48 protein-coding genes (2 of these 48 only partly in view) are annotated in these 57671 nt (G+C 68.7%); 36 read left to right on the plus strand and 12 right to left on the minus strand.

Features of this window, described 5'->3' with window-relative positions:
* The 9 genes from O5M90_RS14720 to O5M90_RS14760 all read left to right on the plus strand — a co-directional run.
* Positions 1-662: the 3' end of an ABC transporter substrate-binding protein gene (locus O5M90_RS14720; RefSeq protein ID WP_269840077.1), read on the plus strand. The gene continues 1171 nt to the left of window position 1, outside the view; the window shows 662 of its 1833 coding nt (coding positions 1172-1833); the start codon falls outside the window, past its left edge; the stop codon is at positions 660-662.
* A 14-nt stretch (positions 663-676) separates the two neighbouring features.
* Positions 677-2482: an ABC transporter substrate-binding protein gene (locus tag O5M90_RS14725; protein ID WP_269839333.1), complete on the plus strand. Its 1806-nt coding sequence runs from the start codon at positions 677-679 to the stop codon at positions 2480-2482.
* Positions 2479-4293: an ABC transporter substrate-binding protein gene (locus tag O5M90_RS14730; protein ID WP_269839334.1), complete on the plus strand. Its 1815-nt coding sequence runs from the start codon at positions 2479-2481 to the stop codon at positions 4291-4293. Before O5M90_RS14725 ends, O5M90_RS14730 begins: the two co-directional genes overlap by 4 nt.
* Positions 4290-6089 carry an ABC transporter substrate-binding protein gene (locus O5M90_RS14735; protein ID WP_269839335.1) on the plus strand — a complete coding sequence of 600 codons (1800 nt, stop codon included), beginning with the start codon at positions 4290-4292 and terminating at the stop codon, positions 6087-6089. The genes O5M90_RS14730 and O5M90_RS14735 overlap by 4 nt, the downstream gene beginning before the upstream one ends.
* On the plus strand, positions 6086-7885 hold the full coding sequence (locus O5M90_RS14740; RefSeq protein ID WP_269839336.1) for an ABC transporter substrate-binding protein: 1800 nt from the start codon (positions 6086-6088) through the stop codon (positions 7883-7885). The genes O5M90_RS14735 and O5M90_RS14740 overlap by 4 nt, the downstream gene beginning before the upstream one ends.
* A complete protein-coding gene (locus O5M90_RS14745) occupies positions 7882-9663 on the plus strand; it encodes an ABC transporter substrate-binding protein (RefSeq protein ID WP_269839337.1) in 1782 nt (593 codons plus the stop codon). The genes O5M90_RS14740 and O5M90_RS14745 overlap by 4 nt, the downstream gene beginning before the upstream one ends.
* Positions 9660-11441 (plus strand): ABC transporter substrate-binding protein, encoded by a 1782-nt coding sequence (locus O5M90_RS14750; RefSeq protein WP_269839338.1) that lies wholly within the window; start codon positions 9660-9662, stop codon positions 11439-11441. The genes O5M90_RS14745 and O5M90_RS14750 overlap by 4 nt, the downstream gene beginning before the upstream one ends.
* A 191-nt stretch (positions 11442-11632) precedes the next feature.
* Complete coding sequence (locus tag O5M90_RS14755; RefSeq protein WP_269839339.1) at positions 11633-11806, plus strand: di-heme oxidoredictase family protein; 174 nt, start codon at positions 11633-11635, stop codon at positions 11804-11806.
* The gene (locus tag O5M90_RS14760) at positions 11806-12711 is read left to right on the plus strand and encodes a glycosyl hydrolase (protein ID WP_269839340.1); all 906 of its coding nucleotides are present in this window, start codon (positions 11806-11808) and stop codon (positions 12709-12711) included. Before O5M90_RS14755 ends, O5M90_RS14760 begins: the two co-directional genes overlap by 1 nt.
* Before the next feature lie 6 nt (positions 12712-12717).
* Here the strand turns inward: O5M90_RS14760 and O5M90_RS14765 are convergent, their stop codons facing one another.
* Entirely contained in the window at positions 12718-13185 is a 468-nt protein-coding gene (locus O5M90_RS14765; RefSeq protein ID WP_269839341.1) for a hypothetical protein, read from the minus strand.
* A 140-nt stretch (positions 13186-13325) separates the two neighbouring features.
* On the opposite strand from O5M90_RS14765, the gene O5M90_RS14770 reads away from it, so the two are divergent.
* A complete protein-coding gene (locus O5M90_RS14770) occupies positions 13326-15356 on the plus strand; it encodes an acetoacetate--CoA ligase (RefSeq protein WP_269839342.1) in 2031 nt (676 codons plus the stop codon).
* A 122-nt stretch (positions 15357-15478) separates the two neighbouring features.
* Positions 15479-17752, plus strand: a complete 2274-nt coding sequence (locus tag O5M90_RS14775; protein ID WP_269839343.1) for a diguanylate cyclase domain-containing protein — start codon at positions 15479-15481, stop codon at positions 17750-17752.
* On the opposite strand, the gene O5M90_RS14780 is transcribed toward O5M90_RS14775, so the two are convergent.
* Together O5M90_RS14780 and O5M90_RS14785 are read right to left on the minus strand one after the other, a co-directional pair.
* Positions 17731-18159: a hypothetical protein gene (locus O5M90_RS14780; RefSeq protein WP_269839344.1), complete on the minus strand. Its 429-nt coding sequence runs from the start codon at positions 18157-18159 to the stop codon at positions 17731-17733. The two genes, O5M90_RS14775 and O5M90_RS14780, sit on opposite strands and share 22 nt — an antisense overlap.
* 100 nt (positions 18160-18259) lie before the next feature.
* On the minus strand, positions 18260-19000 hold the full coding sequence (locus O5M90_RS14785; RefSeq protein ID WP_269839345.1) for a TOBE domain-containing protein: 741 nt from the start codon (positions 18998-19000) through the stop codon (positions 18260-18262).
* Positions 19001-19079: 79 nt separating this feature from the next.
* On the opposite strand from O5M90_RS14785, the gene modA reads away from it, so the two are divergent.
* The 6 genes from modA to O5M90_RS14815 all read left to right on the plus strand — a co-directional run bounded on the left by modA (position 19080) and on the right by O5M90_RS14815 (position 23812).
* The gene (gene modA, locus O5M90_RS14790) at positions 19080-19808 is read left to right on the plus strand and encodes a molybdate ABC transporter substrate-binding protein (protein ID WP_269840078.1); all 729 of its coding nucleotides are present in this window, start codon (positions 19080-19082) and stop codon (positions 19806-19808) included.
* A gap of 13 nt (positions 19809-19821) precedes the next feature.
* Entirely contained in the window at positions 19822-20499 is a 678-nt protein-coding gene (modB, locus tag O5M90_RS14795; protein ID WP_269839346.1) for a molybdate ABC transporter permease subunit, read from the plus strand.
* A complete protein-coding gene (gene modC / locus O5M90_RS14800) occupies positions 20496-21578 on the plus strand; it encodes a molybdenum ABC transporter ATP-binding protein (protein WP_269839347.1) in 1083 nt (360 codons plus the stop codon). Before modB ends, modC begins: the two co-directional genes overlap by 4 nt.
* A 37-nt stretch (positions 21579-21615) precedes the next feature.
* Positions 21616-21963 carry a hypothetical protein gene (locus O5M90_RS14805; RefSeq protein ID WP_269839348.1) on the plus strand — a complete coding sequence of 116 codons (348 nt, stop codon included), beginning with the start codon at positions 21616-21618 and terminating at the stop codon, positions 21961-21963.
* Between the two features lie 90 nt (positions 21964-22053).
* Positions 22054-23367: a hemolysin family protein gene (locus O5M90_RS14810; RefSeq protein ID WP_269839349.1), complete on the plus strand. Its 1314-nt coding sequence runs from the start codon at positions 22054-22056 to the stop codon at positions 23365-23367.
* Positions 23351-23812: a hypothetical protein gene (locus O5M90_RS14815; protein ID WP_269839350.1), complete on the plus strand. Its 462-nt coding sequence runs from the start codon at positions 23351-23353 to the stop codon at positions 23810-23812. The genes O5M90_RS14810 and O5M90_RS14815 overlap by 17 nt, the downstream gene beginning before the upstream one ends.
* Before the next feature lie 23 nt (positions 23813-23835).
* Here the strand turns inward: O5M90_RS14815 and O5M90_RS14820 are convergent, their stop codons facing one another.
* Complete coding sequence (locus tag O5M90_RS14820) at positions 23836-24264, minus strand: thioredoxin family protein (protein WP_137942495.1); 429 nt, start codon at positions 24262-24264, stop codon at positions 23836-23838.
* Between the two features lie 164 nt (positions 24265-24428).
* Between O5M90_RS14820 and O5M90_RS14825 the strand changes: the two genes are divergently transcribed.
* On the plus strand, positions 24429-25217 hold the full coding sequence (locus O5M90_RS14825; protein ID WP_269839351.1) for a plasmid replication/partition related protein: 789 nt from the start codon (positions 24429-24431) through the stop codon (positions 25215-25217).
* Positions 25218-25232: 15 nt separating this feature from the next.
* Here the strand turns inward: O5M90_RS14825 and O5M90_RS14830 are convergent, their stop codons facing one another.
* A complete protein-coding gene (locus O5M90_RS14830; protein WP_269839352.1) occupies positions 25233-26156 on the minus strand; it encodes a LysR family transcriptional regulator in 924 nt (307 codons plus the stop codon).
* A gap of 112 nt (positions 26157-26268) precedes the next feature.
* On the opposite strand from O5M90_RS14830, the gene O5M90_RS14835 reads away from it, so the two are divergent.
* The gene (locus O5M90_RS14835) at positions 26269-26427 is read left to right on the plus strand and encodes a hypothetical protein (RefSeq protein WP_269839353.1); all 159 of its coding nucleotides are present in this window, start codon (positions 26269-26271) and stop codon (positions 26425-26427) included.
* Positions 26428-26438: 11 nt separating this feature from the next.
* Positions 26439-26819, plus strand: coding sequence for a tautomerase family protein (locus tag O5M90_RS14840; RefSeq protein WP_137942492.1), 381 nt, complete (start codon positions 26439-26441; stop codon positions 26817-26819).
* Here O5M90_RS14840 and O5M90_RS14845 read toward each other — a convergent pair whose 3' ends face one another.
* Positions 26820-27326, minus strand: coding sequence for a flavin reductase family protein (locus O5M90_RS14845; protein ID WP_137942482.1), 507 nt, complete (start codon positions 27324-27326; stop codon positions 26820-26822).
* Positions 27327-27400: 74 nt separating this feature from the next.
* On the opposite strand from O5M90_RS14845, the gene O5M90_RS14850 reads away from it, so the two are divergent.
* The gene (locus O5M90_RS14850; protein ID WP_269839355.1) at positions 27401-28366 is read left to right on the plus strand and encodes a M48 family metallopeptidase; all 966 of its coding nucleotides are present in this window, start codon (positions 27401-27403) and stop codon (positions 28364-28366) included.
* A 17-nt stretch (positions 28367-28383) separates the two neighbouring features.
* Here the strand turns inward: O5M90_RS14850 and O5M90_RS14855 are convergent, their stop codons facing one another.
* The 3 genes from O5M90_RS14855 to O5M90_RS14865 form a co-directional block, all read right to left on the minus strand.
* Positions 28384-29019: a Crp/Fnr family transcriptional regulator gene (locus tag O5M90_RS14855; protein ID WP_137942480.1), complete on the minus strand. Its 636-nt coding sequence runs from the start codon at positions 29017-29019 to the stop codon at positions 28384-28386.
* Positions 29020-29094: 75 nt separating this feature from the next.
* Positions 29095-29760 (minus strand): helix-turn-helix transcriptional regulator, encoded by a 666-nt coding sequence (locus tag O5M90_RS14860; RefSeq protein WP_171018218.1) that lies wholly within the window; start codon positions 29758-29760, stop codon positions 29095-29097.
* A gap of 106 nt (positions 29761-29866) precedes the next feature.
* Positions 29867-30511, minus strand: a complete 645-nt coding sequence (locus tag O5M90_RS14865) for an MBL fold metallo-hydrolase (protein WP_269839356.1) — start codon at positions 30509-30511, stop codon at positions 29867-29869.
* A 126-nt stretch (positions 30512-30637) separates the two neighbouring features.
* Between O5M90_RS14865 and O5M90_RS14870 the strand changes: the two genes are divergently transcribed.
* From O5M90_RS14870 to O5M90_RS14880, 3 genes are all read left to right on the plus strand, one after another.
* Positions 30638-32503 carry a patatin-like phospholipase family protein gene (locus O5M90_RS14870; protein WP_269839357.1) on the plus strand — a complete coding sequence of 622 codons (1866 nt, stop codon included), beginning with the start codon at positions 30638-30640 and terminating at the stop codon, positions 32501-32503.
* A 14-nt stretch (positions 32504-32517) separates the two neighbouring features.
* The gene (locus tag O5M90_RS14875; RefSeq protein ID WP_269839358.1) at positions 32518-34452 is read left to right on the plus strand and encodes a GNAT family N-acetyltransferase; all 1935 of its coding nucleotides are present in this window, start codon (positions 32518-32520) and stop codon (positions 34450-34452) included.
* Positions 34453-34693: 241 nt separating this feature from the next.
* On the plus strand, positions 34694-35437 hold the full coding sequence (locus O5M90_RS14880) for a PEP-CTERM sorting domain-containing protein (protein ID WP_269839359.1): 744 nt from the start codon (positions 34694-34696) through the stop codon (positions 35435-35437).
* On the opposite strand, the gene O5M90_RS14885 is transcribed toward O5M90_RS14880, so the two are convergent.
* Together O5M90_RS14885 and O5M90_RS14890 are read right to left on the minus strand one after the other, a co-directional pair.
* Entirely contained in the window at positions 35425-38226 is a 2802-nt protein-coding gene (locus O5M90_RS14885) for an ATP-binding protein (protein ID WP_269839360.1), read from the minus strand. The genes O5M90_RS14880 and O5M90_RS14885 overlap by 13 nt on opposite strands.
* Positions 38227-38302: 76 nt before the next feature.
* Positions 38303-41641 (minus strand): ATP-binding protein, encoded by a 3339-nt coding sequence (locus O5M90_RS14890; protein ID WP_440402132.1) that lies wholly within the window; start codon positions 41639-41641, stop codon positions 38303-38305.
* Between the two features lie 248 nt (positions 41642-41889).
* Between O5M90_RS14890 and O5M90_RS14895 the strand changes: the two genes are divergently transcribed.
* The 10 genes from O5M90_RS14895 (at position 41890) to O5M90_RS14940 (ending at position 54155) form a co-directional block, all read left to right on the plus strand.
* Positions 41890-42327, plus strand: a complete 438-nt coding sequence (locus O5M90_RS14895) for a Cd(II)/Pb(II)-responsive transcriptional regulator (RefSeq protein ID WP_137942472.1) — start codon at positions 41890-41892, stop codon at positions 42325-42327.
* 93 nt (positions 42328-42420) lie between these two features.
* Positions 42421-44211: an adenylate/guanylate cyclase domain-containing protein gene (locus O5M90_RS14900; protein ID WP_269839363.1), complete on the plus strand. Its 1791-nt coding sequence runs from the start codon at positions 42421-42423 to the stop codon at positions 44209-44211.
* A 30-nt stretch (positions 44212-44241) separates the two neighbouring features.
* Positions 44242-45375 carry a phosphatase PAP2 family protein gene (locus tag O5M90_RS14905; RefSeq protein ID WP_269839364.1) on the plus strand — a complete coding sequence of 378 codons (1134 nt, stop codon included), beginning with the start codon at positions 44242-44244 and terminating at the stop codon, positions 45373-45375.
* Positions 45376-45388: 13 nt separating this feature from the next.
* The gene (locus tag O5M90_RS14910; protein WP_269839365.1) at positions 45389-47224 is read left to right on the plus strand and encodes a hypothetical protein; all 1836 of its coding nucleotides are present in this window, start codon (positions 45389-45391) and stop codon (positions 47222-47224) included.
* Positions 47225-47333: 109 nt separating this feature from the next.
* Positions 47334-48467, plus strand: coding sequence for an HD-GYP domain-containing protein (locus tag O5M90_RS14915; RefSeq protein WP_269839366.1), 1134 nt, complete (start codon positions 47334-47336; stop codon positions 48465-48467).
* Positions 48468-48552: 85 nt separating this feature from the next.
* Entirely contained in the window at positions 48553-50493 is a 1941-nt protein-coding gene (locus O5M90_RS14920; RefSeq protein ID WP_269839367.1) for a BTAD domain-containing putative transcriptional regulator, read from the plus strand.
* 68 nt (positions 50494-50561) lie between these two features.
* Entirely contained in the window at positions 50562-51080 is a 519-nt protein-coding gene (locus tag O5M90_RS14925) for an OsmC family protein (protein WP_269839368.1), read from the plus strand.
* Positions 51081-51093: 13 nt separating this feature from the next.
* Positions 51094-51942, plus strand: coding sequence for a class I SAM-dependent methyltransferase (locus O5M90_RS14930; RefSeq protein WP_269839369.1), 849 nt, complete (start codon positions 51094-51096; stop codon positions 51940-51942).
* Positions 51939-53279 (plus strand): vanadium-dependent haloperoxidase, encoded by a 1341-nt coding sequence (locus O5M90_RS14935; protein ID WP_440402135.1) that lies wholly within the window; start codon positions 51939-51941, stop codon positions 53277-53279. The genes O5M90_RS14930 and O5M90_RS14935 overlap by 4 nt, the downstream gene beginning before the upstream one ends.
* A gap of 42 nt (positions 53280-53321) precedes the next feature.
* Entirely contained in the window at positions 53322-54155 is an 834-nt protein-coding gene (locus tag O5M90_RS14940; protein ID WP_269839371.1) for a class I SAM-dependent methyltransferase, read from the plus strand.
* 89 nt (positions 54156-54244) lie between these two features.
* Here the strand turns inward: O5M90_RS14940 and O5M90_RS14945 are convergent, their stop codons facing one another.
* Positions 54245-55045: an exodeoxyribonuclease III gene (locus tag O5M90_RS14945; protein WP_269839372.1), complete on the minus strand. Its 801-nt coding sequence runs from the start codon at positions 55043-55045 to the stop codon at positions 54245-54247.
* Positions 55046-55239: 194 nt separating this feature from the next.
* Between O5M90_RS14945 and O5M90_RS14950 the strand changes: the two genes are divergently transcribed.
* Both O5M90_RS14950 and pyrE read left to right on the plus strand, forming a co-directional pair.
* A complete protein-coding gene (locus tag O5M90_RS14950) occupies positions 55240-57465 on the plus strand; it encodes a TonB-dependent receptor (protein ID WP_269839373.1) in 2226 nt (741 codons plus the stop codon).
* Positions 57466-57559: 94 nt separating this feature from the next.
* Positions 57560-57671: the 5' end (the start) of an orotate phosphoribosyltransferase gene (gene pyrE, locus O5M90_RS14955; RefSeq protein ID WP_269839374.1), read on the plus strand. 569 nt of this gene lie beyond the right edge of the window; the window shows 112 of its 681 coding nt (coding positions 1-112); the start codon lies at positions 57560-57562; the stop codon falls past the right edge of the window.

The raw sequence follows: 57671 nt of genomic DNA on the forward strand, positions 1-57671 counted from the left end.
AGAGCCCCTTCGGCCCCGGCACCTTCGGCTACCAGCCCGGCTTCAAGTCCGAGATGAGCGAGTTCAGCCTGCCCAAGGCCAAGGCACTGCTGGACCTGTACGGCTATGTGGACCGCGATGGCGATGGCTGGCGCGATCTGCCGGATGGCAAGCCGCTGCTGCTGGAGCTCGCCACCCAGCCCGACAGCCAGAGCCGCCAGCTGATCGAGCAGTGGCAGAAGAATATGGATGCGCTGAAGGTGCGCATCGAGTTCAAGACCGCCAAATGGCCCGAGAACCTGAAGAGCGCCAATGCGGCCAAGCTGCAGATGTGGTCGGTCAGCTGGGTCGCCACCGCGCCGGACGGCGACACCTTCCTGGCGCTGGGCGACGGTCGCGCCAAGGGCTCGGCCAACAAGTCGCGCTTCGACCTGCCGGCCTATAACGCGCTGTACCAGAAGCAGAAGATGCTGCCCGACGGCCCCGAGCGCCAGGCCGTGATGCAGGAGGCCGCCAAGCTGATGATCGCCTACATGCCCTACAAGATGCATGTGCACCGCCTGTTCACCGATCTGGCCCAGCCCTGGGTGATCGGCTTCGACCGCAATGTCTTCGTGCGTGATTTCTGGCGCTACGTGGACATCGATACCGAAGCCCTGGCCAAGCAGCGCCAGGGTTCCTGAAGCAAGAGGCCCCGATGCGGCGCTACTTGATTGGGGCCTGCCTGGCGCTTGTGGCGGTGGCGGCACAGGCGCAGGCGCCTGCCGGCCCGCCGCCCAAGGTGCTGAAGTACGCCTTCCTGGTGGCCGAGACCGGCTTCGATCCGGCCCAGATCACCGACATCTACTCGCGCACCGTCACCGCCCATGTCTTCGAAGCGCTGTACCACTACGACCCGCTGGCCCGGCCGGTCAAGCTCAGGCCGCTGACCGCCGCCGCGCTGCCCGAGCCCAGCGCCGACTTCAAGACCTGGACCATACGGCTCAAGCCGGGCATCTTCTTCGCCGACGACCCGGCCTTTGGTGGCAACAAGCGCGAGCTGGTGGCCGAGGACTATGTCTACAGCTTCAAGCGCTTCGCCGACCCGGCGGTCAAGAGCCCTTTCTGGTCCACCTTCGATGATGCCGGCCTGCTGGGCCTGAGGGCGCTGCGCGAGCAGGCGCTGAAGGGCAAGAAGCCGTTTGACTATGCCGCCCCGCTGGAGGGCCTGCGCGCGCTGGACCGCTACACCTTGCAGCTCAAGACCGAGCAGGCCCGGCCGCGCCTGATCGAGGCCTTGATGGCCAGCTCCGACCTCTATGGCGCGGTGGCGCGCGAGGTGGTCGAGCACTACGGCGACAAGATCATGGCCCACCCGGTCGGCACCGGCCCCTTTGTGCTGAAGAGCTGGCGGCGCAGCTCGCAGATGGTGCTGGAGAGGAACCCCGGCTACCGCGAGCGCTTTTACGAGGCCGAGCCGGCCGCCGATGACGCCGAGGGTCAGGCCTTGCTGGCGCGCCTGAAGGGCCGGCGCCTGCCGATGGTCGATCGCGTCGAGATCGCCGTCATCGAGGAAAGCCAGCCGCGCTGGCTGTCCTTCATCAATGCCGAGAAGGATTTCCTGGAGCGGGTGCCGGCCGACTTCATCAGCCAGGCCATGCCCAACGGCAAGATCGCGCCCAACCTCGCCAAGCGTGGCATCCAGGGCTATCGCATCGTCGGCCCCGAATCGACGATGACGGTCTTCAATATGGAAGACCCGGTGGTCGGCGGCATGGCGCCGGCCAAGGTGGCGCTGCGCCGCGCAATCAGCCTGGCCATCGATGTCGGCCGCGAGATCCAGCTGGCGCGCCATGGCCAGGCGGTGCCGGCGCAATCACCGGTGGTGCCACACACCACCGGCTACGCGGCCGAGTTCAAGAGCCATATCAGCGACCATGATCCGGCCCGCGCCAAGGCCTTGCTGGAGCTCTATGGCTATCTGGACCGCGATGGCGACGGCTGGCGCGAGCAGCCCGACGGCCAGCCCCTGCTGCTGCTGCGCAATACCCAGCCCGACAACGCCTCGCGACGGCTCGACGAGCTGATGCAGAAGAATCTGCAGGCCGTCGGCCTGCGCCTGGAGTTCAAGACCGCCAAATGGCCGGAGAACCTGAAGAGCGTGCGCGGCGGCAAGTTCCAGATGTGGGGCGTGGCCTCCTCGGCCGACAAGCCCGACGCCCAGCCCGCGCTGCAGCGCCTCTACGGCCCGGCCATCGGCGGGCAAAACCTGTCGCGCTTCGACATGGCCGCGTTCAACACCATCTACGAGCGCATGCAGGCCCTGCCCGACGGCCCCGAGCGCCTGGCCCTGATTCATGAGGGCAAGCGCATCGCCGCCACCTACATGCCTTACAAGCAGCATGTGCACCGCATCCTGACCGACCTGAGCCAGCCCTGGCTGATCGGCTACCGCCGCCCGCTGTTCTGGCAAGACTGGTGGCAGTACGTGGACATCGACAACAGCAAACGCCCGCAACCATGATCAACACTCTCGCGCGTGCCGGCCTGGCCGGTCTGATGGTCCTGCAGCTCGGGCTGGCCCAGGCCCAGACGCCCTCGACCCCGCCGAAGGTGCTGCGCTATGCCTTCGTCGCCGGCGAGACCGGCTTCGACCCGGCGCAGATCAACGATCTGTACTCGCGCATCGTCGCCAGCCATATCTTCGATGGGCTCTACAAATACGACTACCTGGCCCGGCCCTACAAGATCAAGCCCAATGCTGCGGCCGCGCTGCCGGAGGTGGCCGACAATTTTCGTAGCTTCACGATACGCATCAAGCCGGGCCTGTTCTTCTCCGACGACCCCGCATTCAAGGGCCGCAAGCGCGAACTGGTGGCCGAGGACTACGTCTATTCGCTGAAGCGCTTCTTCGACCCGGCCACCAAAAGCCCGGCCTATTCCAGCTTCAACGACCAGGGCATCCTGGGCCTGAACGAGCTGCGCCAGGACGCGCTGAAGAGCAAGAAGCCCTTCGACTACAACGCACCGGTTGAGGGTATGAAGGCCCTGGACCGCTACACGCTGCAGTTCAAGCTCAAGGAGCCGCGCCCGCGCTTCATCGAGGCCATCACCGGTGGCGACCAGGCCGGCGCCGTGGCCCGCGAGGTCATCGAGCACTACGGCGACAAGACCATGGAGCATCCGGTGGGCACCGGCCCCTTCATGCTGAAGAGCTGGCGGCGCAGCTCGCAGCTGGTACTGGAGCGCAACCCCAACTACCGCGAGGCCTTCTACGATGCCGAGCCCAATGCCGAGGATGCCGCCGGTCAGGCCTTGCTGGCCCGCTTCAAGGGCCGGCGCCTGCCCATGGTGGACCGCGTCGAGATCTCCATCATCGAGACCAGCCAGCCGCGCTGGCTGGCTTTTCTGAACCGCGAGTTCGACCTGGTCTCGGTGCCGCTGGAGTTCTCCGCCATCGCCCTGCCCCAGGGCGAGCTGGCACCCAATCTGGCCAAGCAGGGCATCCAGCTGCAGCGCATCGTCAACACCGACCGCACGCTGTTCTATTTCAATATGGAAGATCCGGTGGTGGGCGGCTACACGCCGGAGAAGGTGGCGCTGCGCCGTGCGATCTCGCTGGCCACCGATGTGGGCCGCGAGATCCAGACCTTGCGGCGCGGTCAGGCCGTGCCGGCCCAGACCATTGTGGCGCCCGGCACCTGGGGTTATGACCCCGAGCTGAAGACCGAGAACAGCGACTTCGACCTGCCGCGCGCCAAGGCCTTGCTGGACATCTACGGCTACAAGGACGCCGATGGCGACGGCTGGCGCGACTTCCCGGACGGCAAGCCGATGCTGATCGGCTATGCCAGCCAGCCCGACGATCTGTCGCGCAGCTTCGACGAGATGTGGAAGAAGAATATGGATGCGCTGGGCGTGCGCATCGAGGTTCGCGCGGCCCAGTGGCCCGAGCAGCTGAAGGCAGCAAAGGCCGGCCAGCTGCCGATCTGGATGCTGGGCTTCTCCGATGCCGCGCCCGATGTGCAGCCGAGCCTGGACCTGCTGTACAGCCCCTCGGCCGGCGGCCAGAACCTCAGCCGCTTCAAGAACGAGCGCTTCGACGAGATCTACCGCCAGATGCGCGATCTTCCCAACGGACCCGAGCGCCTGGCCCTGCTGCGCGAAGCTCAGAAGATCAACCTGGCCTATATGCCGCAGAAATACGTCGTGCACCGCATCATCAATGACCTGACCCAGCCCTGGCTGATCGGCTTCAAGCGGCCGATCTTCGGCAATGTGTTCTGGCAGTACGTCGACGTCGACATGAGCCAAAAGAAGAAGATCGCATCATGAAACTGAAGCAATGGGGTGCGGCAGCCCTGGCCGCCTTGTTGATGATGGGTCCGGCGCTCGCTGCCGAGCCCAAGGTGCTGCGCTACGCCTTCCAGGTCGCCGAGACCGGTTTCGACCCGGCCAAGATCGGCGATATCTATTCGCGCATCATCACGGCCCATATCTTCGAGGGCCTGTACAGTTACGACCATCTGGCGCGGCCGGCGCGGCTGATCCCGCTGACGGCGGACGGCATGCCGCAGCACAGCGAGGACTTCCGCAGCTGGACCTTCAAGGTCAAGCCCGGCATCTTCTTCGCCGACGACCCGGCCTTCAAGGGCAAGAAGCGTGAACTGGTGGCCGAGGATTACCTCTACGCGATCAAGCGGGTGGCCGACCCCGAGGTGGCATCCAGCCACTGGAGCGAGGTCGAGGCGCTGGGCATCACGGGCCTGGCCGAGTACCGTGCCGAACTCCGCCAGGATGGCGCCGGCGGCAAGCCCTTCGACTACGACCGCCCGATCGCGGGCCTGCGCGCGCTGGATCGCTACACCCTGCAGCTGCGCCTGGACAAGCCGCGCCCGCGCCTGCCCCAGACCCTGGCCCAGACCGATCTCTACGGCGCGATGGCGCGCGAGGTGGTCGAGGCCTATCCGGGCAAGACCATGGAACACCCGGTCGGCACCGGCCCCTTTGTGCTGAAGGACTGGCGGCGCAGCTCGCGCATCGTGCTGGAGAAGAACCCTGGCTACCGCGAGCGCTTCTACGAGGCCGAGCCCGGCGCCGACGATGCCGAGGGTCAGGCCTTGCTGGCGCGCTTCAAGGGCCGGCGCATCCCCATGATCGACCGGGTCGAGGTCTCCATCATCGAGGAGGGTCAGCCGCGCTGGCTGGCCTTCCTGGGCGGCGAGTTCGACCTGCTGGAGCGGGTGCCGAACGAGTTCATCAGCCAGGCCATGCCCAACGGCAAGCTCGCGCCGAACCTGGCCAAGAAAGCGATGCAGGGCTACCGCGTGCTGAGCCCGGACGTGGGTTTCTGGGTCTTCAATCTGGAAGACCCGGTGATCGGCGGCTATACGCCCGAGCGCATCGCACTGCGCCGTGCGATCTCGCTGGCCTCCGATATGGAACAGGAGATCCGCGTGGCCCGGCGCAACCAGGCCGTCGTCGCGCAGTCTATCTATCCGCCCGGCACCAGCGCCTACGACCCCGCGTTCAAGAGCGAGATGAGCGACTACGACCCCGCTCGCGCCAAGGCCCTGCTCGATATGTATGGCTATGTCGACCGCGACGGAGATGGATGGCGCGACCAGCCCGATGGCAAGCCGTTGCTGCTCGACAGCTTGACCACGCCGGACGGCTCGCAGCGCCAGATCGATGAGCTGTGGCAGAAGTCGCTGGCCAAGGTGGGTCTGCGGGTCACGTTCAAGCCGGGCAAATGGCCCGAGAACTACAAGGCTCTGCGCGCCGGCAAGTTCCAGATTTGGAGCCTGGCCACTTCGGCCTCGATGCCCGATCCGCAAGACTTCCTGAGCAGCCTCTCCTCCCTCTATATCGGCAGCCAGAACTTCGCGCGCATCCGCCTGCCGGCGGCCGACCGCCTGTTCGAGCGGACTGCGCCCATGCCCGACGGCCCCGAGCGCGCGGCCCTGTTCCGCGAAAGCGAGCGCCTGATGACGGCCTATATGCCTTACAAGCACAAGGCCCACCGCTTCATCACCGATCTCGCCCAGCCCCAGCTGATCGGCTACCGCCGCCATCCCTTCAAGCAGGACTGGTGGAGCTATGTGGACATCGAGCCGGCCAAGAAGCCATGACCGCCCGCCTGCTGCTGGCCGGCCTGGCCCTGCTGCTGATGGCGGCCCAGCCCGCGCAGGCGCAGCAGGCCGCCGAGCCCAAGGTGCTGCGCTACGCGCTGAACGCGGCCGAGACCGGCTTCGACCCGGCCCAGCTCAACGACCTGTACTCGCGCATCATGACCAGCCACATCTTCGATGGGCTGTACGAGTACGACTATCTGGCCCGGCCCTACAAGATCCGCCCCAATGTCGCCGAGGGCATGCCCGAGCATTCGGCCGACTTCCGGACCTGGACCCTCAAGATCCGCCCCGGCATCTTCTTTGCCGACGACCCGGCCTTCAAGGGCGCCAGGCGCGAGCTGGTGGCCGAGGACTTCGTCTACAGCTTCAAGCGCTTCTTCGACCCCGCGAGCAAGAGCCCGATCTACTCGACGCTCAAGGACGTCGGCATGCTGGGCGTGGACGAGCTGCGCCAGGACGCGCTGAAGCACAAAAAGCCCTTTGACTACGACCGCCCGGTCGAGGGCCTGCGCGCGCTGGACCGCTACACGCTGCAGTTCAGGCTCGCCGCGCCGCGCCCGCGCCTGCTGTTCACGCTGGCCAGCGGTGATCTGTTCGGCGCGCTGGCACGCGAGGTGGTCGAGTTCTACGGCGACAAGATCAGCGCCCATCCGGTCGGCACCGGCCCCTTCCTGCTGAAGCAGTGGCGGCGCAGCTCGCTGATGGTGTTCGAGCGCAACCCCGGCTACCGCGAACGCTTCTACGATGCCGAGCCCAGCGCCGACGATGCGGCCGGCCAGGCCCTGCTGGCCCGCTTCAAGGGCCGGCGCCTGCCCATGGTGGACCGGGTCGAGGTGGCCATCATCGAGGAAGACCAGCCGCGCTGGCTGTCCTTTCTGAACGGCGAGTTCGAGCTCTCCTGGGTGCTGCCCGCGCCCTTTGCCAACCAGGCCATCCCGCATGGCAAGCTCGCACCCAATCTGGCCCGCCGCGGCATGCAGCTTGAGCGGGTGCTGGCCTCCGACCGCTATATGTACTACTGGGACATGAAGGACCCGGTGGTCGGCGGCTACACGCCCGACAAGGTGGCGCTGCGCCGCGCCATCGGCCTGGGCACCGATGTGGGCCGCCAGGTCAGCAATGTCTGGCGCGGCCAGGCCGTGCCGGCGCAAAGCGTGGTCGCACCCTACACCTTCGGCTTCGATGCCGACTACAAGAGCCCGAACAGCGACCATGATCCGGTCCGGGCCAAGGCCTTGCTGGACCTGTTCGGCTATATCGACCGCGACGGCGACGGCTGGCGCAATCTGCCGGACGGCAAGCCGCTAGTGATCCGCTATGCCAGCTCGCCCGATGCGCGCTCGCGCTCCTTCGAGGAGATGTGGAAGCGCGACCTCGATGCGCTGGGCATACGCCTGGAGGTCAAGGTAGCCAAATGGCCCGAGCAGCTGAAGGCCGCGCGCGCCGGCCAGCTGATGCTGTGGCAGCTGGGCTTCAGCTCCAACTCGCCCGATGTGCAGCCCGGCCTGGAACTGCTCTACAGCCCCTCGGCCGGCGGCCAGAACTTCAGCCGCTTCAAGCTGGAGCGCTTCGATGCGATCTACGAGCAGATGCAGGCCCTGCCCGACGGCCCCGAGCGCCTGGCCCTGCTACGTGAGGCGCAGAAGCTCACAACGGCCTATATGCCGATCAAGTTCCTGGTCCACCGCGTCATCAGCGACCTCAGCCAGCCCTGGCTGATCGGCTACAAGCGGCCGCCCTTCAGCCAGCAGTTCTGGCAGTGGGTGGACATAGACCCCAGCCAGCGCCCATGATCAAGCGCATCGTCCTGGCCATGCTGGCCGCCCTGTGCCAGGTAGCGGCGGGTGCCGAGCCCAAGACCTTCCGCTACGCCTTCCCGATCGCCGAGACCGGCTTCGATCCGGCCCAGGTCAGCGACACCTACTCGCGCACCGTCACGCCCCATATCTTCGAGGCGCTCTACGGCTACGACCCGCTGGCCCTGCCGGTCAGGATCGTGCCGCTGACGGCGGCGGCCCTGCCCGAGGTCAATGCCGATTTCACCCGCTGGACCATCAAGCTCAGGCCCGGCATCTTCTTCGCCGACGATCCGGCCTTCAAGGGCAAGAGACGCGAGCTGGTGGCCCAGGACTATGTCTACAGCCTGATGCGCTTTGCCGACCCGGCGGTCAAGAGCCCCATGTGGGCCACTCTTGAGGAGCGGGGCATTCTGGGCCTGGCCGAGCGGCGTGACGCCGCGCTGAAGAACAAAACCCCGTTCGACTATGACAGCCCCATCGAAGGCCTGAGTGCGCCGGATCGCCACACGCTGCAGATCAGGCTGAAGAGCCCGCGCCCACGCCTGCTTGAAATGCTGGCCACCAACGATCTGTTCGGCGCCGTGGCCCGCGAGGTGGTGCAGCACTATGGCGAGCAGATCAGCGCCCACCCGGTGGGCACCGGCCCCTTTGTGCTGAAGGACTGGCGGCGCAGCTCGCTGATCGTGCTGGAGCGCAACCCCGGTTACCGCGAACGCGTCTACGAGGCCCAGCCGCGCGCCGACGATGCCGAGGGCCAGGCCATCCTGGCCCGGCTCAAGGGCCGGCGCATACCGATGGTGGACCGCGTCGAGGTCAGCATCATCGAGGAGTCGCAACCGCGCTGGCTGTCCTATCTGGGCGGCGAACATGATCTGATCGACCGCGTGCCGCCCGAGTTCGTCGCGGTGGCGCTGCCGCATGGCAAGCTGGCACCCAATCTCGCCAAGCAGGGCATGAAGCTGAGCCGCCTGATCAATGCCGACAGCGCCTTCACCTTCTTCAATATGGAAGACCCGGTGATCGGCGGCTACACGCCCGAGCGGGTGGCGCTGCGCCGCGCGCTGTCGCTGGCGCTGGACGTGGAGCGCGAGATTCGCCTGGTGCGGCGCGGCCAGGCGATTCCCGCGCAGTCGCCGCTGCTGCCCCATACCAGCGGCTACGACCCCGAGTTCAAGAGCGAGAACGGCGACTTCGACCCGGCCCGCGCCAACGCCCTGCTCGATATGTATGGCTATCTCGACCAGGACGGCGACGGCTGGCGCGACCGCCCCGATGGCGGCCCGCTGGCGCTGGAGGTCGCGACCCAACCCGACGCACTGTCGCGCCAGTATGACGAGCTGTGGACGATCAACTTCAAGCGCGTCGGCATCCGCACCAAATTCTTCGCCGGCAAATGGCCCGAGCAGCTGAAGGCCGCGCGCGCCGGCAAGCTGCAGCTGTGGATGATGGGCACCACCGCCACCGCGCCCGACGGTCTGCAGGCCCTGCAGCGCTTCTACGGCCCGCAGGCCGGCAACCAGAACCTGTCGCGCTTCAAGAATGCCGAGTTCGATGCGCTGTACGAGCGCATGCAGGCCCTGCCCGACGGCCCCGAGCGCGAGGCCCTGTTCCTGCAGGCCAAACGCCTGCAGACCGCCTATATGCCCACCAAGACCCATGTGCACCGCATCGTCAACGACATCGCCCAACCCTGGCTGATCGGCTACCGGCGCCCCTTGTTCCGCAACGAGTTCTGGCATCTGATCGACGTGTTGCCGCGCACCAAGCCATGAAGCGCCGCGATCTGCTGGGCGCGGCCGCCGCGCTGGCCGCCGCACCGACCCTGCCGCAGGCCCAGCCGGCGAGCAGGAAGAAGGTCCTGCGCACCGCCTTCAACGCGGCCGAGGTCGGCTTCGACCCGCCGCAGGTCTCGGACCAGACCTCGGTCATCATCAACGCGCACATCTTCGAGTCGCCGCTGACCTTCGACTGCCTGGCCCGGCCGGCGCAGCTGCGGCCGCAGACGGCTGTCGCGCTGCCCGAGATCAGCGAGGACTACCGCCGCTTCGTCTTCACGCTCAAGCCCGGCATCTTCTTCAGCGAGGACCCGGCCTTCAAGGGCAAGCCGCGCGAGCTGGTGGCCGAGGACTATGTCTACAGCATCAAGCGCTACTACGACCCGCGCATCAAGACCGAGCACCTCTACCAGTTCGAGGGCGCCAAGATCCTGGGCCTGAGCGAGCTGCGCCAGCGCGCCATCAAGAACAAGACCGGGCTGGACTACGACACGCCGGTGGCGGGCCTGCGCGCGCTGGACCGCTACCGCTTCGAGGTGAGGCTGGCGCAGAGCGATCCGCGTTTCATCTATGTGTTCGCCAATGCCGGGCTGAGCGCGGCCGTCGCCCGCGAGGTAGTCGAGGCCTATGGCGCCGACATCATGGCCCATCCGGTCGGCACCGGCCCGTTCCGGCTTGAGAACTGGCGGCGCGGCTCGCAAGTGCTGCTGTCGCGCAACCCGCAGTTCCGCGAGCAGTTCTTCGACAGCCAGGCCCCGGCCGACGACCCGGCCGCGCAGGCGCTGGCCACCCGGCTGCAGGGCAAGCGCCTGCCGCTGGTCGACCAGGTGCAGATCAGCATCATCGAGGAGGAACAGCCGCGCTGGCTGGCCTTCGAGGGCGGCGAGCTGGACGTGGTCGAGATGCCGCCCGGCGTCGCGCCACTGGCCCTGCCGGGCGGTCGGCTCGCGCCGGCGCTGCAGCGCAAAGGCGTGACGGCGCGCAGCACGCTGGGCGCCGATGTGCGCTTTTCCTTCTTCAACTTCAACGACCCGCAGGTTGGCGGCTACACCCCGGAGAAGGTGGCGCTGCGCCGCGCCATCGCGCTGGCCTATGACAGCCAGGTCGAGCTGCAGCAGGTCTACAAGGGCCAGGGCGTGCCGGCCCAGTCGCTGCTGCCGGCCGCCGTCTACGGTCACGACCCGCAGCTGAAGAGCGAGATGAGCACGCCCGATCTGCCGCGCGCCCGCGCGCTGCTCGATGTCTGGGGCTACAAGGATGTGGACGGCGACGGCTATCTGGAGAACCCCGACGGCTCCAAGCTGCTGCTGCGCATGGCCGGCGTCAACACCTCGCGCCAGCGCTCGCTCGACGAGCTGTGGAAGAAGCGCATGGATGCGCTGGGCCTGCGCATGGTGTTCGAGACCGGCACCTTCGGCGAGCTGATCAAGAAGTCGCTGGCCGGCCAGTTGCAGATCTGGGGCTTCTCCTGGAACATCTCCTTCCCCGACGCCGACTTCTTCCTCGGCATGGCCTACGGCCCCAATGCCGACCAGAGCAATGACGCCCGCTTCAAGCTGGCCGCCTACGACCGCCTCTACGAGGCCCAGCGCGCGCTGCCCGACGGCCCCGAGCGCCTGGCCCTGATGCGCGAGGCCAACCGGCTGCTGCTGGCCTATGTGCCCTATCTGCCGCACTGGCATGCGCTGCGCACCGACGTCAGCCAGCCCGGCGTGCATGGCTTCTGGCGCCACCCGTTCGCGCGCGACTGGTGGCGCTTCGTGGACATCGCCTGAGCCGCCGTCACATAGCCGTCATCTGTATCGATCGGTGAGAGGCAAGACCTGGCACCGGGTGGCCGGGGCCCGGTGTCCACGGCCATGCACCGCGGCCGTGCGACGCGAAAAGTTACATCCCGGATGCAAGTCCGGTGCAATCCTGTCGCCCTTACAAAGACAAGCCGGATCGGCGACACGAGAGGCGCAGCATGCGTAGCAGTTGGACATGGGTGGGTGGTGGCAGGGATCTGCATGACGGCCGCGCCCGCATGCTGCAGGAAGCCATCCTGTGGCACGGCGAGGCCACCGACAGCTGCGGCCGCTTCGAGGCGCTGAGCAAGTCCGAGCGCGATGCGGTGATCGAATTCCTGAGGTCGCTGTGATGACGACGCGACGCCTGTTGTGCAAGGGCCTGGCCAGCCTGGCGACGGCCCCGCTGCTGGCCGCTTGCGGTGGCGGTGGCGGCGATGGCGACGCGCCGGCGCCCGGCCCCGCACCCGCCACGCCTGCACCCGGCCCGACGCGCAGCGCCAAGCGCGGCATCGCCTACGACCTCGCCGATGCGCGCGACTTCGCCGCGCTGCGACCGGGCGTCAGCTGGTGGTACAACTGGAGCGACCGGCCGGCCGCGACCGCGCCCGCTGCTCCCGGCCTGGACTTCGTGCCTATGCTGTGGAACGAGCAGTTCGACGCAGCGGCCGTCGAGGCCCGATTGCTGGCCAGCCCGGCCATCAAGCATCTGCTGGTGCTCAACGAGCCGAATCTGCGCGACCAGGCCCATCTCACGCCCGCCCAGGCCGCCGCGCTATGGCCGCGCTACGAGGCCATCGCGCGCAAGACCGGCGTCCAGCTTGTCGGCCCGGCGATCACCTGGGGCACGCTGGCCGGCTACGAGGATCCGATCACCTGGATGGACGCCTTCCTGGCCGCCTACCGCGCCGCCCACAGCGGCCGCGAGCCGCAGCTCGATGCGCTGGCCTTCCACTGGTACGACTACGGCCTGGCCGGCCAGCTCGACCGTCTGCTCAAGTACGGCAAGCCCTTCTGGGTCACCGAGTTCGCCAACTGGCATGCGCAGAGCGACGGCGCGCAGATCGATACGGTCGCCAAGCAGAAGGCGCAGATGAGCGAGATGGTCACCGTCTGCGAGCAGCGCGCCGATGTGCACCGCTATGCCTGGTTCACCGGCCGCTGGAGCCCCGACCCGCACCACACCAGCCTGCTGGGCGCGGGCGGGGAGCTGACGGAGCTGGGCAGGCACTACCTGGGGCTGGGGTTTGCGGGCTGAGGGCCCTCACCCCACCGCCCCCACCCTCTCCCTGAACAGCGCGGCGCGCTCGGCGTCGGCGGCGCGGGCGATCTCGGTGGCGCAGTGGTCCATCCAGGCGGCGAAGCGCGATTCGGAGTCCACCGTGCGGGCCGCCTCGCGCAGCGCCGCGTCGCGCCCGGCCAGCATGCGCGCGGCCAGGTCCAGCGCGAAGAACTTGGCGCGCATCAGTCGGGCGGCTGCGGCGTCGGCGCCGGCCGGCGCCCGCTCCGACACCGGCCCGCTGACCAGACCTTCGGCCAGCAGCCGCTCGACGGCCTGCTGCGGCGCCAGACCCAGGCCCTGGGCCAGGGCCTGCAGCTCGGCCAGGCTGCGGCGCCCGTCCACCATGATCAGCAGCATGCGCAGGCCCGCCGGCAAGGCCTGGCGCGGCCCGGCCAGCAACAGCCGGCCGGCTTCGGTCTTGCGGAGGATGGCTGCGGTGGACGAGGACATGGGCGGGCGATGCGTGGAGGCTGCATGCTGGATGGGCTTTGTGGCGGTGATATGACGAAGTCATGACGACCAGGCGCCGGCGTGCAGTGCTTGGCACCTGCACGACAGCGGTGACGCAAACAACGCGGCATCATCGGCCCATGCACCTGCCCGACAGCCCCGAACCCCAGATCCGCCGCTACCAGCGCTTTCTGCGCGAGACGCGCGGCCTGAGCTTCGAGCGCTACGAGGACCTGTGGCAATGGTCCATCACCGAGCTCGATGCCTTCTGGCTGAGCCTGTGGGAGTTCTTCGAGCTGCGCTCGGCGACGCCGTTCGAACGCGCCCTGGTCGACGACCGCATGCCCGGTGCACGCTGGTTCGAAGGGGCGACGCTGAACCTGGCGGACCAGGCCCTGCGCCATGCCGAGACCGGCACCAAGCGGCCGGCCATCGTCTGGAGCACCGAGGCCATGCTGGCGCGCGGCGAACTGGCCGAGCTCGGCTGGCCCGAGCTGCGCGGCCAGGTCGGCGCCTTCGCGGCGGCGCTGCGCGCGCTGGGTGTGCAGCGCGGTGACCGGGTGGTCGCCTATATGCCCAATATCCCGCAGACCGCCATCGCCTTCCTGGCCACAGCCAGCCTCGGCGCGGTCTGGTCGGTCTGCTCGCCGGACATGGGCGCGATGGCGGTGCTGGACCGCTTCCGCCAGATCGAGCCGAGGGTGCTGATCGCGGTGGACGGCTACACCTACGGCGGCCAGGCGGTCGACCGCCGGCCGCTGCTGGGCGAGCTGCGCGACCAGCTGCCCAGCCTGCGGCATCTGGTGCTGCTGCCCTGGCTGGACCCGCAGGCCGACGCGGCGGCGCTGGGCGCGCTGGACTTCAACGCGCTGCTGGCGCGCGAGGACCTGGCCCCGGTGGCGCCCGAGCCGCTGCCCTTTGACCACCCGCTGTGGATCGTCTACTCCAGCGGCACCACCGGCCTGCCCAAGCCCATCGTGCACGGCCATGGCGGCATCGTGCTGGAGGCACTGAAGGGCGGGGTGTTGCACAACGATCTGAGGCCCGAGGACCGCTTCCACTGGTACAGCTCGACCGGCTGGATCATGTGGAACTGCCAGGTCAATGCGCTGCTGGGCGGCACGACCATCTGCCTGTTCGACGGCAGCCCCGGCGGCCCGCGGGAGCGGCCGGACTGGGGCACGCTGTGGCGCTTCGCGGCGCTGGCCCGGGTCAGCTGGTTCGGCGCCGGCGCGGCCTTCTATGCCAGCTGCCTGAAGGCCGATGTGCGGCCGCAGCAGGTCGGCGATCTGGCGGCGCTGCGCGCTGTCGGCGCCACCGGCAGCCCGCTGGCCGACGAGAGCTATGACTGGATCTGGCAACGCCTGCCCGAGGTCGGCGGGCGGCCGATCTGGATCGCCTGCATCAGCGGCGGCACCGACTTCGCCGGCGCCTTCCTGGCCGGCCTGCCAACGCTGCCGCTGCGGCGCGGCCAGATGCAGTGCCGCTGCCTGGGCGCGGCGGTCTATGCCTTCGGCGAGCCGGACGCGATGGGCCGGGGCCAGGCCTTGAGCGATGCGGTCGGCGAGCTGGTCTGCACCCGACCGATCCCGTCGATGCCCCTGCGCTTCTGGGGCGACCCGGATGGCAAGCGCTATCTGGAGAGCTATTTCGAGATGTACCGCGGCCCGAACGGCGAGGGCATCTGGCGCCACGGCGACTGGCTGCGCATCACGCCCGAGGGCGGCGCCATCATCTATGGCCGTTCCGACGCGACCATCAACCGCCACGGCATCCGCATGGGCACGGCCGAGCTCTACCGCGCGGTGGAGCAGTTCCCGGAGGTGCTGGACAGCCTGGTGGTGGACCTCGAATACCTGGGGCGCGACAGCTATATGCCGCTGTTCCTGGTGCTGCGCGAGGGCCTGACCCTCGACGAGGCCTTGACGCGGCGCTTGCGCGAGGCCATCAGGACTGCGCTGTCGGCCCGCCATCTGCCCAGCGAGATCCTGCAGGTGGCGGCGATCCCGCGCACGCTGTCGGGCAAGAAGATGGAGCTGCCGGTCAAGAAGCTGCTGCTGGGCGCGGCGCCCGAGACGGTGTTCAAGCGCGATGCGATGGCCAATGCCGACTGCGTCGACTGGTTCTGCGACTTCGCCGCGCGGCGCCGGTCCTCGCTACCCCCCATCTAGGCTGTTGCCCGAGCTTCCCGGCGCCCGGGCGCCGGCGTATGCTGATCGCACAACACCAGGCTGTCGCACTGTTTCGACAAGCCTTCATCGCCAGGGATGCAACGCCAGCAGCAGGAGCGCCCATGCGCTTGCCATCCCCGGCCCGGCCCGTCAGCAAGCTTGATCTGCTGATCTGGGCCTTGCCGGCCCTGGGCCTGGCCATCATCGGCGCACTCTGGTGGATGGTGCTGCAGACGTTGGACGGCGAGCGCGCGCTGGTCGAACGCGAGATCGAGCAGCGCGGCAACGGCCTGAACCAGGCCTTCTCGGAACACACGCGGCGCAGCCTGCAGCAGATCGACCAGATCACCGCCTTTGTCGCCAGCGATCTGGAGCACGGCCTGGGCCGCAGCAGCGAGCGCGCCGCCGCCGAAGCCGGCCTGGCCCGGCTGCTGAGGCTGGGCCTGGACGATCTGCCGGGCGTCAGGTCGCTCTATATCGCCGACGCCCAGGGCCGGCTGCTGAGCAGCTCGCGGCCGGCCGAGCCGGGCGAGATCGCCGGCAAGCCGCACTTCCTGGTGCATCGCGAGGGCCAGCGGCGCGGCCTGCATATCGGCAGGCCCGAGCAGATCGCCGGCGATCCCTCGTGGCGCCTGCATCTGACACGGCGGCTGCAGCATGCGGACGGCGGCTTTGCCGGCGTCGTCGGCGTCGTGATGGACCCCTACTACTTCACCGACTTCTACCGTGCCAGCCAGTTCGGCGACCAGGGCGTCGTCGGCCTGCTGGGCCTGGACTGGGTGCTGCGGGCGCGGCGCTCGGGCGAGCGGGTCTGGTTCGGCGAGGTGTCCGGCACCCGCACGCTGATCCATCAGCTGGCGCGCTGGCCGCAAGGCAGCTATCTGGCCACCAGCCGGCTCGACGGCGTGCACCGCCGCATGGCCTACCAGACGCTGGAGGACTACCAGATGGTGGTGTTCACCGGTCTGAGCCTGCCCGAGGCGCTGGCGCCCTACCAGGCACGCCGCGCCGCCGCGCTGCGCGCCACCGGCATAGCCAGCCTGACCCTGATGCTGGCCTTCGGCGGCCTGAGCTTCGCGGCCATCACGCTGCGGCGCAGCCAGGCCTCGCGCGAGCGGGCACGGGCCCAGTTCGAGGCGGCCTCGAACGCCAGCCTGGACGCCTTCTGGATCCTGCGCGCCGAGCGAGCGGCCGATGGCCGCCTGCTCGACTTCCGCTTCACCCACTGCAATGACCGCGGCGCCGAGCTGCTGCGCCGGCCCAAGGAGCAGATCCTCTGGCATACCCGCGCCGAGGTGTTCAAGACCGCCCGCGACCCGCGCTTTTTCGAGATGTATGCCCGGGTGCTGGAGAGCGGCCAGCCGCTGCGCGCCGAGTTCGTCATCGAGACGCCGCCGGCCGCCGGCCTGGTGCTGCAGCACCAGGTGGTGCCGGTCGGCGACGGCGTGGCCATCACCAGCCGCGATGTGACGGCCGAGCGCCGCCGCGAGCAGGCCATGCTGGACACGCAGGAGGCCTTGAGGGCGGCCGAGAAGCGCCTGCACGACATCACCGACCACCTGCCGGTGCTGATCGGCTATCTCGACGCGCAGGAGCGCCTGCTCTTCGTCAACGCCACCTTCAAGGACTGGCTGGGCATCGAACCCGGCACAGCGCTGGGGCGGCCGCTGCGCGAGGTGATCGGCGAGACGCTGTATGCGCAGCGCGCGCCCTGGCTGCACCGCGCGCTGGCCGGCGAGGCGGTCAGCTTCGAGCTGCAATCGGAGACGCTGGGCGTGAGCCGCTCGCTGAAGAACGAGTACCTGCCGGACATCGCCGCCTCCGGCGTCGTGCAAGGCCTCTACACGCTGAGCCAGGATGTCTCGGCGCTCAAATCGGTGCAGCGCGAGCTGCAGCTGCTGGCCCGGCACGACAGCCTGACCGGCCTGCCGAACCGGCATCACTTCGACGAACTGCTGGGCCAGGCGCTGCGCCGCGCCCAGCGCAGCGGCAGCGCGCTGGCCTTGCTGTTCCTGGACATCGACCGGTTCAAGTCCATCAACGACAGCCTGGGCCACGCGATGGGCGATGCGGTGCTGCAGGAGTTCGCGCGGCGCCTGCAGCGCAGCGTGCGCAGCACCGACACGGTGGCGCGGCTGGCCGGCGACGAGTTCGTCATCATCCTGGAGGGCCTGGGCGGCGAGGCCGAGCCGGCTGCGGTCGCCGCCAAGATCGTCGCGGCCATGGGCCCGCGCTTCGAGCTGCAGGGCCAGCAGCTGCAGGTCTCCACCAGCATAGGCCTGGCCCAGCACCAGGGCGGGGCCATCACGCCGGCCGAGCTGCTGGCCCGTGCCGACGAGGCGCTCTATCAGGCCAAGAAGGCCGGGCGCAACACCTACCGCGTCGCCGGCGTCTGAGCGCGGAACTCGGCCGCGTCGGCCGAGCGGCGCAGGCCGATCCACTCCAGCGCCGCGAAGCCCAGCACACCGAACGCATGCAGGGCCAGATAGGCCAGGCCCCAGCCGGTCGGCTCAACAGCCCCGCTCAGCGCCAGCGCGATGCAGGCCAGCGCCCAGCCGATATTGCCCACCACCACGACGCCGACCAGGGCCGACCAGAGCCGGCCGCGCGAGGCCATCAGCAGCAGCAGCGCCACATAGAAGACCAGGAAGAGGCCGCTCTCCAGCAGCAGCGGCTTGGGCAGACCCAGCAGCCCGGCCATGGGCGCCGCGAACAGCAGCTGCGCGGCCGCGATGCTGCCGCTGACGACGGCATCGGCCAGCAGCGCAAGCTTGAGGATCGGGGAGGATTGAACGGTTCTCATGGCTTTCTCCGGTAGGTCATTGCACAGGGACTGGCGCTACTGTGCGGGACCGCCCGGACGCTGTCGATGACCTGCGGGGTCATAGGACGCCCCGCCCGCTTCAGCCCGGCAGCGCGATCACGACACCCGACTCCTCGACCGCCGCCAGCGCGGCCCGGCCCGGCGCCAGCCCGTGGCCGGCCGCCGCGAAGCCGACCAGGCTGATGCCGCCGGCCAGCTGCAGCACGACCTCGCCGGCCGTGCGCGCACGGCGCAGCACCGTGCCCGGCAGCAGATTGCGCGCCGGGCCGGCCTCGAGCTGCGCCGCCACCTGCACCGCGGTGGCCTTGCACAGCGCCAGCACCGGCAGACCGCGCGCCAGGCCCAGCAGCTCGGCGCTCTCGCGCGTGATGCGCGAGAACAGGCGCCCGCCTTGGGGCAGGGCCAGCTCCACCCGCAGCAGCCCCTGCTGCGCACGCAGCGCCGCGACCGTGCAGGGGAACTGGTTGCGCATGCTGGTGCGCACGCCGGTGCTCGCCACCGTGCCGCCCGGGGCCAGCCGGGCCAGCACCTCGGCGCGCGCGCGGCTCAGCGCCGCCTCGGCCGCCAGCACCCGCTCGCCCTCGGCGGTCAGCCGCGCACCGCCGCCACCGGCGCCGCCGACCAGCTTCTCGACCAGGGGCATGCCGGCCAGATTGCTCAGGGTTTCGATGGCCTGCCAGGCCGCCTTGTAGCTGACGCCGGCCTCGCGGGCCGCCTGCGAGATCGAACCGACCGCGCCGACGCGGCGCAGGATGGCGATGCGCTTGTCGCCGGCCTCGTGGCGCAGCACCTCGCTCAGATCGGAGTGGGCGTTGTTCATGCGCCCATCCTAACCAGCGGCCTATACTGGCGCTATTCTTGTTTGGAATAGCGAGGTTGCCGTGCTGCGTTTTTCCGTCATGCTGCTGCTCATCGTGCTGCTCGGCAGGGTTCATGCGGCCGAGGTGCAGGTGGCCGTGGCCGCCAACTTCAGCGCGGCCATGCAGAAGATCGCCCAGGCCTTCGAGCAGGACAGTGGCCACCAGGTCAGGCTGGCCTTCGGCTCGACCGGCAAGTTCTACGCCCAGATCAGGAACGGCGCGCCCTTCCAGCTGCTGCTGGCCGCCGACGATACGACGCCGGAGCGGCTGGTGGCCGAGGGCCTGGGGCTGGCCGAGAGCCGCTTCAGCTATGCGACCGGCCGGCTGGTGCTGTGGAGCAAACAGCCCGGCCTGGTGGACGCCCAGGGCGCGGTGCTCAGAAAGGCCGGCGCCTTCGAGCGCATCGCGCTGGCCGACCCCAAGGTGGCACCCTATGGTGCCGCCGCTATCCAGGCCCTGGGCAAGCTGGGCCTGCTGGAGGCGCTGACGCCGAAGTTCGTGCAGGGCGAGAGCATTGCCCAGACCTATCAGTTCATCGCCACCGAGAACGCGGCGCTGGGTTTTGTCGCGCTGAGCCAGGTGCAGGTGGACGGGCGTATCGCCCACGGCTCGGCCTGGATCGTGCCGGCCCACCTGCACGAGCCTATCCGCCAGGACGCGCTGCTGCTGAAGGCCGGGCTCGGCAATCCGGCCGCCGCGGCGCTGCTGCAATACCTGCGCGGCGACAAGGCCCGCGCCATCATCCGCGCCCACGGCTACGAGCTGTGAAGAGGACTCGCTGATGCCACTGGACCCCGCCGCCTGGCAGGCGATCGCGCTGACGCTGAAGCTGGCCGGCCTGACCACCCTGCTCTTGCTGCTGCTGGCCACGCCGCTGGCCTGGTGGCTGGCCCAGACGCGCTCGCGCTGGCGCGCCCCGGTCGCCGCGCTGGTGACCCTGCCCCTGGTGCTGCCGCCGACCGTGCTGGGCTTCTACCTGCTGGTGCTGATGGGGCCGAGCGGCCCGCTGGGCCAGCTGACGCTGGCACTGGGCTGGGGCACGCTGCCCTTCACTTTCAGCGGCCTGCTGATCGGCTCCATCCTTTTTTCGCTGCCTTTTGCGGTGCAGCCCATCCAGCATGCCTTCGAAGCCATCGGGCCGCGTGCGATGGAGGTGGCCGCCACACTGCGCGCCCGGCCGCTCGATGCCTTCTTCACGGTGGCGCTGCCGCTGGCCCGGCCGGGTCTGGCCACGGCGGCCATCCTGAGCTTCGCGCACACGGTCGGCGAGTTCGGCGTGGTGCTGATGATGGGCGGCAATATCCCGGGCCAGACCCGTGTCGTCTCGACCCTGATCTACGGCCATGTCGAGGCGCTGGAATATGCCCAGGCCCATTGGCTGGCCGGCGGCATGCTGCTGTTCTCCTTCGCCGTGCTGCTGATCCTGGCGCTGATGAAGAATCGTCGCGCGCTGCCATGAACCAGGCCCACCAGATCCGCCTGCGCCTGCCACGCGCGGCCTTCGAACTGGCCGTGGACATCGAGCTGCCGGCGCGCGGCATCACTGCGCTGTTCGGCCCCTCCGGCTGCGGCAAGACCAGCCTGCTGCGCAGCGTCGCCGGGCTGGAACCCGGCGCCAGCGGCCGGGTGCAGATCGGCGGCGAGTGCTGGCAGGACGATGCGGCCGGGCTGTGCCTGCCCACCTGGCGACGTCCGCTGGGCTATGTGTTCCAGGAGGCCAGCCTGTTCGAGCATCTCGATGTGCAGGGCAATCTGCACTACGGCCTGAAACGCGCCGGCGGGGCGCGGGGCGCGCAGGCGCTGCGGCAGGCCATCGCGCTGCTGGGCATCGGCGGCCTGCTGAAGCGCTCGAGCGCGCAGCTCTCGGGCGGCGAGCGCCAGCGCGTCGCAATCGCCCGCGCGCTGGCCACCGGCCCGCGCCTGCTGCTGCTGGACGAACCGCTGGCGGCGCTGGACCTCGCCCGCAAGCAGGAGATCCTGCCCTGGCTGGAGCGGCTGCGTGACGAGCTCAACATCCCCATGCTCTACGTCACCCACGCGGTCGACGAGCTGGCCCGGCTGGCCGACCATCTGGTGCTGCTGGACCAGGGCCAGGTCCGCGCCGCCGGCCCGGTGGCCGAGCTGCTGGCCGCGATCGACAACCCGCTGCGCCTGGGCGATGAGGCGGGCGCGCTGCTGAACGGCACGCTGGCCGAGCGCGACCCGCGCTGGCATCTGTGCCGCGTCGCCTTCGAGGGCGGCAGCCTCTGGCTCAAGGACAGCGGCCTGGCCCCGGGTCAGCCGCTGCGGCTGCGCGTGCTGGCGCGCGATGTCAGCATCGCCACCGAACAGCCGCGCCACAGCAGCATCCAGAACCAGCTGCCCTGCGTGATCGAGAGCATGGCCGAGCATGCCCACCCTTCGCAGCTGCTGCTGCGACTGCGCTGCGGGCCGGCGGTGCTGCTGGCCCGCATCACCAGCAAGGCCGCCGACGAGCTGCAGCTGCGGCCCGGCCTGCCGGTCTGGGCCCTGGTCAAGTCGGTGGCGCTGGTGCAGTAGCGGTGATCGCCCAGGCGGGATCGATACAATCGCGCCCATGCCCCGCTGGCTTCGCGCCCTCCTCATTGCCCTGCTGATCCCGATCTACGGCCTTGCCGCCGTCGGCATCGTCGCTCCCGATGATGCGAATGCCGGGCAGCTGCGGGTCGAGGGCCATCAGAACCCCGAGGCCCTGGGCGACAGCTTCAGCGGCAATGTCGCCGACCTGGCCTTCGAGCTGGGCGACACCTCGGATGACGTCTCCGAAATCCCGCCCCCCGCCAGCCTGCTGACCGCCCCGGCCCCGGCGCCCACGGCGGTGCTGAGCGCCGCCGATTCGCGGCCGCCGACCAGCCGAGCGGAGACGCCGCTGCGGCCGCCGAAGGCCGACGCGCTGCGCGCCTGAACGCGCCTTGCCCGCTGGCCGGGCTTTCTGCGCCCCGGCTCGCCGCCGGCGGGCGCACTTATCCGACGTCGACACGGTCCACCCGCTCCCATGGAAATCGCCTTACTGTTTGTTCTGATCCTGATCAATGGCCTGTTCGCCATGTCCGAGATCGCCCTGGTCACCGCGCGCAAGGCGCGCATGCAAAAGCTGATCGACGAGGGCGACAAGTCCGCAGCCGCAGCCGTCAAGCTGGGCGAGGATCCAACCCGTTTCCTGTCCACCATCCAGATCGGCATCACCTCGATCGGCGTGCTCAACGGCATCGTCGGCGAGGCCGCGCTGGCCGGCCCGCTGGCGCTGTGGCTGCAGACCCTGGGCCTGGCGGCCGAGGTCGCCCGGCCCGGCGCCACCGTGCTGGTGGTGGTGCTGATCACCTACTTCTCCATCGTGCTGGGCGAACTGGTGCCCAAGCGGCTTGGCCAGTCGAACCCGGAGGCGGTGGCCCGGCTGGTGGCCACGCCGATCTCGGCACTGGCGATCGCGACCAAGCCCTTTGTGCGCCTGCTGTCGGGCTCGACCAATGCCTTGCTGCGCCTGCTGGGCGTCAAGGCCAGCAGCAGCTTCAATGTGACCGAGGAAGAGATCCATGCGGTGCTGGCCGAAGGCACCAGCGCCGGCGTGATCGAATCGCACGAGCACACCATGGTGCGCAATGTGTTCCGTCTCGACGACCGCCAGATCGGCTCGCTGATGGTGCCGCGTGGCGATGTGGTCTGCCTGGATCTGAATCTGCCTTTGGAGGAGAACCTGGCCCGCATCGAGGCCTCCGACCATGCCCGTTTCCCGGTGGTGCGCGAGGGCCTGAACGACATCGTCGGCGTGGTCAACGCCCGCCAGCTCTTGTCGCAGCTGATGCGCGGCGGTGCGCCCAAGCTCGACGAGCATCTGCAGCAGCCTCTGTATGTGCCGGAGACCTTGACCGGCATGGAGCTGCTGGACAACTTCCGCAGCTCCGATGTGCACATGGCGTTTGTGATCGACGAGTACGGCGAGGTGCAAGGCCTGCTGACGCTGCAGGACCTGGTCGAGGCCATCACCGGCGAGTTCCAGCCGGGCGATCCGGCCGATGCCTGGGCCGTGAAACGCGACGACGGCTCCTGGCTGCTCGACGGCCACATCCCGGTGCCCGAGCTGAAGGACCGGCTGGAGCTGGACGCGGTGCCCGAGGAGGAGCGCGGCCGCTATCACACGCTCAGCGGCATGATGATGCTGCTGACCGGTCGCCTGCCCAAGGTGGCCGACACGGTGGACTGGGAGGGCTGGCGCTTCGAGATCGTCGACATGGACGGCAAGACCATAGACAAGGTGCTGGCCAGCCGCGCGGCACGGCCCGGGGAGCACGACGGTGACAGGTTTGTTTAAGCCCTGCTGCATCGCGCTGTCCGTGCTGCTGCTCGGCTGTTCCGAGGGTTACCCCGGCGAGGACGCGCCGCTGATCAGCCCTTTCGACATGGGCAATGAGCAGCGCCTGCTGGCTCTCAACGAGATCGGCGCCGACGCCCACCCCGAGAGGCGCTGGCGCTTCGAGCTGATGCACGGCTGCCGGCTGGAGGTGGGCCACAAGCGCGGGAACAGCCGTCAGCTCAAGCAGGTCTTCGAGCTGCGGCGCGGCATGGATGTGGACGTCGCTTTCGACGAGCCGGACCAGACCTTCGACGTGCATCTGCTGGCCAGCGCCGCCGCCGATGCGCCGCGCCTGGGCACACTGCTGGAGAGCGAGGCCTGGACGGATGCAGTGCAGGCGGATCTGTTGCTGCAGCTGCTGATACGAGACTGTGGGGTTGGGACCTCGGCGCCCGCAGGCTGAACGGCAAACGCAAGGACGGGTGCTTACACCACCCAGTCCCGCTCCAGCCACTCGATGATCTGCGGCGCCTGCAGCGCGCCGTTGATGCGCTGACGCTCCTGGCCGTCGCGCAGCAGCAGCAGCGCCGGCAGGCCGCGCAGGCCCAGGCGCTGGGCCAGGCGCGGGTGCTTGTCGGTGTCGAGCCGGGCGAACACCAGCTGGCCCTTCATCTGGCGCGCCGCCAGCGCCAGCTGCGGCGCCATCATGCGGCTGGGCACGCACCAGGTGGCGGTCAGCTCCAGCACGATGGGCAGATCGGTGCCGCTGACCACCGCGTCGAAGTTCGCCTCGCCAAGCTCTACCGAGCCACCGTCCAGCAGCGGCCGGGTGCAGTGGTCACAGGCCGGGTTGTACCGGGCACCCGCTTCGTAAACGCGGTTCTTGCTCAGGCAATGGGAGCAGGTGATCAGCATGGTGGAGGACCTCGGAAAACTGGGGGAGCGCCCGCTCGAACGGCGGCATGGCCGAATTTTGAAGGTCGGCGGCCGCGCCAGGGGTTTCAAGAAGACCCAAGGCGTAACAGCCTGCTTCGCGCTCAGCCTCTAAAATCCGCCCCCCAGCGAAACGACACCAGCCCATGAACATCACCGTCAACGAAGACCTGCGCGCCTATATCGACCCGCTGACTCCCGAGGAACACGCGGCGCTGGAGCGCAGCATCCTGGCCGAGGGCTGCCGCGACGCGCTGGTGCTGTGGGGCGAGGTGCTGGTGGACGGCCACAACCGCTACGGCATCTGCCAGAAGCACGGCCTGCCCTTCCAGACCGTGCAGAATTCACGCTTCAAGTCCATCGAGGACGTGCATCTGTGGATGATCGACCAGCATCTGGGTCGGCGCAGCGTGTCGGACTTCCAGCGCGGCGTGCTGGCGCTGCGCAAGAAGGAACTGGTGGCGCAGCGCCGCGCCCAGATCCTGGCCAGCGAGCCGGTGCCGGCCCCCGCCGACAGCCAGACCCCCGAGCTGCCGCCGGTCGAGGCGCTGAACAGCCGCGAGGCCATCGCCCGGGCGGCCCGCATCAGCAGCAGCCAGGTGGTGCAGATCGAGAAGATCCAGAAGCAGGCCGCCCCCGAGCTGGTGGCCGCCGTCAAGGCCGGCGAGATCTCGATCAATGCGGCCGCCGCGGTGGCCAGCCTGCCGGTGGAGGAGCAGGTGGCCGCCGCTGCCGGCGGCAAGGATGAGCTGAAGCAGGCCGCGAAGCGGGTGCGCGAGGCCAGCAAACCCAGCAAAGCCAAGCCCGCGCCGGAAGAAGAGACCGTGACGGCCGAAGCGGCGCCGGCCAGCGAGCTGGAACGCCTGCAGGCCCGGGTTGCCGAGCTGGAAGCCGAGAACGCCGCGCTGCGCCAGCAGCTGGCCGCGCTGCAGTAAAGAGAGCCGCCGCCTTCAGGGCGCGGCCGCCAGCCGCTCGGCCAGATCGCCGCCCAGCTGCTGCATGAAGGCGCGCACCCGGGCGGTGTCGCGCAGGTCCGGATGGGTCAGCAGCCAGACCGGGATGCTCATGTCGGGCAGCACCGCGGAGACCGGCAGCAGCTGAGGCTCATGGGCCTCGGCCAGCGTCGGCAGCAGGGCCAGGCCCAGGCCGGTGCGGGCCATCGCGGCGGCCGACTGCATCAGGTCGGCCCGCATCACAATGCGCTCGTCCGCCACATGGCGGCGCAGCCAGCGGTCATAGAAACGCGAGCTGCGGTCGCGCTCGTAGCCAATCCAGGGATAGTCCTGGCACAGCCGCGCCACCGGCGTCTCGGCCTGCGGCAGATCGGGTGCGCCGCGCGCCGCATAGATGCGCATGCGCATCTCGCCGAGCCGGCGCCCGACCAGATGCTCAGGCACCTGGGCACTCATGCGCAGCGCGACATCGGCATCACGGCGCGACAGATCGACCAGGGCCGAGCTCTCGCTGATCTCGACCGCAATGCCCGGGTGGGCGCGGGCAAAGGCGGCCAAGGGCCCGGGCAGCAGGTAGAGCATCGCGACAAAGGCGGTCGTCAGACGCAGCTGGCCCTGCAACGCGGTGTCACGGCCCAGGATGCGGCGCTGCAGCTCGGCCACGCCGGGCGCCATCTCGCGCGCCTGGGCCGCCATCAGCTCGCCGGCCTCGGTGGGGCGGTAGCCCTGGCGGTGGCGCTCGAACAGGCGGGCGCCGAGGCGCTGCTCCAGCGCATCGAGGCGGCGCAGCACCGTCGTGTGCTGCACGCCCAGGGCGCGGGCCGCGCCGGCCAGCGAGCCGGCCTCGGCAATCGCCAGCGCATAGCGCAGATCGTCCCAGTTCAGCGATTCGGCGGGATGTTCGGTCGATGGGGTTGTCATGTGCAAATTTGCAAGTTCAGTCTGCACGTTCAGCCATTGTTCGTGCAATGGCGCAAACATAGCATCCAGACCAGCCCGCGCAAACCGCGCGGGATCGCCCCAGGAGGACCCGATGAGCAAGATCTTGCCGCTGCGGCCACGCACCACGCCCCCGACCCAGTCACCGTCGCCAGCGGGCCCGGCTCGCCCGCTGCTGGACCGCTGGTTCCTGGCCTGGGCCGAGAAGGCCGAGGCGCGCTGGGCGCGCCTTCCCCTGTCCCGCTACTACTGAGAGCTCACGCCATGCCCCTGGTCACCGTCACCGTCCGCCAGCCCAAGCCGGCGAGCTTCAAGAACACCGTGCTCGACGCGGTCCATGCCGCCCTGGTCGCCTCCGGCGTGCCGGCCACCGACCGCTTTCAGCGCGTGCTGGAGCTGCCGGCCGAGAACCTGCGCATCGATCCGCGCTATCCCGATCTGCAGGCCGATCGCGGCGCCGATTTCGTGCTGATCGAGATCCTCTGGTCGGTCGGGCGCAGCGTCAAGGTCAAGAAAAAACTGCTGCAGCAGCTGATGGCCGATCTGGCCGAGGCCGGCATCGACACCGAGCAGGTGATGGTCGGCTTTGTCGAGACCAGCTGGGAGAACTGGTCATTCGGCGGCGGCCGGCTGCTGCATGTTTAGCTAGATCGGCAGCTCGGTGTAGTAGCGCCCGCCGTGGAAGATCAGCGGCTGGGCGTTCGGGGCCCAGTGGCAGCTCTCGACCTCGCCGACGAAGATCACATGGTCGCCCTCCTGGTACTGGCTGCGGTTGGCGCATTCGAACACCGCCGCGACGCCCTCCAGCACCGGCGCACCGCCGGCGCCCTCGCGCCAGGGAACGCCGGCAAAGCGGTCGATGTCGCGGGTCGCGAAGCGCTGGGCCAGGGCCTTCTGGTCGGCCGCCAGGATGTTGATCGCGTAATGCGAGCCGCGGCTGAACACCGGCATCGAGCCGGCCTTCATCGCCAGACTCCACAGCACCAGCGGCGGCGCCAGCGACACCGAGTTGAAGGAGTTGGCGGTCAGCCCCACCAGGCTGCCGTCATCGGCGCGCGCGGTGACGATGGTGACGCCGGTGGCGAACATGCCCAGGGCCGAACGGAATTGCTGGCTGTCGAAACCGGCAGCGGAGGGGGGGGTGCTGGACATCGTGCGATTGTCCTTCAGCGGGCATCACCGGGCTCGGCGCTGGACAAATCGGAATCTGTCCCAAAATAGCCCCCATGGCTGAACACACCCACTTCCAGGTTCTTGAGAATCCTCATCTGCCCAGCGCGCCGCGCTATGGCTTCGGCCGCTGCGACTGCCGCACCTGCGGGGATGCTGCGCCGGCCCTGCCGCAGCGCCGGCTGTTCACCGGCCTGCTGGCCGGCGGCGCCACGCTGGCCGGCCTGCCCGCCTGGGCCCAGGAGGGCGTCAATGTCGGCAAGCAGAGCAAGCTGACCAGCCTGGTGCCGGCCGAGCAGGTCGAGAACGCCGGCGCCCAGCAGTACCAGCAGATGATGGCCGAGGCCAAGCAAAAGGGCGTGCTGGCGCCGGCCAACCATCCGCAGCTGCTGCGCCTGCGCGCGATCGCCGAGCGCATCGTGCCGCAGTCCTATGGCTGGAACCCGCGCGCGCGGCAGTGGCGCTGGGAGGTCAATCTGCTCGGCAGCGAGCAGCTCAACGCCTTCTGCATGCCGGGCGGCAAGATCGCGTTCTATTACGGCATCCTCGAAAAGCTCAAGCTCGATGACGACGAGGTCGCGGCCATCATGGGCCATGAGATCGCCCACGCGCTGCGCGAGCATGCGCGCGAGCGCATGGCCAAGACCACGGCCACCCGGGTCGGCGCCGGCCTGCTGTCCAGCCTGCTGGGCCTGGGCAATGTCGGCGACACCTTGCTGAATATGGGTGGCCAGCTGCTGACCCTGAAGTTCAGCCGCGAGGACGAAACCGAGGCCGATCTGGTGGGCCTGGAACTCGGTGCACGGGCCGGCTACCGGCCCGAGGCCGGCGTCAGCCTGTGGCAGAAGATGGGCAAGGCCAGCGAAGGCGCGCCGCCGCAATGGCTGTCCACCCACCCGGCCGGGCCGACCCGCATTCGCGATATCGAGGCCAATATTCCCAAGGTCGAGGGTCTGTATGCGCGGGCCGAGAAGCCGGCCAAGCAGTTCGAGGTGGCACCGCCGCTGCGCAAGCGCTCCTGAAGCGCGCGGCCGGCGCCTCACCAGCGCGCCGGCAGCGCCTTGCGCAGCTCGTAGCGCCCGGCCGAGCTGCGCACCAGATAGCCGCCCAGCTCCAGATCCTTCATCAGCTTGGAGACCATCTCGCGCGAGCAGCCCAGGCGCTGCGCCATCGCCTGGTGGGTCAGCCGCTCCTGGGGCCCGCTCTCCAGCAGGGCCTTGAGCCGGCCATAGACATCGTGCAGCGCCATCTGCTTGGCCGACAGCGTCGCGGCGCGGGCCAGGCGTATCACCTTGCTCAGCAGTTCCAGCGCGAACTCGGGATGCGCGGCGATATGGGCCAGGATGCTCTCACGCGTCAGCAGCACGCAGCGGCTGGTTTCCTCGGTGATGACGCTGGCCGCGCGCGGCCCGCCGTCCAGGCTCATCTCGCCGACATAGTCGCCGACGCCGTAGACGCTGTAGGTGATCTCGCGGCCGCGGGCATCGCAGCCATAGGCCCGCAAGCGGCCCGACAGCACCAGGTAGAGGCTGTCCCCCTGCGTACCTTCCTCGATCAGCACGGTGCCGCGACGGTAGCTGCGCACCACGCCGCGCGCGGCGAGTGCCGCCAGCGCGGGCGGCAGATCGGCCAGCGCTGGCTCGAAGATCTGCGCGAGAACGGTGCTGCTATCCATGCGGCGCGGCGTGCGTGGCACCAAGCCACGCCTCCTGCGCCAGATGTTACGGGATGTAGGCCCGGGGCGTCAGTCTCAGTTGTACAGCGCCGACATCAGCGGCGGCAGCACCGCCAGCTGGCGCAAGAGCTCGCGGATGCTGGGCGCACCGGACTTGGCCCGGATGCTCTGGATCTGGGTGCGCACGGTAGAGATCGCCACGCCCTGGGCCTGGGCCACGCTGCTGGGCTCGGCGCCGTCGCTGAGCGCCTTCAGCACCTCGGTCTCGGCCGGGGTCAGGCCGTAACGCAGCGCGAACCACTGTGCCGCCAGCGCGCCGCAGAGCTCGCGCCGCTCCAGCACCAGCAGCACCGCCGCCTGCTCGACATCGCGGTTCAGCGGCACCACCACCACATTGGCCTGCTCGGCCCCCTCGCCCAGGCGCAGCAGGCAGCGCCGGCCCTCACGCTCGGCATGGGCCAGGGCCTCGAACAGCGGTTTGACATCCTTGGCGCAGCGCGCCCGCAGCTGGCCGCCCAGCAGCTGCAGCGGATGCCGCGCATCCATCGCCAGGCGGGCCGCGCGGTTGCTGTGCAGCAGCTCGCCGCGCTGGTTCAGCAGCAGCACGCCGTAGTCCAGCTCCTCCAGCACCAGGCCGAGCCAGTGGCTGCTCAGCGAGGCGGCGCGGCGGCGCTCGGGAACGGCCGTGCTGCGCGAAACGGTGGAAACAGCGGAAACGGTGGCCAAGTCGATTGCATTCATTGCTGAGCTCCCTGAAGCGCTACCGAGTGATGACAGCGTGATCAGAAGCTTAGGGCCAGGTCTTGTGCGGCGGCGGTGAATCTTGGCGCCCGCGTTTGTGAAGTATTCACCTGTCATCCCTAACATAAGGGTTGCTGCGGCGCTCGCGGCCGAAGCTGCTCTCCGGGCCATGGCCGGGAATGAAGACGGTGTCGTCGCCCATCGGCCAGAGCCGCCCGGTGATCGAGGCGATCAGCGTGGCGTGGTCGCCGCCGGGGAAGTCGGTGCGACCGATGCTGCCGGCGAACAGCACATCGCCGACAAAGCAGCGCTTGGCCGCCACCGAGTGAAACACCACATGGCCCGGCGTGTGGCCCGGGCAATGCCGCACCTGCAGGGTTTCGTGGCCGATGCTGACCGTGTCGCCATCGGCCAGCCAGCGCGTCGGGGTGAAGGACTCGGCCGGCGGGAAGCCGAACATCTGGCTTTGCTGCGGCAGGCCATCGATCCAGAACTGGTCGCCCGGGTGCGGCCCGATGATGGGCAGGCCCTGGCTGCGCGCCAGCTCGCCGGTGCCGCCGGCATGGTCGATATGGGCATGGGTCAGCCAGATCGCCTTCAGGGTCAGGTCATGCTCGCGCACCGCCGCCAGCAGGCGCGGCAGCTCGCCGCCGGGATCGATGACCGCCGCCTCGCGGCTGGCATCGCACCAGACGAGGGAGCAGTTCTGCTGGAAGGCGGTCACGGGCAGGGTCAGGTATTGCAGGCTCATGGGAGGCGCGGGCTCGAACCGAAGTGCAAAGCCGCCATTCTGCAGAACTGCGGCGGCAAGGCCGCCAACCCTCGGTTACATTGCATCGCACGAGCCGCATCAACAATAGAAAAATCGTTAGGCACCATGAACAAGGCCTTTGTTCGCGCGCAGTACCTCGACGACCTGCTGATGCGCCATCTGCGCAGCTTTCTCGGCGACATCGAGCCGGATGCGATGGCCTTGCTGCTGCAGCATCTGCAATGGGTGGAGCTGGCCGGCGGTCAGACCCTGATGAGCCAGGGCGAACCCGGCGACGCGATGTACCTGACCGTCAGCGGCCGGCTGCGCACCTATATCAGCGACGAGGACGGCCGCCAGCGCATGGTGCGCGAGATCAGCCGCGGCCAGATGGTCGGCGAGATGAGCCTCTACACCGACGAGCCGCGCTCGGCCACCCTGGTGGCGATCCGCGACACCGTGCTGGTGCGCCTGGGCAAGGCCGAGTTCAGGCAGTTGCTGGCGCTCAGCGGCCAGGTCTCGATCGCGCTGACCCGGCAGATCATCAAGCGGCTGCAGACCGAGGGCGCTCGCTCCTCGATGGACCGGCCGGTGACCATCGGCCTGCTGCCTATCAGCGCCGGTGTCGATCTCGGCACGTTTGCGAGCGCGCTGGCCGAGCAGTTGCGCAGCATCGGGCGGGTGGCCGTGGTCGATGCCGACCTTCTGGACGCCGACCTGGGCCTGCCCGGCCTCACCCACCGCGAGCAGGGCGATGCCGAAGCCGACCGCAGCATCGCGGTGCGGCTCGACGAGATCGAGGCCGAGAATGACTTCGTGCTGCTGCTCGGCGACGCCACGCCGACCTCCTGGACCTATCGCTGCAGCCGCCATTGCGACGAGCTCTATCTGCTGGCCGACGCCGATGCGCCGCCGCTGATCCACCCGATCGAGGCGGAATGCCTGGTGCGGCGCCCACCGCGCACCGACGCGGCCGAGATCCTGGTGCTGCTGCACCCGGCCGAGCGGCGCTCGCCCGCTGGCACGGCCGCCTGGCTGGAGCGCCGGCCGCTGACCGATCATCTGCACATCCGCCCCGCGCTGACGCGCGATATGGCCCGGCTCGCGCGCCTGATCAGCCGCACCGCGGTAGGCCTGGTGCTGGCCGGCGGCGGCGCGCGCGGCATTGCCCACCTCGGCGTCTACCGGGCGCTGCAGGAGCGCGGCATCGAGATCGATGTGGTGGGCGGCACCAGCATCGGCTCGGTGATGGCCGGCTATGTGGCCACCGACCGGGGTTTCGAGGCGGTGCTGGCCAACGCGCGCAAGGTCTTCTCGGCCAAGCCCACCAGCGACTTCAATCTGATCCCCCTGCTCTCGCTGATCAAGGGCCGGCGCCTGAGCGGCCTGGTCGATACCGCGCTGCGCGAGCTGACGGGCCAGGATGAGCTCCGGGTCGAGGATGTCTGGAAGACCTATTTCTGCGTCGCCACCAACTACTCGAAGGCCAGCGAGCACATCGTGCGCCGCGGTCCGATGCGCAATGCCATCCTGGCCAGCATCGCCATCCCCGGCGCGCTGCCGCCGATGATCATCGACGGCGATCTGATGTGCGACGGCGGCACCTTCAACAACTTTCCCGTCGACGTGATGCGCGGCATGCGCGGCGTCGGCCGCGTGATCGGCGTGGACCTGAGCTTCCGCAAGCCGCGCCGCATCACCCACGATGACGTGCCGGGCACCTGGGCGCTGCTGCGCGACCGGCTGCGCCCGCGCGCCCAGCGCCGCTACCGCCTGCCCTCGCTGGCGGCCTTTCTGATGAACGTCACCGTGCTCTACAGTGTCTCGCGCCAACGCCAGGCCCGCAAGCTGACCGATGTCTATATGAACCCGCCGCTGGACCGGGTCGGCATGCTGCAATGGAAACGCTTCGAGCACATCGTCGCGCAGGGCTATGCCCATGCCTGCGAGGTGCTCGACGGGACCGCTGCCGTGCCGGCCGCCAACGACTGAGCCCGAGGATTGCCATGAACCACGCGCGCGCTCTGCTGCAAGGTCTGATCACCCGCTGGAGCCAGCGCCGCCCGGCCAACGCCGACGCGCCCGCCGCGCTGGATCCGCGCCTGCAGGCCTGCGCCGACAAGATCTGCAGCGCCGCCGAGGCGGTGGCCCAGATTCGCGCCGGCGAGCATGTCTTCGTCGGCACGGCCTGCGCGACACCGCGCAGTCTGGTCGCGGCGCTGGAGGCGCACCGGCCGACGCCCGCCGATGTCGAGCTGCTGCACTTCCTGACCGACCATGCGCTCGCCCACGATGCGGCCGGCCAGCCGCAGACGCGCTTTCGGCACCGCAGCTTCTTCGTCGGCCAGGACATGCGCGCCGCGGTACGCCAGGGCCTGGCCGACTATGTGCCGATCTCGCTGGCCCGCGTGCCCCAGCTGATGGCGATCGGCCGCATCCCGGTCGATGTGGCGCTGATCCAGGTCTCGCTGCCCGACGAGTTCGGCTATGTCAGCCTGGGCCTGTCGGTCGATGTGATCCCGGCCGCTGTGGCGCGCGCCCGCCTGGTGATCGCCGAGCTCAATCCGCAGATGCCGCGCACGCTGGGCGACTCGATGCTGCACATCGGCGAGATCGACCATCTGGTGCCGGTCGACACACCGGTGATCGAGTACCGGCATCCGGCCCAGCCGGGCGCCGTGGTCGAGAGCATCGCCCGCTATATCGGCAGCATCATCGACGACGGCTCGACCCTGCAGATCGGCCTGGGCCGCTTCAGCAACGAGGCCCTGAAGTACCTCAGCGATCGCCAGGACCTGGGCATCCACTCCGACGTCATCACCGACGCCATCATCCCGCTGCTGGAGCGCGGCATCCTGACCGGCAAGAAGAAGAGCCATCAGGTCGGCAAGATCGTCTGCAGCTTCGCGATGGGATCTCAGCGCCTGTACGAGCTGATCGACCGCAACCCGCTGTTCAGCTTCCAGCCGATCGAGGCGGTCTGCGACGCCTGGACCATCGCCCGGCAGCACAAGATGGTGTCGGTGACCCAGGCCTTCGCGGTGGACCTGACGGGCCAGGTCTGCGCCGACCAGTTCGGCGGCGATTTCTACGGCGGCCTGGCCGCCCAGGCCGAGTTCCTGCAGGGCGCCTCACGCTCGGTCGGCGGCAAGGCCATCATCTGCCTGGCCTCGACCGATGAGGAAGGTAAAACGTCCCGGATTCGCGGCATGCTGCAGGCAGGCGAAGGCGTCGCGATCGCGCGCAGCGATGTGCATTACGTGATCACCGAGTACGGCATCGCCTATCTGTTCGGCAAGAGCATCCGCGAGCGCGCCGTGGCGCTGATACAGATCGCCCACCCCGAGCACCGCGCCGCGCTGCTGGAGCAGGCCAAGGCCCTGGGCTATCTGCCGGCCGAGCAGCAGCTGCGCAATCTGCGCGCCTATGCGGTCGAGGAGGAGGCCCAGGTCACGCTGAAGGACCGGCGCCAGGTCTTGCTGCGCCCGGCCGGCGCGGCCGACGGCGACGCGGTGCGCGCGCTGTTCCACCGCATGCCCGAGCGCGATGTCTACACCCGCTTCTTCCGCCGGATCCGCGGCCTGTCGATCGCCGATGTGCAGCGCCTGTGCAATGTGAACTGGGAGACCGAGGTGGCCCTGGTGGCCGTCACCGGCCCCCGCGAGGACCCGCAGGTCGTCGCCCATGCGCTGTATGTGCTGGACCCCAGCACCAACCTGGCCGAGACCGCCTTCATCGTCCACCCCGACTGGCAGGGCACGGGCCTGGGCGCCCAGCTGCAGCACCATCTGGCCGCCCATGCCCGGGCCGCCGGTGTGCTGGGCTTCGTCGCCGAGATCCTGCCGAGCAACGAGCACATGATCCGCCTGGCCAGGCAGGGCGCCAGCCAGGTCAGGAGCGAGCAGATGGATGGCACGGTCAGGGTGACGGCGCTGTTCTGAACGCGGTCGGCCGCGGGAAATCCCGATGTCGGATTTGTTGACATCGCAGTCACGCAAGACTTGACCCTCTTGCAGCAAAACCCCTGCCGCGCCGGCCTCCGGCGCGTACTCGTGGGGTCAGGCATTGCTCTTGCGTGCATGTATCCCCACGCACAGCAGCCCGACGTGCTGCCATTTCGGCACACGCATCGGATCAACCGGCATCAGGCCGCTTGCATCGCATGCCAACAGGGAGAAAACCATGAAAAGCAAAATCCGCCAAGGCTTGGCACGCGTCGCCTTGGCAATGGGCCTGGGGCTGGGCGCGCTTGGCGCCGCGCACGCTGCGTTGATCACCGGTAATGTCGATCCCGCCTTCGGCGCCGTGCTGCCCGGCGTGTCCTACAGCGGCGCCTTCAGCTTCAACGTCGCCGATAGCTGCACCAGCAATGCCGCGGGGCTGGTGCTGGTGAACGCGGTGGCGAGTTGCGGCGGCCCGGTGGCGGTGAACTTCGACTTCAATATCTACGAAACCGCCAACCCAGCCAATCTCGAGACCGTCAATCTGGCCTTGAGCAGCAACTTCCTGTGGGTGCTGGATGGCTTCGTCATCGGCCTGAACACCGTCGGCACCGGCTATTTCAACGACTTCGTCGGCGGCGCCGTCGCGCCGGGCAAGTATTTCGATCTGATGAGCATTGGCAACTACTACATGCCCACGATTGCCGTCGGCGAGAGCTGCGGTGCCCCCTGTGTCAATCTGCTGGGCTTCGCCAGCACCGAGGACATAGAGATCAAGGTCTTCCACAGCGATGACCTGGGCCAGAGCAAGCTCGGCGTCGATGCCAGCGGCCGCGATGTGGGCTACCGCATCACGCGCGAGAACGGCGAGATCGTCCTGGCGCGCACCGATGCCACCAACAATCAAGTGCCCGAGCCCGGCAGCCTGACGCTCGCCGTCCTCGCCCTGGCTTTGCTGGCGGCGCGCCGGCGTCAGGCGTCCTGAGCGAGGCGCAGCACCTGGGGCGTATCGGCACCCCAGGCCTGCTGCCAAGCCGAGGCATAGGCATCCTCGGGCAGTGCCTCACGCAGGCGCTGGAGAAAATCCTGCCAGCGCACCTCGCCCCTGGGTGAGCGGGCCACCCCGGCCAGCTCGCGCAGCCCGCTGACGCCGGCCGCCAGCCTGACCGCGCGGTCCGGGCTGCCACCGGCCAGCGCCAGTTGCGCATGCGCCTCCAGGCAGACCAGTAGCTGCGCACGCATCTCCAGGCGGTCCAGAGCCTGCAGCGCCCGGCCCAGGTGATCGCGGGCCTGCACCGGCTCATCGCCAGCGTGCAGGTTAACCAGGCCCAGCCACAGCAGCGCATTGGCCAGGCCGCGATGATCGCCGGCCGCTTCGCAGCAGGCCCGGGATGCGTCGATGGCCTGCCTAGCCACTGCCAGTTCACCGGCCTCCAGCGCGAGCTGCCCGAGCGCCAGCTCGGCCTCGGCTTCAACCTCCGGATGTTCGATCTCCCGGGCCAGAGCCAAGGCCGCCTGCAAACGCAGCCGCGCTTGAGTTTTCTCACCGCGAAAGGCCTCAATCTGGCCCAACTGCAGCAAGGCAATGCTCTCGCCGATGCGATGACCGGTCTGACTTAACAGGGCCAGCGCCTCCTGACCTGCAATAGACGCCTGCACTGCATCGCCAGCATTTAGAAACGATACCGCCATCGTGGAAAGGGTTGCCGCAGTGTCAATATCGTTGTCCAGACCTCGCCTCAATTGGAGGCTGGTCGCCAGGAGACTCAACGCCTGGTCATGATCGCTCTGCGAATAGGCAAGGCAGGCCGAGACATACAGCGCGTGCGCATGGAAAAAGTCATCCGCCTGCACGCGCGGCACCCCGAGCAAGGCCCGCACCTGCTCTCGCCCTTCGCTGACATGCCCACGCAGAATCCAGAAGTTCTGCAGCGCAATCACCATCTTGGCCGCCACAAACACCGTCTCATCCGTCGCCTGCATCGCGAACTGAAAAGCCGCGCGCAGATTGTCCAGCTCCACATCGCCACACTCGGCCCAGCGCCCCTGCTCCGGCCCCTGCATGCCGTTGCGGATCTGCTTGGCCACGCCGAAGAAGTGCTGGCAATGCGCGGCGCCAAGCAGCGCCTCCTCGCCGGCCTGCGCCAGCTTCTCGCGTGCGTACTCGCGCAGCGTCTCCAGCAGCCGATAGCGTGCGCCGTCGGGCGCCGTGTCCATCAGCACCAGCGACTTCTCGACCAGCGAACCCAGCAGATCCAGCACATCCAGGCTGTCCAGCGGCGCCTGCGCGCAGACCTGCTCGGCGGCGGCGAGGTCGAAGCCGCCGGCAAACACGCCCAGGCGGCGGAACAGCTGCTGCTCCGGCTCGCCCAGCAGCTCGTGCGACCAGTCGACCAGCGCGCGCAGCGTCTGCTGGCGCTGCTGCAGCACGCGGTCGCCGCCGGTCAGCAGCTTGTAGCGGTCGCCCAGGCGCTTGTTGATGTCGGCCACGCTCAGCAGACGCACGCGCGCCGCCGCCAGCTCCAGCGCCAGCGGGATGCCCTCCAGCCGCGTCACCAGCTCGGCGATCGCCGGCGCCTGATCGGGCGTCAGCTCGAAGCCGAACTTGTGGGCCTGGGCCCGCGCAACGAACAGGCGCACCGCCGTCGAGGCCGCCAGCTCCGCGATACCGGCAGCGCGCCCCGGCAGCGGCAGGGGCTGGACCGGATAGGCCTGCTCGCCCGGCACATGCAGCGCCTCGCGGCTGGACGCCAGCAGGCGCACATCGGGCGCGGTCTTCAGCAGCGCATGGGCCAGGCTGGCGCAGGCCGGCAGCAGGTGCTCGCAGTTGTCCATCACGAGCAGCGCGCGGCGCGTCTTCAGATGCGCGCTCAGCGTCTGCAGCAGCGGCCGGCCCGGCTCCTCGCGCACACCCAGCACCTGGGCCGCCTCGGCCAGCACCAGGGCGCCATCGCGCAGCGGCGCCAGGTCGAGGAACCAGACGCCATCGGGGAACTCGGCGCGCAGCTCGTCGGCGACCTGCAGCGACAGCCGCGTCTTGCCCAGACCGCCCATGCCCAGCAAGGTCAGCAAGCGGGTCTGCTGCAGGCGCTGTTTGATCTCGCCCAGCTCGCGCTCACGGCCGATGAAGGAGTTCAGCTGCTCCGGCAGGTTGTTCGGGATCTGCCGGATCGGCAGCCAGCGCTCGCCGACCCGGGCAACGCGGTAGCTCTTGTCGCCATCGGGCGGCGCGGCAAACGGCACCCCGTCCGCCACCGCGACCTCGAACAGCTCCAGCGGCTCGGCCACGCCCTTCATCAGCCAGTGCCCATGCGACTGCACGCGGCCGGCGGCGATCTCGCCCAGCGCCTGCCGCGCCTCGGCGCTCAGCAGGGTCTGGCCGCCCTGGGCCAGCGCCATCACGCGCGCCGCGGTCGGCTTGGCCAGGCCCTCGACCTCCAGCGGCTTGGCGCCGCGCGCCACATCGTCGTGAGCGTTCTCGCGCAGGATCACCGGCCCCACATGCAGGCCGGCGCGCGCCTTCAGCGGGATGTGCAGGCCGGCCAGCGCCGCGTGATAGGCGCGGGCATAGGCCAGCGCCTGGCCTGCCTGCTCGAACAGCAGCAGCATGCCGTCGGTCTTGTCGATCTCGCGGCCGCCATGCAGCGGCAGCAGATCGCGCGCCGCGCGGTCGTGCGCGGCCCACAGCTGGGCCATGTCGTGATCACCCAGCAGGGTGGACAGGTGGGTGCTGTCCACCACATCGGTCAGCAGCAGGGCACGGATCTCGCTCATAGGCCGGGACGATGCCACAGAAAGGAGACCGGCCTATGCCGGGCTTACTCTCGGCATCGTGGCGTGAACGGCCGCGTCAGGTCAGCTGCAGCTCGCGGCGCAGGGCCGTCGCTTGCAGGAACTGTGCACGTTGGATCGGATCCTCGAAGATCGCCGCCTGCGCGATCAGCCCGCGTCGGGCGGCGGCCAGGGTGGCGGCCAAGCATGGGGCGTCAAGCGGGTCCTGCTGCTGCGCCAGCACGCGGGCGCACCAGATGGCGGCATCCGCCTCGTCGTCCTGCCAGCCGCCGCGACCGGCCACGGCGGCCAGCACGGCCTCGACACCGGCCCGCGCGCCGCTGGCGTCACCGGCCTGCTGCAAGGCGCAGGCGACGCCGGCTTCGCAGGCCAGTGCCTGCGCCGGCTCGCCGCTGGCCGCCAGGCCGGCCTGCGCCAGCCGGCCATGCTCGACGGCCTCGCGCCAGCGACCCAGCAGATAGCAAGCCTGAAAAGCGGCGTCATGACCGGTGCATTGGATGTAGCGGTCGCCGATGCCCTCTGCCATGCGGATGCCGTCGAGCGCATGGTCCAGCGCTTGCGGCGCCTGCCCCAGTTCGACCAGCACGCCGGCCAGATTGCAGCGCGCCTGCGCACCGATCTGCCGGTGATCAATGGCATCGCAGAGCTGCAGCAGCTGGCAAAGCTGCTCGCGGGACTGTTCCACCAGGCCGCACTGCTGGGCGGCGAAGGCCAGATTCAGCAAGGCGATGGCCTCGCCGTAGCGGCTGCCGATGCTCCGGTATTTGGCCAGCGCCTGCTCGCCACTGGCGAAAGCTTGCTGAAAAAGGCGTTCGGCCGCATAGCCGACGCTCAGATTGTTCAGCACGGAGGCCTCGGTATAGCTGTCTTCGCAGGCACGCGCGAGGGTCAACGCGGCCTGCGCATGCAGGCGCGCCTCCTGATGGCGACCCTGGCGGCCCAGCGCCATGATCAAGGTGCTGTGCACCTTGGCCGCCTCGGCCGGAGCCCGCTCACCGGCCGCAGCCAGGCGGCTCAAGCCCAGGGCATGGGCCGACTCGTACTCGCCGTTCTGGCACAGGCGGTGCATGCGGTGCTGCGCGGCAATCAGGCGCAGCACCGCGTCATCCTGCGCGTCCGCCTCGGCTTCCAGCGCCGCGACGGCCTGCTCATACTCGGCCTCATCGCCGCGGCGCGACCACGCATGGGTGCACACGCGCAGCATCGCGAAGCGCCGCTGCGGGTCAGCACCGGTATCCAGCGCCAGCGCGCGGCAGGCATGGGCCAGCGCCGCGCTGTCGGCATGGCGGGCCACCGCTTCCTGGGCCGCCCGGGCCCAGTGTTCTGCGGCACGGTCGGGGAGGCCGGCGCGCTCGAAATGCTCGGCGATCAGGCCGGCGAACTCTGCCTCGCGCCCCGCGCTGCGCGCCTCCAGCCACAGCGCGGCGCAGCGGTGTTGCTCGCGCCGGTCATGCTTGAGCACGGTGCCGTAGGTGACGTCATGCAGCAGATGGTGCCGGAAGGCAAACTCCATCGCATCGGCGAAGGCGCCGCCGTCCTGAGGCAACACCAGCCCGCGCTGGCTCAGCGCGCCCAGCGCTGCCGGTGCATGGCCGTCGAGCGCGGCCAGGGCCTCGTCCCAGAACACGGCGCCGATCACGCTGGCCTGCTGCAACGCGCGCCGCTGCGGCATCAGCAGCGCATCGAGCCGGGCCTGCAGCACGCCCACCAGCGTGGTGGGCACCTGCAGGCGCTGCAGGCCTCCGGCGGCGAGCCGCCAAGGCGTGGCGGAGATGTCCAGCTCGCCCTGGTCCACCAGCATCTGCAGCAGCGCCTCCATATGGAAGGGGTTGCCGTCGGTGCGCTCGATCAGCAGCGTTTGCAGCTGCTGTGCGGCGGCGCCCGCCGGCTCACCCAGCTGGCGCAGCAGGGAGCGCGCCAGCGTCTGGCGGTCCGTCGGATCCAGCAGTGCCAGCGCCAGGCGGGTGCACGCCGGCCAGGTCTCAGCCCAGCCGGGCCGCCGCTCCAGCAGCTCGGGCCGTGCGGCGCACAGCAGCAGCAGCGGCAGCTCGTCACCGACGGCGCACAGCTGCTCGATGGCATCGAGCGAGCCCTCATCGGCCCAGTGCAGATCGTCCAGCATCAGCACCAGCACGGCAGGCGGCGGCAGCCGCGCGCAGGACAGGCGCAGGAACTCGATCCAGGCATGCAGGGCGCGCGCCCGCAGCTGCCGACCGTCCTGCAGGATGCCGGCGATGAAGGGGCTGGCCCGGTAGTCCAGCCCGATCAGCTGGCCCAGCAGCGCGGTCTGTTCATCGGCCCGCTCGCCGAACAGCGGCGCCAGGCCGTCAGCCAGCTTGGCCTGGGCCAGCGCCAAGGGGTCGCTGTCCTGCACATCGAAACAGCGGAACAGCAGATCCCGGATCACGCCGTAGGGCTGATGCAGCCCCTGCGGATGGGCACTGGCGTGCAAGGGGCCGCCGCCCGGGGTCGACAGGCCCGCCTCGAACTCGGCCAGCAGGCGCGTCTTGCCCAGACCGGCATCGCCGATGACGGTGATTTGCCGCTGGGTCCGCCCGGCCTGCACGGCGGCCAGCGCGGCCCGCATCTCTGCCAGATCGGCATCGCGCCCCACCAGGCCGGCGTTGACGGCATCCAGGCCATGCCGCAGCTGCTGCGCGCTGCGCGGGCGCTCGCGCTCGACCCGAAAGGTGAGCATCGGCGCGTCGACGCCCTTGATGTGCAAGGCCTGGCCCTGCTGCACGTCGAAGCGGTCCTGCACCAGCCGGTAGGTGTCCAGGCTGATCAGCAGCCCCCCGGGCGGCGCGCACTGCTCCATGCGCGCGGCGATATTGACCGCGCTGCCGCGTATCGTGCCCTCGGCATCGACACCACCGCCCAGCAGCACCTGGCCGGAATGAATGCCGACCCGCACATCAAAGCCCTGATGACCGTGCGCCTGTTGCACCTGCTGCGCCACGCTGCGGCCGGCAGCCAGCAGCGCCAGACCGCAGCGCGCGGCGCGCTCGGCATCGTCTTCCCGCACCTCGTCGGCGCCGAAGCCGGCCAGCAGGTTGTCGCCCGCGTACTGCAGGACACGGCCGCCATGAGCCTGCACCACGCCGGTGAAGCGTGCCATCGCGCCATCCATCACCGCATGGATCTCTTCCGGGTCGAGCTGCTGGCCCAGCGCGGTGGAACCCACCACATCCAGGAACAGGATGCTGACCAGGCGCAGCGCCTGGCTCTGCGTCGACTCGGAGCCGGCAGCCTGCAAGGCCTGTGCTTGAGCTTGCAGGCCGGCCACCGCGACATCAACGACGGCATCGCCCAGCAAGGCGCGCTGCGACTCCAGCGTCGCGATGGCCGCCTGCAGCGACTGCAGTGACCGGGGCGGCCCGGCCGCTGGGCCGCTCATGAGCCCAGAGCCTTGCGGCCCGGCCGGGTGTGCGGTGTGGCGGTTGCCGCGGTTCGATGTCGGTTGCACAGACTCATGCTCGGACCCTCGATGCAGCGGCCGAGTTTAGAGGCGGATGGCGCGACCCGGCACCCGTTGTCCCGCCAATCCTGTCCCCGTCTTTATCGACCTGGCCCCAAAAGGACTGGCCGGCAAGCCTGTAGCGGCTCCACAGTCACGCTATGCTGGCTGCGAAAGGACCAGCCGCCATGCGCATCGGAGCACTCAGCCAGGCCACCGGGGTCGATATCGAGACCATCCGCTTCTACGAGAAAAGTGGCCTGCTGCCCGGCCCGGCGCGCAGCGCCAACGGCTATCGCGACTATGCGCAGCCGCATCTGGAGCGCCTGGCCTTCATCCGCCACTGCCGGGCGCTGGACATGTCGCTGGCCGATGTGACCCTGCTGCTGGCCAGTGTGCACAGCCAGGACCCGGCCCAGCTCGCCAGCGTCGACGGCCTGGTCGAGGCGCAACTGGCCAAGGTGCGGGCACGCCTGGCCAGCATGCAGGCGCTGGAGAAGCAGTTGGTGGCATTGAAGGCGCGCTGCGACGCCGATCACGACGCCCATGGCTGCGGCATCCTGGAAGAGCTGGTGGCGGCCGCCCATGGCGAGGCCTGTGCCTGCCATGGGCAGGGAAAGACCTGACCCTTCCCTAGAACTAGGTTCTCGCAAACCCCTGCCCGACCCGAACACCCGTCCCCCAGAATGGGGATGAAGGTAACAGATTGTGCGGTCACGATGAGCACCACCGACTCACAGGGAGAGGGTTGGCCCGAACTGGTTCGAGCCACCAAAACCATTGTGGTGGTGGATGTCGTCGAATCAGTGCGCTTGATGCAGGCCAACGAGGCCGATGTCATCGACCGCTGGCGGCGGTTCGTGCATGAGGTCCGGAGTCAGGTCTTGCCCGCCCATCAGGGGCGCATGGTGAAGAGTCTTGGCGACGGGATGTTGCTGGAGTTCGATGAGGTGTTGTGCGCCGTCAAAGCGACATTTGAACTCCAACGTCGCTTGCCATTGATCAACCAGGGCAAATCCGCGAGCCAGGCACTTTTACTACGCATTGGTGCGCATGTCGGCGCCGTGAGTATTGATCGCGATGACGTCTATGGATCGGGAGTCAATTTGGCCGCAAGGTTTGCCGCCAGCGCTGAACCTGGAACGTTTGTCGTTTCCGCCGAGATCCGTGATGCCCTGGTCCATGAGTTGGATGCCCGTGTCGAGGACATCGGCGAGAAGTACTTCAAACACCTTGATGCGCCGCGCCAGTGCTTCGCGCTGAGCAGCAGCGCGAATGATGCCGCAATGCCTGCATTCGAGCCCCCGCCTGATACCAGGTCGGTCATTTTGGTGTTGCCCTTCACCACACTGACACCGGGTTCGCATGGCGCCCTGTTTGGGGATCTCATCGCTGACGAAATCACACGCGCCCTCTCACGCTGCGCTGCTTGGCGGGTCATATCGCAACTGTCTGCGGCAGCACTGCGAGGACGTCGGGTGGACCTTCAAGGCCTGAGAACGATGTTCGACGCCCGCTATGTCATTTCCGGAAAATGCTTCATGCGGGGATCAACCGTTCTTATCAGTCTTGAGTTGACCGATGTGCATACCGGGTCACTCATGTGGGCCGACAGCATGGAAATCGAACAGACACAAATTCTGTCCGACGCAAATCCAGTGGGTAACAAAGTTGCACAGGACGTCGCTCGCGTGCTTTTCGCAAATGCCGTCGAACAAAGCCGTGGTCTCGGACTGGATGCGGTGGACTCGCATGTGCTTCTATTCAGCGCCATCGCCTTGATGCACCACTCGACGGCCCAGGACTTTCAGCGCTCACATGCCTGCCTGGAGAAGTTGCTGTACCGGCACCCCCGATCGCCGGACGTCCTCGCCTGGCAGGCAAAGTGGCACGTCATGAGTCTGGTTCAGGCTTGGACAACCGCTCCTGACATCGAGGTCAGGCTTGCACACCAACGAACCCAGAGTGCGTTGAGGCTGTACCCATCGCATCCTCTGGCTCTGTCCATCGATGGCTTGGTCGCCGCGTTGATTGATAAAGATCTTGAGAGAGCGGAGCAGCGCTATACCGAGGCCCTCGCTGCCAACTCCAGCGAACCCTTGGCGTGGCTGTTCATGTCGGCCTTGTACGCCTATCGCGATCAAGGCGCAGCTGCCGTCGACGCCGCTAGGCAGGCCATCAAGTTGTCTCCGCTGGATCCGATGCGGTATTTCTTCGAGACTTTCTCAGCTCATGCAATGCTGTCCGCCAACCAACTGGCGGAGTCCGTCAGCACCGCTGAGTTGTCTTTGCGACTGAACCGGCGGCATATGCCGACCTATCGCACGCTTGCCATTGCGCAGTTGCTACAGGGCGATGTCGACGCCGCCAAGCTGTCGGTCCAGGGCTTGCTTGCAATAGATCCACGCTACTCGGTAGATGCTTTCGAAAGAAACTATCCCGGCCGAGGAACCGCATTTGCAAACCGCTGCGCCCAAGCCTTGAGGCAAGCCGGCCTACCGCAGCGCTAGTCAGCCCCTCCTTTACCGTCGGAGCACGCCATGTCCACAGGAGCTTTCTCAACAGTTGGTCCGTTCGCCTACACGGGGAACAATGCCTACGCCTACACAGGCACCAACGCCTATACGGGTAGCAATGCCTACGCCTACAGCAACAGTATGGAAGCCTACGGATTCGATGGCTTCCCCGGCAATGGGATGTTGACGGCTGCGCTGCTGGCGACGCGAACCGAAATTCTGCGTGGACAGAGGCCGGTCACCTTGGGCGGTGCTGGTGACCGAGGTTCGGCATGGTCATCCCTCCCACCCCTCTCTCAGGCAAGCAGTGCGCGCCGCCATGGTCCTGCGGTGCGAGCAGCTCTCATCATGAGCGAACTGCTCGGCTCGGTGGCGTTCGACCGCAACGGCCATCAGGCTCAGGTCCAGGCCACCGACTTCAACGGTCAGGTCTATCCGCTTTTCACGATGAACCGGCCTGATCGCGGGTTCTTCGAAGGCCAGTTGCAGTTGATGGATGCCATGGTGAGTGCACGTGACAGCCGGGCCCCCGAGATATTGACCCAGGTAGCACCTCCGCTGGCCTACTTTGCATCCATCATGAATCTGCAAACCGGCCGGCATCGTCACACACTGGAAGCCCTGCAACTGGCCTTGCAGTTCAGCTATGCGATCTGCATGTACTTCAAGCACACCTTGGCTTGCCCAAGACCGAGCGAGTACTCGGTCACCGTCCAGCCGCTTCTGGAAGTGCCACGGCACCCGGCATTTCCGGCAGGGCATGCCGTCGAGGCGCATGTCACTGCGGCACTATTGGGCCATCTCCTCGGTGACATGGCGCCGCCCACTCATGTGAGGAACTATCTCCGCCGCTTGGCCTTCCGAATTGCCGAGAACCGCGCGATCGCAGGTCTGCATTTCCCTGTCGATCTTGAAGCCGGCCGGCAGCTTGGCGACGTGCTGTCAAGCTACCTGCTCGCTACAGCGAGGCAGGCCAATTCCTGGGGCGCCGGTTCATTCCCTGCCACTGCGCTGACCGGCAGCGCGGCCGGAGCGACGGCCTCATTCAACGAGGCAGCACCCTTGGTTTCGCCCAGCCCAGTTGCTGTCGCCGATGCAGCTGTGTCCTTCCCGGTTTGGTGCGATCTGTGGGAGCAAGCCAAGAGCGAATGGTCCTGAACGGAAGCCGACCATGGCAAGCACCAATCTCTATCCCGACCCTTATCTGCAGTGGAGTCATCTGACCCAGTTTTCCGGTCATGCAGCCTGCCAGCGCCATGGTGCGGCACTGCTGATTCCGTTCCTGGTGCGAGTGTCCGAAGCGCAGCGCGCCGCTCTTGGCAAGTCCTTCTTTGTCTCACCCCATCATGTCCGGTCGACCGGTCCCTTCATGACTGTATGGGCGGCCATCCACGACATTGGTCAGCTGCAGGACTCGGTCGATTCAATGATGATGGCCCTGCCCATTGATAGGCCCCCTGTCGCGTGGGCCGCTCAAGCAACAGGATCGCCCCCACCGCCGCGTACGCAGTCGCTGCGTCCGGTAATCGGAGTTATCGACAACGACTGTGCCTACCTCAACACCGCCTTTCGCAACCCAGACGACCCGAGCAAAACTCGCCTATTGGGTTTGTGGCGCCAAGACTTGCCCGCAGCCGTCGGCTGGCCTGTACCACCTGAATTTGGCTATGGCGGAGAACTGGACCGTGCGGCGATCAATGAACAAATTGCCAGCAACGATGAGGCTGCGAGCTATCGGCTGGCTCAGTACCTGATGCAACAGGGAGGCGCATTCTTGCAGCAGCGCGCGCACGGCACGCATGTGCTCGACACTCTCGCCGGTGTGGTGAGGGCACCTGCACCCGCCTTGAGTGCCAAGCCCTCCCGCCCAGACTTGGCGCAGCAGTGCGACTTGGTGTTCGTTGATGTGCCGAGACCGAAGATTGGCGATGTCACCGGTGCATCCAGTGGGGCCTACCTGATCGATGCCGTTCACTACATCCTCGCTAAAGCTGACCCCGATGCTCCCGTGCTGATCAATATCAGCATTGGGGCGTTGGCCGGACCGCATGACGGCAGTTCACTGCTGGAGCTTGCCCTGGACGAGATTCTGAAGGAGACGCCGCGTTTGCTGATCACGGTCGCGGCTGGCAATGCGCGCGGCGAGCGCCTGCATGCACGCGCCACTTTGACTCCAGGCAGTCAACTGGAACTGGGCTGGCGGATCGCGCACGGAGACCCGACCGACAGCTTCCTTGAGCTATGGGGGCGCTGCACTCACGGCGGAGCACCCAGCCAACTCGATGTCGAACTGATTGCGCCGGATGGGCTCCGTTGTCTGGGGCCCCTGACAAGCGGACAGCATGCGTGCCTGCCAGCCATCCCCGATGTGCCGACGGAGGTTTGCTTGGCCGCCTTTGAAGCAGGTGGGCCAAAGTCGGTCGGGCAGGACATGATGATCCTGTCCACGGTTGCAGGGCTAGGCCCGGCAACGCAGAGCAACGCTGGGCTTTGGACGCTCCGGCTGCGCAATCAATCCTCGGAAGAACAGGTCATGCTGGATGCATGGATCCAGCGTGATGACCCTAGGCAAACGACGTCGGGTGAGCCTCAATCCAGATTGGAAACCTCGAGCGACCGAGGCTTCAGCATTTTCGGCGACGGCGCTCTCAGCGATCTGGCGACCTCGGCAGGCGTTGTCGTGGTGGGCGCAGCCTGTCTGCGCAGCGATGCCCTGGCGACCTACTCGCCGGGCGGCAGCTTGACACCTGACTGGCGCTGGCGACGCGGCGTCGATGCTTATGGCGCATCAGAAGAGGGCACGACCTTTGGTGGTCTCTATGCAACAGGCGTGTGCAGCGACACCCTGGTGCCTATGGCGGGCACGAGCGTCGCGGCACCCGTGCTTGCTCGACGGCTGGTCAACAGCATGGGCGCAACACGATTCGTCAATCTCGGAGATCGCCGCGCCTGGCTTGCCAGCATGCGCAGTCCGATCACGGCGGAGCCGCTCGTGGTGCGTCCATAATTTTGCCGGTCAAGACAGGCCGGCATGTGCCCTCAAGCTGAGTTGCACTCAGCCGATATACAGTCCGGCAGGCCCGCATCCCGGCGGGCCTTGCTTTGTCCACAACCCCATGCGCGTCTGCTCGCTCTCTTCCGTCAAGAACCGCATCGTGCTCGGCCAACCGCTGCCGTTCAGCGTGCGCGATGCCAGCCGCATGCTGCTGCTGGCACGGGGGCAGGTGATACGCGACGAGGCGCAGCTGCAGGAGTTGTTCGAGCGCGGCGCGCTGGTCGAGGTCCAGGAGTTGGCCGAGGCGGTGCAGCCCTCGCGGCGCGAGACGCCGGCGCAGCGGCTGGCACGGCTGCCGGCCGACTGGGACCGTGGCAGCCGCGATGTCAGGCAAGCGCTCGGTGCGCCCATCGCACAGCTGGCGAGCGCCATCCACAGCACCACCGATCTGCTGTTGTCGCTGATCGAATGCTCGCCCGATGTGGCCCTGTCCCAGGTGGTGCGCCAGCCCGAGGCCGGTGCCGGCCATTACGGCGTCAGCCACTCGATCCACGCCGCCACCGCCTGCCAGGCGGCGGCGCGCTATCTGGGCTGGTCCGTGGCCGAGCAGCGCCGCGCCTTCCAGGCCGCGCTGACGATGAATGTGGCGATGATCGATCTGCAAGCCCGGCTCTCGACCCAGGTCTCGCCGCTGACGGCCAAGCAGCGCGAGGCCATCAACGAACACCCGGCCCGCAGCGCCGAGATGCTCAGCGAGGCCGGCATCACCGACACCGACTGGATCGAGGCCGTGCTCAAGCACCATGAGCTGGCCGATGGATCCGGCTACCCGAACGGCGCGACCGATATCAGCGAGCTGGCCGAGATGCTGCGCTTTGCCGATGTCTACACGGCCCGCCTGTCCAGCCGCGCCAACCGCCCCGCGATGAGCGCCCAGCAGGCCGGCCGCGAGCTGCACCAGATGGCCGACGCCAGCCCGCTGGCCGGCGCGTTGATCAAGGCCTTCGGCATCTTCCCGCCGGGCAGCGTGGTCCGCCTGGCCTCGGGCGAGCTGGGCCTGGTGGTAGGCAATGGCGAGAAGGCGCATCAACCGCGCGTGGCGGTGCTGATCAATGGCGCCGGCGAGCCGCGCCTGAGCCCGGTGCTGCGCGACAGCGCGCGCGGCGAGCACGCGGTGGCGGCCCTGCTGCCGGTGCAGGCACTGCCGATGCGGCTGTCCGACGAGCAGGTCGCCGGCCTGATCGGGGCGGTCTGAGCCTGCGCCGCCAAAGGTCGTCGCCGCGCCGGGCGGCAAAGTCAGGGACATGACAGAAGGGGATCCGTCGCCCCACAATCCGCCGATGTGGCAACTGAGGCTCCTGGGCTCCTGTCGGCTCGCAAGCGATGCCGCGACGGCCGCCGCATCCCCCAAGGCACAAGCCCTGCTGGGCCTGCTGGGATGCGCCGGCCCCGCCGGCCTGACGCGGGAGTATCTGGGCAGCCTGCTGTGGGAGGAAGTGCCACGGGATCGGGCGCGGCAGAGCCTGCGCCAGCTGCTGAGCGAGCTGCGACGCGATTGCCCGGTGCTGCAGATCAACGGCGGCGAGCAGGTGATGCTGGACCCCCGCTGCGTCGGCGTCGACCTGTGGCAGTTCGAGCCGGCGGCGCGCTCCGCCGATCCGGAGCAGCTGCAGCTGGCCGCCTCGCTCTATGCCGGCCCGCTGCTGCAGGGTGGCGCGCTCATCAGCGAGGGGTTCGAGACCTGGCTGAGCGGCGAGCGGACCCGCGTCGAGCGTCTGGCCTGGGCCGCGCTCGAACGGCTGGCCCGCACGCTGCTGGCCGCCGGGCGCCACGAGGCGGCCGTGCCTTGCCTGCAGCGCTGGCTCGAACTCGACCCCGGCAACGAGCTGGCACATCGGCTGCTGATGCAGACCTGGGCGACGCTCGGCCGGCGCAGCGAGGCGCTGGCCCAGTACGAGCGCTGCGCGACGGTGCTGCGGCGCGAGTACGGCACGGCGCCGCAGGCCGAGACCGCAGCGCTGCGCGCGGCCCTGCGGGCCCCGGCGCCGGACGAGCCACAGGGGCGCCCGACGGGCGGCGGCGCTCTGGCCCTGGCCGTGCTGCCGTTGGCGGTGCTGCCGCAGGAGGCGGCGCTGGCAAGCCTGGCCCTCGTGGTGGCCGAGGACCTGGGCGCCGCGCTGGCGCGGCATTCGCAGCTGGCCGTCACGGCCCAGGCCGCGGTGCAGTCGGTGGCGGCGCGGGCGCAAGGCGACCTCGTGCGCATGGCCGAGCTGCTGAAGGCCTGCTTTCTGGTCGGCGGCGGTCTGCGCCGCACGCCGGAGGGGCGGCTGCGGCTGTCGCTGCACCTGATCTCCGGCGAGGACGCGCTGTACCTGTGGAGCCTGCAGGAAGACCTGGAGGCCCAGCCGGCGTCGGGGCTGCTGGACGAGCGCATCGCGGCCTGGGCCGCCGAGGTCGACCTGCAGGTCAGCGTGGCCTGGGCGCGCCGGCAGCGCCGCCAGCATGCCGACGGCGCGGGCGACGATGCCCGCGACCTGGTGCGCGATGCCAATTGCGCGCTGTTCGCGCGCGGCTGGGCCGAGGACTCGGTGCGCGCCGCGCTCGACTTCTACCGCCATGCCATCGCCGTCGATCCCGGGCATGCGCTGGCGCGGGCGCAGAAGGCCATCGTGATGGCCCTGGCCGGCAATATGGGGCTGCTGCCCGGCGCGGCCGCGCGCGCCGAGGCGCTGTCCGAGGCCGAACAGGCGCTGGAACTGGAGCCGCGCAACTCCGAGGTGCTTGGCTATGCCGGCTGCGCGCTGGCCGATCTGGGCGACCCGCGGCGTGCCCTGCCCTTCATCCAGCGGGCGGTCGATACCAACCCCGGCAATCCCCAGGCCTGGGCCGCGCTGGGCGCCACCCAGCTGATCCTGGGCGAGACCGAACGCGGCATCGAGCAATTGCAGCGCGGGCTGCGCCTGAGCCCGGACGACTACCGTCGACCCGTCTGGTACACCCTGCTGAGCGGGGCGCTGCAGCGGCTGGAGCGCCTGGACGAGGCCGCCGGCGCGGCCGAGGCGGCCTGCCGCGCGGACCCGCGCTTCTGGCCCGCACGCATCGTGCGGGCCGGGATCGAGCTGGAGCGCGGCCATCGCGCCGCGGCGCTCGCGGCGCTGCGCGAGGCCTGGCACATCCGCCCGTGCCTGAGCCCGGAGGAGTTGCGCGTCTGGGTGCGCAAGCGGCGCTTCGAGGCGCTGCAGGCCGTCTGGCGGGAAGCACGGCCCTTGACGCCGTCTTGACGCTGGGCTGACGCCCGTCGCGCATTCTTGCCGAACCGGGCCGCCGAGGCCGCAAAAAGGAGCCGAGCATGAACCGCACCGCCGAGCGCATCCGCACCGCCTGGGACCGCATGCAGGCCGCCTTCGAGCGCAAACCCGCGCAGGCGCAGGGGCAATGCACGATGCGCGCGCGCGTGGTGGACGGGCTGCATTGCGAGCTGCGCGAAGGCGACTGGACCCTGGCCGTCGACATGGCGGTGGAGGCCGGCGGCGGCGGCCAGCACCCCACGCCGGGCGTGCTCGGGCGCGGCGCGCTGGCCGGCTGCCTGGCCATCGGCTACACGGCCTGGCTGGCGCGCGCGGGCCTCTCCTGGCGCAGCCTGGAGGTCGAGGTGCAGGCGGACTTCGACGACCGCGGCATGCTCGGCAGCACCGACGTCTACCCGGGCTATCTGCGGGTGCGCCACACCCTCTACATCGACAGCGCCGCGCCGCAGGAGGCGCTGCGCCGCGCGATCGAGCAGGCTCAGAGCGCCAGTCCCTATCTGCATGTGTTCGCCGACCCCCAGCCGCTGAGCGGCGCGGTGGTGTTCGGCCCGCGCCCCTGAACCCGCCCGAGCCATGGACACCGCCCTGCAGCTGCGCGTGCAGCGCTATGGCTGGGATCGCGCCGCCGCCCACTACGACCCGGGCTGGCGGCAGGCGCTGGCGCCGGCCAGCGAGGCGCTGCTGACGCAAGCCGATCTGCGGCCCGGCGAGCGCGTGCTCGACGTGGCCTGCGGCACCGGGACCCTGACCCTGGCGGCGCTGCGCGCCGGCTGCGAGGTGATGGCCAGCGACCTGTCGCAGCAGATGCTGGCCGCGGCGGCCCAGCGCGTGGCGGAGGCGGGCGTGGCGCCGCCGCGCTGGCTGCGGGCGGACGCGCAGGCGCTGGACCGGGAGTTGGGCGAGGGCGGCTTCGACGTGCTGCTGTGCGGCCTGGGCCTGATGTACATGCCGGATCCCGAGCGCGCGCTGGCCGCGATGGCGCGCTGCCTGCGGCCGGGCGGGCGGCTGCTGGTGTCGGTCTGGGGCGAGCGGCGCGACTGCGCCTGGGCCGAGGTCTTTCCGATCGTCGACCGGCGGGTCCGCTCCGAGGTGTGCCCGCTGTTCTTCCGCCTGGGCACCGGCACGGCCCTGACGCAGGCGCTGCGGCGGACCGGCTTCGCCGCCGTGTGCAGCCGCCGCGTCGATGCCTGGCTCCGCTATGCCGGGGCACGCTCGGCCTGCGACGCCGTCCTGGCGGGCGGTCCGGTGGCCCTGGCCTATGCCCGCTTCGAGCGCCGCACGCGCGAAGCCGTGCAGGCGGAATACCTGGCTTCGATCGCCCGCTGGTGCGATGGCGCGGGCTATCGCCTGCCGGGCAGTTTTGTGGTCGCAAGCGGCGTGCGGGCCGATTCCCGCACATCCGACATCAGGAGCGAAAGATGATGAAGACGATGAACACCGACAAGCGCCGGAGCCGACCCCTGCTCGCCACGGTGGCGCTCCTGACGGCCCTCGCCTCGCATGCCCAGCCCGCCAGCGCCAACGAGGTGCTGAAGTGGAACGAGACGACCGTCAAGGTCATCGCCGTCGGCGGCCAGAACCCGATACAGCAGACCCGCAGCGTGGCGATGGTGCAGGGCGCCGTGCACGATGCGCTCAACGGCATCAAGCCGCGCCATGCCCCCTACTACTTCGAGGGCGTGGCGGCCCCAGGCGCCGCCGCAGAAGCGGCGGTGGCCGCCGCCACCCGCACCGTGCTGCTGTCGGTGATCCCGGCCTTCGGCGCGCCGCCGCAGCGCGCCGAGGCGCTGGCCCAGGTGGAGGATGCGTATCGCCTTGCCCTGGCCGCGCTCGCCGACGGGCCGGCCAAGCAGGCTGGCGTGGCGATCGGCCAGGCCGCCGGCGAAGCGATGCTGGCGCTGCGCAAGGACGATGGCGCGACCAGGCCCGCCGCCTACACGCCGGCCAGCGGGCCGGGGCGCTGGCGGCCGCACCCCAACCCGGAGCCACCGAACCCGCCCATCAAGGATCCCAAGCTGGCGCCCGGCTTCGCGGCCTCCATGCTGCCCGGCTGGGGCCATGTGACGCCGTTCACGCTGCTGTCGACCTCGCAGTACTGGCTGCCGGGCCCCCCCGCGCTGACCAGCGCGCAGTACGCGCAGGAGTTCAATGAGGTGAAGACGCTGGGCGGCCAGCTGAGCAGTGCCCGCACGCCCGAGCAGACCGAGATCTCCCGTTTCTGGTTCGAAGGCCCGGGAGCCTGGTATCGGGTGGCTCGCGCCGTGGCCGAGGCACGCGGCCTCGATGCCTGGGACAGCGCGCGCGCGCTGGCCGTGACCTCGCTGGCCATGGCCGACACCTATATCGCCGGCTTCAAGATCCGCTATGTCTACGACTTCTGGCGTCCGGTGACCGCGATCCGCGAGGCGGCCGACGATGGCAACGAGGCCACCGTGGCCGATCCAGCCTGGAACAGCCAGCAGAACACGCCGGCGGTGTCGGACTATCCGTCGACGCAGAGCCTGTTCAGCGGCGCGGCGGCGGTGGCGCTGGCGGGCGTCATCGGCAGCGACCAGGTCGGCTTCACGATCAGCAGCGGCCCACCGTTCGCCGGCATCAAGCGCACGTTCACCAGCCTGTCGCAGGCGGCCCGCGAGAGCGCGGACTCGCGCATCTATGCCGGCATCCACTTCCGCTCGGCCTGCGAGGACGGGCTGGCGCTCGGCCGGCGGATCGGCCAGCGCACGGTCGCGATGTATCTGCAGCCGCTGGGCCGCTAGGCCATCGCGGCACCCACCAATTTTCACCTGGAGTACCCCACCATGAGCAGCACCGACAACACCATGCCCCCCGAGATGCAGGCCCTGAAGCAGAAGCTCAAGACGACCTGGATGGCCGGCGACTATGGACATTTCGCCAAGTTCCTCGAACCCGATGCGCTGGCCTTCCTGGCGCGCCTGAACCTGCAACCGGACCAACGCCTGCTCGACGTGGCCTGCGGCGCCGGGCAGATCGTCATTCCAGCGGCGCGCGCAGGCATCGCCGCCACCGGCGTGGACATCGCCACCAACTCGATCCTGCGCGCCCGCGAGCGGGCGACCGAAGAGGGGCTGGCGACGGCACACTTCGACGAGGGCGATGCCGAGGCGCTGCCCTACGCGGACGCCAGCTTCGATGTGGTCAGCAGCCTGTTCGGTGCGATGTTTGCGCCGCGCCCCGACCACGTGGCCGCCGAGCTGCTGCGCGTGTGCCGCCCGGGCGGGCGCATCGTGATGGGCAACTGGACCCCGCAGGGGCATGTGGGCCAGATGTTCAAGGTGATCGGCAGGCATGTACCGCCCTCGCCGCTGATGGCGTCTCCGCTGGCCTGGGGCGACGAGGCCACGGTGCGCGACCGGCTGGGCCACGGGGCTGCGCGCATCATCGTCACCAGGCGCAACTACGCGATGCGCTACCCCTTCAGCCCGGCCGATGTGGTGGAGTTCTTCATCACCTACTATGGCCCGACCAACCGCGCGCATGCCGCGCTGGACGGCGCCGGCCAGGCCGCCTTGCGCGCCGATCTGGAGCAGCTCTGGGCCGCCAGCAACCGCGCGGTCGACGGATCCACGCAGGTGGAGTCGGAGTTCCTGGAGGTGGAGGTCGTGCGGAACTGAGGCCGGTCACCCAAGTCGTGCCCTGGCCAGGACTGGCCTGGCCGGCTTGCCAGCGCCCCGGCGCCGATTGATTTGGGGGTGCCGCGCGCTCAGAGCTTGAAGTCGTAATCGATCGTCAGCGGCGCATGGTCGCTAAACTTCTGGGCCTTGTAGATCGCCGCCTGCTTGGCCAAGGCGGCCAGCTTCGGGGTCGCGAAGTGGTAGTCCAGGCGCCAGCCCACGTTCTTCGCATAGGCCTGGCCGCGGTTGCTCCACCATGTGTAGCACTCGTCGGTGGTGTCGGGATGCAGCTGGCGGTAGACATCGATCAGGCCGCCCTGGTCCGGCCCGCTGCCGAAGAGCTGGTCCAGCCAGGCGCGCTCCTCGGGCAGGAAGCCGCTGTTCTTCAGATTGCCCTTCCAGTTCTTCAGGTCGGCGGGCTTGTGGGCGATGTTCACGTCGGCCACCAGGATGAACTCGCGCTCGGCCTTCAATGCCATCAGGTAGGGGTACATCGCCGCGAGGAAGCGGTACTTGGCCTCCTGGCGCTCCGGGCCGCTGGAGCCGCTTGGGAAATAGCAGCTGATGATGCTGAGCTTGCGGCCGGGCTTGTCGAAGCGCATCTCGACCCAGCGGCCCTCGTCATCGAACTTCGGCACGCCGAAGCCCTTGATGATGTCGCTGGGCTCGATGCGGCTGTACAGGCCGACGCCCGAATAGCCCTTCTTCTGCGCGTAGTGGAAATGGCCCTTCAGGTCGCCCGAGCTGCAGAAGACCTGATCCACATGCTCGTGCTGGGCCTTGACCTCCTGCACGCCCAGCAGATCGGCGTTCTGCTGCGGCAGCCAGTCGAAAAATCCCTTGGTGGCAGCGGAGCGGATGCCGTTGAGATTGGCGGTGATCAGGCGCATGGATGGCGGTCGGTAGGAGGAAGGGACGGCCACTGTAGCGCAGGCGCTTTCTGCGGTGTTTTGGCAACAAAACCGTCACAGCCTAGGGTTTTCCAGTAATTCCTGGCACCCAACTTGCTAGATTCCCGGGCTTGGTCCCTCCGGGCGCCAGCCGCCTGCAGCCAGCATTCCTTTCCCCCTTGGAGTACCACCCGATGTTGCAACACCCCGCACAAGCCCGCCCTGCGCCGACCGCCCTCGCGGTCGCGCTGGCCCTGGCCGCCTGGCCCGCCAGCCAGGCCCTGGCCCAGGAAAAAACCCAGCTCGAAACCGTCACGATCACGGCCGAGCGCCGGGTCGAGAACATCAAGGACGTGCCGACCGCCGTCTCCAGCATCAGCGGCGAGAAGCTCGATGTGCTGGCCTCGGGCGGCCAGGATGTGCGCTTCCTCTCGGGTCGGGTGCCCAGCCTGAACATCGAGTCGTCCTTCGGTCGCGCCTATCCGCGTTTCTATATCCGCGGCTACGGCAACTCGGACTTCCGCCTGAACGCCTCGCAGCCGGTTTCGGTGATCTATGACGATGTGGTGCAGGAGAACCCGATCCTGAAGGGCTTCCCGGTCTTCGACCTGAAGGCGGTCGAAGTGATCGCCGGCCCGCAGGGCACCTTGTTCGGCCGCAACACGCCGGCCGGCGTGGTCAAGTTCGACTCGGTGCGTCCGAGCCAGAAGCAGGACGGGTATGTCAGCCTGTCCTATGGGCGCTTCGGCAGCTTCAATGCCGAAGCCGCAGCCAATCTCCCGCTGACGGGCGACTGGTCGGCCCGTGTCTCGGGCTTGGTGCAGCGCCGTGACGACTGGGTCAAGAACACCAACAGCACCGGCACCCGCGAGACCGAGGGCTACCGCGACGCCGCAGTGCGTCTGCAGGCTCTGTACGAGCCGCACAAGCAGTTCAGCGCGCTGTTCAACGTGCATCACCGCAATCTGGACGGCAGCCCGCGCCTGTTCCGTGGCGGCATCATCAGGCCCGGCAGCAACGATCTGGTCGACGGCTTCGATCCGAAGCGCATCTCGATCGATGGCACCAACAGCCAGGATCTGAAGCAGAGCGGCGCCAGCGCCCGCCTTAAATGGGCGCTGGATGGCTTCAACGTCTACTCGATCACCGGCTACGAGACCGTCAAACCGTTCAGCCGCGGCGACATCGACGGTGCCTCGGTCTACAACGCGCCCGCCCCGTTCGGCGCTGGCTTCCCGGTCGAGACCTCGGACGCGCTGACCGGTCACCGCCAGCTGAGCCAGGAAGTGCGCCTGGAATCCACCACGCCGGGGCCCTTGCGCTGGCAGGCCGGCGTCTACCTCTTCGACGAGAAGTACACCATTCAGGCCACCGACTACATCACGCCCCTGGTTCTGAGCTCCTACCAGACCAACAGGGCCTGGGCCCTGTTCGGCTCGGTCAACTACGAGCTGAGCGAGCGCCTGAAGCTGCGTGGCGGCCTGCGCTACACCAAGGACAAGAAGGATCTGTCGACCAGCTCGACCGACCCGGCGCGTCTCAGGACCGAGGCCGGCACATCGGCCCATACCGACGACGCCAAGTGGAACTGGGACAGCTCGCTGACCTATGCGCTCAATCGCGATACCAATGTCTACACGCGCTTCGCGACGGGTTTCCGTGCCTCTTCGATCCAGCCGGCGGCCGAGTTCAATCCGCAGTCGCAGGCCAGACCCGAAGACGTCAAGTCCATTGAGTTCGGCATCAAGTCGGATCTGTGGGACCGCCGTGCCCGCCTCTCGGCCGCCGTGTTCAGCTACGAGGTCAAGAATCAGCAGCTGACGGCCGTCGGCGGCGGCAACAATGCCAACCGCCTGATCAATGCCAAGAAGTCCAAGGGCAGCGGTGCCGAGTTCAACCTCGAGGTGCTGCCGACCGACAACCTGCTGCTGACCCTGGGCGCCAGCTACAACAAGACGGCCCTGAAGGACGGCGGCCTGCAGGTCGAAGCCTGCGGCTCCGCCTGCACCCTGCGCGACCCGATCATCGTGCCGCGCAACCCGGCCGCCTTCAAGTTCTCCGACACCGTGCTGATCGACGGCAACCCGCTGCCGAACGCGCCGAAGTGGACCGCCAATCTGACGGCCCGCTACAGCATCCCGACCGCAGCCGGCAACGAGTACTACATCTACACCGACTGGGCCTACCGTTCCAAGGTCAACTTCTTCCTCTACGACTCGGTTGAATTCACCGGCAAGTCGCTGACCGAGGGCGGCCTGCGCGTCGGCTACATCTGGGACAACGGCAAGTACGAGGTGGCCGGTTTCGCTCGCAACATCACCAACAAGGTGGTGACCACCGGTGCCATCGACTTCAACAATCTGCTGGGCTTCATCAACGACCCGCGCACCTACGGTGTGCAGTTCAAGGCCCTGTTCTAAGCCCTGAGGGCTGCTTGATCGAGCCCGGTCGCTGCAAGGCGGCCGGGCTTTTTAACGCCCCTACAATGCCGACGAATCATCAAAAAGCCCGCTCATGACCACCGCTGCCGACCCCACCGATGCCCTGGCCCAGGATTTCGTTGCCTTTGCCGTCGAGGCCGGCGTGCTGCGCTTCGGCGAGTTCAAGACCAAGGCCGGGCGGCTGA

Origin of the sequence: Paucibacter sp. M5-1 (genome assembly GCF_027498415.2) — a bacterium.
GTDB lineage: Bacteria > Pseudomonadota > Gammaproteobacteria > Burkholderiales > Burkholderiaceae_C > Roseateles_E.

Coding starts and splice junctions, on each gene's coding strand:
- O5M90_RS14875 (WP_269839358.1), top strand. CDS start 32,518: ATGAACCACGCGCGCGCTCTGCTGCAAGGTCTGATCACCCGCTGGAGC.
- O5M90_RS14940 (WP_269839371.1), top strand. CDS start 53,322: ATGAGCAGCACCGACAACACCATGCCCCCCGAGATGCAGGCCCTGAAG.
- O5M90_RS14950 (WP_269839373.1), top strand. CDS start 55,240: ATGTTGCAACACCCCGCACAAGCCCGCCCTGCGCCGACCGCCCTCGCG.
- O5M90_RS14920 (WP_269839367.1), top strand. CDS start 48,553: ATGTGGCAACTGAGGCTCCTGGGCTCCTGTCGGCTCGCAAGCGATGCC.
- O5M90_RS14730 (WP_269839334.1), top strand. CDS start 2,479: ATGATCAACACTCTCGCGCGTGCCGGCCTGGCCGGTCTGATGGTCCTG.
- O5M90_RS14925 (WP_269839368.1), top strand. CDS start 50,562: ATGAACCGCACCGCCGAGCGCATCCGCACCGCCTGGGACCGCATGCAG.
- O5M90_RS14880 (WP_269839359.1), top strand. CDS start 34,694: ATGAAAAGCAAAATCCGCCAAGGCTTGGCACGCGTCGCCTTGGCAATG.
- O5M90_RS14820 (WP_137942495.1), bottom strand. CDS start 24,264: ATGCTGATCACCTGCTCCCATTGCCTGAGCAAGAACCGCGTTTACGAA.
- O5M90_RS14885 (WP_269839360.1), bottom strand. CDS start 38,226: ATGAGCGAGATCCGTGCCCTGCTGCTGACCGATGTGGTGGACAGCACC.
- O5M90_RS14910 (WP_269839365.1), top strand. CDS start 45,389: ATGGCAAGCACCAATCTCTATCCCGACCCTTATCTGCAGTGGAGTCAT.
- O5M90_RS14780 (WP_269839344.1), bottom strand. CDS start 18,159: ATGAGAACCGTTCAATCCTCCCCGATCCTCAAGCTTGCGCTGCTGGCC.
- O5M90_RS14740 (WP_269839336.1), top strand. CDS start 6,086: ATGACCGCCCGCCTGCTGCTGGCCGGCCTGGCCCTGCTGCTGATGGCG.
- O5M90_RS14850 (WP_269839355.1), top strand. CDS start 27,401: ATGGCTGAACACACCCACTTCCAGGTTCTTGAGAATCCTCATCTGCCC.
- O5M90_RS14775 (WP_269839343.1), top strand. CDS start 15,479: ATGCGCTTGCCATCCCCGGCCCGGCCCGTCAGCAAGCTTGATCTGCTG.
- O5M90_RS14915 (WP_269839366.1), top strand. CDS start 47,334: ATGCGCGTCTGCTCGCTCTCTTCCGTCAAGAACCGCATCGTGCTCGGC.
- modC (WP_269839347.1), top strand. CDS start 20,496: ATGAACCAGGCCCACCAGATCCGCCTGCGCCTGCCACGCGCGGCCTTC.
- O5M90_RS14855 (WP_137942480.1), bottom strand. CDS start 29,019: ATGGATAGCAGCACCGTTCTCGCGCAGATCTTCGAGCCAGCGCTGGCC.
- O5M90_RS14745 (WP_269839337.1), top strand. CDS start 7,882: ATGATCAAGCGCATCGTCCTGGCCATGCTGGCCGCCCTGTGCCAGGTA.
- O5M90_RS14750 (WP_269839338.1), top strand. CDS start 9,660: ATGAAGCGCCGCGATCTGCTGGGCGCGGCCGCCGCGCTGGCCGCCGCA.
- O5M90_RS14810 (WP_269839349.1), top strand. CDS start 22,054: ATGGAAATCGCCTTACTGTTTGTTCTGATCCTGATCAATGGCCTGTTC.
- O5M90_RS14825 (WP_269839351.1), top strand. CDS start 24,429: ATGAACATCACCGTCAACGAAGACCTGCGCGCCTATATCGACCCGCTG.
- O5M90_RS14845 (WP_137942482.1), bottom strand. CDS start 27,326: ATGTCCAGCACCCCCCCCTCCGCTGCCGGTTTCGACAGCCAGCAATTC.
- modB (WP_269839346.1), top strand. CDS start 19,822: ATGCCACTGGACCCCGCCGCCTGGCAGGCGATCGCGCTGACGCTGAAG.
- O5M90_RS14830 (WP_269839352.1), bottom strand. CDS start 26,156: ATGACAACCCCATCGACCGAACATCCCGCCGAATCGCTGAACTGGGAC.
- modA (WP_269840078.1), top strand. CDS start 19,080: ATGCTGCTGCTCATCGTGCTGCTCGGCAGGGTTCATGCGGCCGAGGTG.
- O5M90_RS14870 (WP_269839357.1), top strand. CDS start 30,638: ATGAACAAGGCCTTTGTTCGCGCGCAGTACCTCGACGACCTGCTGATG.
- O5M90_RS14860 (WP_171018218.1), bottom strand. CDS start 29,760: ATGAATGCAATCGACTTGGCCACCGTTTCCGCTGTTTCCACCGTTTCG.
- O5M90_RS14805 (WP_269839348.1), top strand. CDS start 21,616: ATGCCCCGCTGGCTTCGCGCCCTCCTCATTGCCCTGCTGATCCCGATC.
- O5M90_RS14930 (WP_269839369.1), top strand. CDS start 51,094: ATGGACACCGCCCTGCAGCTGCGCGTGCAGCGCTATGGCTGGGATCGC.
- O5M90_RS14900 (WP_269839363.1), top strand. CDS start 42,421: ATGAGCACCACCGACTCACAGGGAGAGGGTTGGCCCGAACTGGTTCGA.
- O5M90_RS14835 (WP_269839353.1), top strand. CDS start 26,269: ATGAGCAAGATCTTGCCGCTGCGGCCACGCACCACGCCCCCGACCCAG.
- O5M90_RS14905 (WP_269839364.1), top strand. CDS start 44,242: ATGTCCACAGGAGCTTTCTCAACAGTTGGTCCGTTCGCCTACACGGGG.
- O5M90_RS14865 (WP_269839356.1), bottom strand. CDS start 30,511: ATGAGCCTGCAATACCTGACCCTGCCCGTGACCGCCTTCCAGCAGAAC.
- O5M90_RS14760 (WP_269839340.1), top strand. CDS start 11,806: ATGACGACGCGACGCCTGTTGTGCAAGGGCCTGGCCAGCCTGGCGACG.
- O5M90_RS14735 (WP_269839335.1), top strand. CDS start 4,290: ATGAAACTGAAGCAATGGGGTGCGGCAGCCCTGGCCGCCTTGTTGATG.
- O5M90_RS14770 (WP_269839342.1), top strand. CDS start 13,326: ATGCACCTGCCCGACAGCCCCGAACCCCAGATCCGCCGCTACCAGCGC.
- O5M90_RS14840 (WP_137942492.1), top strand. CDS start 26,439: ATGCCCCTGGTCACCGTCACCGTCCGCCAGCCCAAGCCGGCGAGCTTC.
- O5M90_RS14785 (WP_269839345.1), bottom strand. CDS start 19,000: ATGAACAACGCCCACTCCGATCTGAGCGAGGTGCTGCGCCACGAGGCC.
- O5M90_RS14945 (WP_269839372.1), bottom strand. CDS start 55,045: ATGCGCCTGATCACCGCCAATCTCAACGGCATCCGCTCCGCTGCCACC.
- O5M90_RS14935 (WP_440402135.1), top strand. CDS start 51,939: ATGATGAAGACGATGAACACCGACAAGCGCCGGAGCCGACCCCTGCTC.
- O5M90_RS14755 (WP_269839339.1), top strand. CDS start 11,633: ATGCGTAGCAGTTGGACATGGGTGGGTGGTGGCAGGGATCTGCATGAC.
- O5M90_RS14765 (WP_269839341.1), bottom strand. CDS start 13,185: ATGTCCTCGTCCACCGCAGCCATCCTCCGCAAGACCGAAGCCGGCCGG.
- O5M90_RS14895 (WP_137942472.1), top strand. CDS start 41,890: ATGCGCATCGGAGCACTCAGCCAGGCCACCGGGGTCGATATCGAGACC.
- O5M90_RS14725 (WP_269839333.1), top strand. CDS start 677: ATGCGGCGCTACTTGATTGGGGCCTGCCTGGCGCTTGTGGCGGTGGCG.
- O5M90_RS14890 (WP_440402132.1), bottom strand. CDS start 41,641: ATGAGCGGCCCAGCGGCCGGGCCGCCCCGGTCACTGCAGTCGCTGCAG.